The 57,671-nt window shown below is 58.1% G+C and carries 52 protein-coding genes (2 of these 52 cut by a window edge); 25 read left to right on the top strand and 27 right to left on the bottom strand.

The window, feature by feature from the left end:
- Positions 1-143 carry the 3' end of a RidA family protein gene (locus ACR0MI_RS18225; protein ID WP_480855110.1) on the top strand. 202 nt of this gene lie to the left of the window's left edge, so only the last 143 of its 345 coding nucleotides appear in the window; its start codon lies off the left edge, out of view; its stop codon occupies positions 141-143.
- Between the two features lie 610 nt (positions 144-753).
- Here the strand turns inward: ACR0MI_RS18225 and ACR0MI_RS18220 are convergent.
- On the bottom strand, positions 754-1,542 hold the full coding sequence (locus ACR0MI_RS18220) for a helix-turn-helix transcriptional regulator (protein ID WP_480536273.1): 789 nt from the start codon (positions 1,540-1,542) through the stop codon (positions 754-756).
- A gap of 91 nt (positions 1,543-1,633) precedes the next feature.
- On the opposite strand from ACR0MI_RS18220, the gene ACR0MI_RS18215 reads away from it, so the two are divergent.
- Both ACR0MI_RS18215 and ACR0MI_RS18210 read left to right on the top strand, forming a co-directional pair.
- A complete protein-coding gene (locus ACR0MI_RS18215) occupies positions 1,634-2,581 on the top strand; it encodes a Rossmann-fold NAD(P)-binding domain-containing protein (protein WP_170611606.1) in 948 nt (315 codons plus the stop codon).
- Positions 2,582-2,592: 11 nt separating this feature from the next.
- A complete protein-coding gene (locus tag ACR0MI_RS18210; protein WP_170817106.1) occupies positions 2,593-3,756 on the top strand; it encodes an aminotransferase in 1,164 nt (387 codons plus the stop codon).
- Positions 3,757-3,869: 113 nt separating this feature from the next.
- Here ACR0MI_RS18210 and ACR0MI_RS18205 read toward each other — a convergent pair whose 3' ends face one another.
- Together ACR0MI_RS18205 and ACR0MI_RS18200 are read right to left on the bottom strand one after the other, a co-directional pair.
- Positions 3,870-4,742: an isocitrate lyase/phosphoenolpyruvate mutase family protein gene (locus tag ACR0MI_RS18205; RefSeq protein ID WP_170611610.1), complete on the bottom strand. Its 873-nt coding sequence runs from the start codon at positions 4,740-4,742 to the stop codon at positions 3,870-3,872.
- A 101-nt stretch (positions 4,743-4,843) separates the two neighbouring features.
- Positions 4,844-5,515 carry an IclR family transcriptional regulator gene (locus ACR0MI_RS18200; protein ID WP_170611612.1) on the bottom strand — a complete coding sequence of 224 codons (672 nt, stop codon included), beginning with the start codon at positions 5,513-5,515 and terminating at the stop codon, positions 4,844-4,846.
- An 87-nt stretch (positions 5,516-5,602) separates the two neighbouring features.
- Between ACR0MI_RS18200 and acnA the strand changes: the two genes are divergently transcribed.
- From acnA to ACR0MI_RS18170, 6 genes are all read left to right on the top strand, one after another.
- A complete protein-coding gene (gene acnA, locus ACR0MI_RS18195; protein ID WP_170817105.1) occupies positions 5,603-8,191 on the top strand; it encodes an aconitate hydratase AcnA in 2,589 nt (862 codons plus the stop codon).
- A complete protein-coding gene (locus ACR0MI_RS18190) occupies positions 8,191-9,345 on the top strand; it encodes a PrpF domain-containing protein (protein WP_170619636.1) in 1,155 nt (384 codons plus the stop codon). The genes acnA and ACR0MI_RS18190 overlap by 1 nt, the downstream gene beginning before the upstream one ends.
- A complete protein-coding gene (gene rraA / locus ACR0MI_RS18185) occupies positions 9,342-9,836 on the top strand; it encodes a ribonuclease E activity regulator RraA (RefSeq protein ID WP_170611619.1) in 495 nt (164 codons plus the stop codon). Before ACR0MI_RS18190 ends, rraA begins: the two co-directional genes overlap by 4 nt.
- 36 nt (positions 9,837-9,872) lie before the next feature.
- On the top strand, positions 9,873-10,859 hold the full coding sequence (locus tag ACR0MI_RS18180) for a tripartite tricarboxylate transporter substrate-binding protein (protein WP_170611621.1): 987 nt from the start codon (positions 9,873-9,875) through the stop codon (positions 10,857-10,859).
- 79 nt (positions 10,860-10,938) lie between these two features.
- Complete coding sequence (locus tag ACR0MI_RS18175; protein WP_170611623.1) at positions 10,939-11,442, top strand: tripartite tricarboxylate transporter TctB family protein; 504 nt, start codon at positions 10,939-10,941, stop codon at positions 11,440-11,442.
- A gap of 1 nt (position 11,443) precedes the next feature.
- Positions 11,444-12,964, top strand: coding sequence for a tripartite tricarboxylate transporter permease (locus ACR0MI_RS18170; protein ID WP_170611625.1), 1,521 nt, complete (start codon positions 11,444-11,446; stop codon positions 12,962-12,964).
- Positions 12,965-13,097: 133 nt separating this feature from the next.
- On the opposite strand, the gene ACR0MI_RS18165 is transcribed toward ACR0MI_RS18170, so the two are convergent.
- The 10 genes from ACR0MI_RS18165 to ACR0MI_RS18120 all read right to left on the bottom strand — a co-directional run bounded on the left by ACR0MI_RS18165 (position 13,098) and on the right by ACR0MI_RS18120 (position 24,135).
- Positions 13,098-13,661 carry a TetR/AcrR family transcriptional regulator gene (locus ACR0MI_RS18165; RefSeq protein WP_170611627.1) on the bottom strand — a complete coding sequence of 188 codons (564 nt, stop codon included), beginning with the start codon at positions 13,659-13,661 and terminating at the stop codon, positions 13,098-13,100.
- 5 nt (positions 13,662-13,666) lie between these two features.
- Positions 13,667-14,728, bottom strand: coding sequence for an FAD-dependent oxidoreductase (locus ACR0MI_RS18160; protein ID WP_170619635.1), 1,062 nt, complete (start codon positions 14,726-14,728; stop codon positions 13,667-13,669).
- Between the two features lie 3 nt (positions 14,729-14,731).
- Positions 14,732-15,415 (bottom strand): SDR family NAD(P)-dependent oxidoreductase, encoded by a 684-nt coding sequence (locus tag ACR0MI_RS18155; RefSeq protein WP_170611631.1) that lies wholly within the window; start codon positions 15,413-15,415, stop codon positions 14,732-14,734.
- 3 nt (positions 15,416-15,418) lie between these two features.
- A complete protein-coding gene (locus tag ACR0MI_RS18150) occupies positions 15,419-16,087 on the bottom strand; it encodes a cupin domain-containing protein (RefSeq protein WP_170611633.1) in 669 nt (222 codons plus the stop codon).
- A gap of 52 nt (positions 16,088-16,139) precedes the next feature.
- Positions 16,140-16,460 (bottom strand): thioredoxin domain-containing protein, encoded by a 321-nt coding sequence (locus ACR0MI_RS18145; protein WP_170611635.1) that lies wholly within the window; start codon positions 16,458-16,460, stop codon positions 16,140-16,142.
- Positions 16,461-16,629: 169 nt separating this feature from the next.
- Positions 16,630-18,609 (bottom strand): bifunctional 2',3'-cyclic-nucleotide 2'-phosphodiesterase/3'-nucleotidase, encoded by a 1,980-nt coding sequence (locus ACR0MI_RS18140; protein WP_480441494.1) that lies wholly within the window; start codon positions 18,607-18,609, stop codon positions 16,630-16,632.
- 486 nt (positions 18,610-19,095) lie between these two features.
- The gene (locus tag ACR0MI_RS18135; RefSeq protein ID WP_170817103.1) at positions 19,096-19,857 is read right to left on the bottom strand and encodes a lectin-like protein; all 762 of its coding nucleotides are present in this window, start codon (positions 19,855-19,857) and stop codon (positions 19,096-19,098) included.
- 11 nt (positions 19,858-19,868) lie between these two features.
- Positions 19,869-20,336 (bottom strand): adenylate/guanylate cyclase domain-containing protein, encoded by a 468-nt coding sequence (locus ACR0MI_RS18130; RefSeq protein WP_170611641.1) that lies wholly within the window; start codon positions 20,334-20,336, stop codon positions 19,869-19,871.
- 57 nt (positions 20,337-20,393) lie between these two features.
- The gene (locus ACR0MI_RS18125; protein ID WP_480855096.1) at positions 20,394-21,404 is read right to left on the bottom strand and encodes a hypothetical protein; all 1,011 of its coding nucleotides are present in this window, start codon (positions 21,402-21,404) and stop codon (positions 20,394-20,396) included.
- 334 nt (positions 21,405-21,738) lie between these two features.
- Positions 21,739-24,135, bottom strand: a complete 2,397-nt coding sequence (locus ACR0MI_RS18120; RefSeq protein ID WP_170817101.1) for a T6SS phospholipase effector Tle1-like catalytic domain-containing protein — start codon at positions 24,133-24,135, stop codon at positions 21,739-21,741.
- A gap of 335 nt (positions 24,136-24,470) precedes the next feature.
- Between ACR0MI_RS18120 and ACR0MI_RS18115 the strand changes: the two genes are divergently transcribed.
- Genes ACR0MI_RS18115 through ACR0MI_RS18090 form a run of 6 tightly spaced genes read left to right on the top strand, consistent with a single transcriptional unit; the run spans position 24,471 to position 33,242 of the window.
- Entirely contained in the window at positions 24,471-26,882 is a 2,412-nt protein-coding gene (locus tag ACR0MI_RS18115) for a hypothetical protein (RefSeq protein ID WP_170611647.1), read from the top strand.
- 9 nt (positions 26,883-26,891) lie between these two features.
- A complete protein-coding gene (locus ACR0MI_RS18110; RefSeq protein WP_480492179.1) occupies positions 26,892-28,748 on the top strand; it encodes a GMC family oxidoreductase in 1,857 nt (618 codons plus the stop codon).
- Positions 28,749-28,761: 13 nt separating this feature from the next.
- Entirely contained in the window at positions 28,762-29,214 is a 453-nt protein-coding gene (locus ACR0MI_RS18105; RefSeq protein WP_170611651.1) for a hypothetical protein, read from the top strand.
- A gap of 21 nt (positions 29,215-29,235) precedes the next feature.
- Positions 29,236-30,537, top strand: coding sequence for a hypothetical protein (locus ACR0MI_RS18100; protein WP_170815995.1), 1,302 nt, complete (start codon positions 29,236-29,238; stop codon positions 30,535-30,537).
- On the top strand, positions 30,534-32,033 hold the full coding sequence (locus tag ACR0MI_RS18095; RefSeq protein WP_170611655.1) for a Dyp-type peroxidase: 1,500 nt from the start codon (positions 30,534-30,536) through the stop codon (positions 32,031-32,033). Before ACR0MI_RS18100 ends, ACR0MI_RS18095 begins: the two co-directional genes overlap by 4 nt.
- A gap of 9 nt (positions 32,034-32,042) precedes the next feature.
- Positions 32,043-33,242 (top strand): catalase family protein, encoded by a 1,200-nt coding sequence (locus tag ACR0MI_RS18090; RefSeq protein ID WP_170611656.1) that lies wholly within the window; start codon positions 32,043-32,045, stop codon positions 33,240-33,242.
- 210 nt (positions 33,243-33,452) lie between these two features.
- Here the strand turns inward: ACR0MI_RS18090 and ACR0MI_RS18085 are convergent, their stop codons facing one another.
- Positions 33,453-34,343 (bottom strand): LysR substrate-binding domain-containing protein, encoded by an 891-nt coding sequence (locus tag ACR0MI_RS18085; protein WP_170611658.1) that lies wholly within the window; start codon positions 34,341-34,343, stop codon positions 33,453-33,455.
- Here ACR0MI_RS18085 and ACR0MI_RS18080 point away from each other — a divergent pair.
- Positions 34,327-34,521, top strand: a complete 195-nt coding sequence (locus ACR0MI_RS18080) for a hypothetical protein (protein WP_480441500.1) — start codon at positions 34,327-34,329, stop codon at positions 34,519-34,521. The genes ACR0MI_RS18085 and ACR0MI_RS18080 overlap by 17 nt on opposite strands.
- On the opposite strand, the gene ACR0MI_RS18075 is transcribed toward ACR0MI_RS18080, so the two are convergent.
- A complete protein-coding gene (locus ACR0MI_RS18075) occupies positions 34,500-35,432 on the bottom strand; it encodes a M48 family metalloprotease (protein ID WP_170817100.1) in 933 nt (310 codons plus the stop codon). The two genes, ACR0MI_RS18080 and ACR0MI_RS18075, sit on opposite strands and share 22 nt — an antisense overlap.
- Positions 35,426-36,037, bottom strand: a complete 612-nt coding sequence (locus ACR0MI_RS18070; protein ID WP_170611662.1) for a hypothetical protein — start codon at positions 36,035-36,037, stop codon at positions 35,426-35,428. The genes ACR0MI_RS18075 and ACR0MI_RS18070 overlap by 7 nt, the downstream gene beginning before the upstream one ends.
- Before the next feature lie 369 nt (positions 36,038-36,406).
- Between ACR0MI_RS18070 and ACR0MI_RS18065 the strand changes: the two genes are divergently transcribed.
- From ACR0MI_RS18065 to ACR0MI_RS18050, 4 genes are all read left to right on the top strand, one after another.
- Entirely contained in the window at positions 36,407-37,657 is a 1,251-nt protein-coding gene (locus ACR0MI_RS18065) for a sarcosine oxidase subunit beta family protein (protein WP_170611663.1), read from the top strand.
- A 72-nt stretch (positions 37,658-37,729) separates the two neighbouring features.
- A complete protein-coding gene (locus ACR0MI_RS18060; protein WP_170611665.1) occupies positions 37,730-38,017 on the top strand; it encodes a sarcosine oxidase subunit delta in 288 nt (95 codons plus the stop codon).
- Positions 38,014-40,974 (top strand): sarcosine oxidase subunit alpha family protein, encoded by a 2,961-nt coding sequence (locus ACR0MI_RS18055; RefSeq protein ID WP_170611667.1) that lies wholly within the window; start codon positions 38,014-38,016, stop codon positions 40,972-40,974. Before ACR0MI_RS18060 ends, ACR0MI_RS18055 begins: the two co-directional genes overlap by 4 nt.
- The gene (locus ACR0MI_RS18050) at positions 40,967-41,539 is read left to right on the top strand and encodes an aminomethyltransferase family protein (RefSeq protein ID WP_170817099.1); all 573 of its coding nucleotides are present in this window, start codon (positions 40,967-40,969) and stop codon (positions 41,537-41,539) included. Before ACR0MI_RS18055 ends, ACR0MI_RS18050 begins: the two co-directional genes overlap by 8 nt.
- 122 nt (positions 41,540-41,661) lie before the next feature.
- Here the strand turns inward: ACR0MI_RS18050 and ACR0MI_RS18045 are convergent, their stop codons facing one another.
- From ACR0MI_RS18045 to ACR0MI_RS18015, 7 genes are all read right to left on the bottom strand, one after another.
- Positions 41,662-43,395, bottom strand: a complete 1,734-nt coding sequence (locus ACR0MI_RS18045; protein WP_170611671.1) for a thiamine pyrophosphate-binding protein — start codon at positions 43,393-43,395, stop codon at positions 41,662-41,664.
- A 69-nt stretch (positions 43,396-43,464) separates the two neighbouring features.
- A complete protein-coding gene (locus ACR0MI_RS18040; RefSeq protein WP_170611673.1) occupies positions 43,465-44,589 on the bottom strand; it encodes an enolase C-terminal domain-like protein in 1,125 nt (374 codons plus the stop codon).
- Positions 44,590-44,620: 31 nt separating this feature from the next.
- A complete protein-coding gene (locus ACR0MI_RS18035) occupies positions 44,621-45,055 on the bottom strand; it encodes a universal stress protein (RefSeq protein ID WP_170611675.1) in 435 nt (144 codons plus the stop codon).
- Positions 45,056-45,113: 58 nt separating this feature from the next.
- The gene (locus tag ACR0MI_RS18030; RefSeq protein ID WP_170611677.1) at positions 45,114-46,427 is read right to left on the bottom strand and encodes a TRAP transporter large permease subunit; all 1,314 of its coding nucleotides are present in this window, start codon (positions 46,425-46,427) and stop codon (positions 45,114-45,116) included.
- A gap of 5 nt (positions 46,428-46,432) precedes the next feature.
- Positions 46,433-46,960, bottom strand: coding sequence for a TRAP transporter small permease (locus ACR0MI_RS18025; RefSeq protein WP_480441505.1), 528 nt, complete (start codon positions 46,958-46,960; stop codon positions 46,433-46,435).
- Positions 46,961-47,022: 62 nt separating this feature from the next.
- On the bottom strand, positions 47,023-48,003 hold the full coding sequence (locus ACR0MI_RS18020; protein ID WP_170611680.1) for a TRAP transporter substrate-binding protein: 981 nt from the start codon (positions 48,001-48,003) through the stop codon (positions 47,023-47,025).
- Between the two features lie 62 nt (positions 48,004-48,065).
- Positions 48,066-49,316 carry an NAD(P)/FAD-dependent oxidoreductase gene (locus ACR0MI_RS18015; protein WP_170611682.1) on the bottom strand — a complete coding sequence of 417 codons (1,251 nt, stop codon included), beginning with the start codon at positions 49,314-49,316 and terminating at the stop codon, positions 48,066-48,068.
- A 96-nt stretch (positions 49,317-49,412) separates the two neighbouring features.
- Here ACR0MI_RS18015 and ACR0MI_RS18010 point away from each other — a divergent pair, with 96 nt between their 5' ends.
- The gene (locus ACR0MI_RS18010) at positions 49,413-50,159 is read left to right on the top strand and encodes a GntR family transcriptional regulator (RefSeq protein ID WP_480441508.1); all 747 of its coding nucleotides are present in this window, start codon (positions 49,413-49,415) and stop codon (positions 50,157-50,159) included.
- 52 nt (positions 50,160-50,211) lie between these two features.
- On the opposite strand, the gene ACR0MI_RS18005 is transcribed toward ACR0MI_RS18010, so the two are convergent.
- The 4 genes from ACR0MI_RS18005 to ACR0MI_RS17990 form a co-directional block, all read right to left on the bottom strand.
- Entirely contained in the window at positions 50,212-50,964 is a 753-nt protein-coding gene (locus tag ACR0MI_RS18005) for an aspartate/glutamate racemase family protein (RefSeq protein WP_170611847.1), read from the bottom strand.
- Between the two features lie 85 nt (positions 50,965-51,049).
- On the bottom strand, positions 51,050-51,820 hold the full coding sequence (locus ACR0MI_RS18000; protein ID WP_170817097.1) for an enoyl-CoA hydratase-related protein: 771 nt from the start codon (positions 51,818-51,820) through the stop codon (positions 51,050-51,052).
- Positions 51,821-51,822: 2 nt separating this feature from the next.
- Positions 51,823-53,136 carry a hypothetical protein gene (locus tag ACR0MI_RS17995; RefSeq protein WP_170611688.1) on the bottom strand — a complete coding sequence of 438 codons (1,314 nt, stop codon included), beginning with the start codon at positions 53,134-53,136 and terminating at the stop codon, positions 51,823-51,825.
- On the bottom strand, positions 53,136-54,572 hold the full coding sequence (locus tag ACR0MI_RS17990; protein WP_480441510.1) for an amino acid adenylation domain-containing protein: 1,437 nt from the start codon (positions 54,570-54,572) through the stop codon (positions 53,136-53,138). The genes ACR0MI_RS17995 and ACR0MI_RS17990 overlap by 1 nt, the downstream gene beginning before the upstream one ends.
- 342 nt (positions 54,573-54,914) lie before the next feature.
- Here ACR0MI_RS17990 and ACR0MI_RS17985 point away from each other — a divergent pair, with 342 nt between their 5' ends.
- The 4 genes from ACR0MI_RS17985 to ACR0MI_RS17970 all read left to right on the top strand — a co-directional run.
- Positions 54,915-55,733, top strand: a complete 819-nt coding sequence (locus ACR0MI_RS17985; RefSeq protein ID WP_170611692.1) for a DUF6502 family protein — start codon at positions 54,915-54,917, stop codon at positions 55,731-55,733.
- A 2-nt stretch (positions 55,734-55,735) separates the two neighbouring features.
- The gene (locus ACR0MI_RS17980) at positions 55,736-56,620 is read left to right on the top strand and encodes a DUF5666 domain-containing protein (RefSeq protein WP_480536302.1); all 885 of its coding nucleotides are present in this window, start codon (positions 55,736-55,738) and stop codon (positions 56,618-56,620) included.
- On the top strand, positions 56,610-57,071 hold the full coding sequence (locus ACR0MI_RS17975) for a hypothetical protein (protein WP_170611696.1): 462 nt from the start codon (positions 56,610-56,612) through the stop codon (positions 57,069-57,071). The genes ACR0MI_RS17980 and ACR0MI_RS17975 overlap by 11 nt, the downstream gene beginning before the upstream one ends.
- A 107-nt stretch (positions 57,072-57,178) precedes the next feature.
- A protein-coding gene (locus ACR0MI_RS17970) for a YcaO-like family protein (protein WP_480441512.1) crosses the window boundary here: on the top strand, positions 57,179-57,671 show its 5' end (the start). 701 nt of this gene lie beyond the right edge of the window; only the first 493 of its 1,194 coding nucleotides appear in the window; the start codon lies at positions 57,179-57,181; its stop codon lies beyond the right edge, outside the window.

The raw sequence follows: 57,671 nt of genomic DNA, 5'->3' as shown, positions 1-57,671 counted from the left end.
ACATGACAGATTTTGCCGAGATGAACGAAGTCTGGGATGCCTGGGTACCGGCGGGCCACGCTCCGGCCCGCGCGTGCGGCGAAGCCAAACTGGCGCGCGATGTTCTGAAGGTCGAGATGATCGTCACCGCTGCCTGCGACTGATTTATCAATCAAACCGTCTTGCCCAGACCATAAGGCATGAAGCGGTCGGTTGCGTTTGTCGTTCTTCGAAAAAGTTCACCGCCTTGGTTCTGGTGAAATGCGTTGGCCGTCAACGGAATAGGCGCCGGTGGGTGAGTGGCTGTTTAATTAAAGATCAATTCGACTCGGTTCTCTGAAGCCTGTATTTCGCCAAATGCGGGCAAAAACAGATCGTGGTCTTATGCAGCCAACCTTTCAAAGAATGTTGGAAAACTGAACCACTCTGCAGTGTATTTTCTTGTGTGTCGGCTAAATTACTCTGATTGACCAGTCCGGCGTGACTGAAACGCGACGCGCCATCCGAATAGGGTACCCTGAGATCATTCAGGTCGAAGTTCGTTTTGAGAATTTATTCACAAATGGCCTGGTTCCAAAATCTGAGTGACAAAAGGCAAGCATTCGAACCTCACGTTCAAGTTTAGAATGCCAATGGAAGCGGCTGCACCGTGTCTCAAGTCGTCGATCATCCTTTGATCAGTCTCGAAAAAAATGCAGTACCACGGTCCGCGTCAATCCCGGAACTTTCGGTGCAATAACTGACGCTGTGATGGCACTTGAATGCCAATGGCCTTCATTCGTTGAAACCGAGGCTCAAGCCATCGACGAAGGCGTGAAATAGTTGAGATTGAGTGCTGATCCCAAGCTTTGCATACGCATTTCGACGATGTGATTTCACGGTCGGCATCGCTATGCTCAGTGTCTTGCTGATCGAAAGACTTGAATGGCCTTTCAGGATCATCTGGACAACTTCAGCCTCTCGCGCGGTCAGAACGTCACGGCCAAAAGACTCCGGTGAAGGTGATGGACGACCCGACGCTTGCGTCTGCTCTCTGGACAGCCGTAGAAACGCCAGCCGGATCAATGGCAGGACGGATCGCAAAACTTCCAGATCCTGCTGAGGGATACCGTCAGGCGTGGCTTTGCGGGCCAGGCTTACCTCACCCATGATCCTCTGGGGCATGTCGACCAGGACTGAAACTTCCTGCAGACCGAAGGGCCAGCCGGGCGTCCTGAATTTGATCTCTTCGCTCTCATCCGCGATGACATCCGACGTTGTCGCGACCCAGTTATCCGGTGCGAGATCGGCCATCCGGTATACCCCTGCGGCGATACCTGCCCGGATCGCATTGTGCACCGGGTTGAGCAGGTAGGTTCTGGAGACATACAGCTGAACCGCGGCCTTGGACGCTGGATTTGGGTAGCTATCCGCCAGATAAACCGGAGGCCCTGAGGGTCGGTTGAGCACCGCAAATGCCGCCTCGCACGGAAATAGGTATTCGACGGCCCGGATCAGGGCATCGCTTTTTGCCTGCCCGTCGATCACTTCAGAAATGGATTGGCTGAATTCCTTTAACTGCAAACCCGGCCTTCTCCCTACCGTTGTCTCATCCCTTGGGACGATGGTTTTACCATAATGTTGCTGATACCGAACTCCGCAAAGGAGTATCAATATGCCGAACCCGCCGATTGTCCTTGATAATACAACGGTTTCAGAACACCTGGGCAAGCTGGATGTGGTCCAAGCGATGCGCACGCTGTTCATCAATCTTGGTGAAGCCCGTGCGGTACAACCACCGCAGACCGTGACCGAGTTTCCGGGGGGCGGCGATTTCATAACCTATCTCGGTGCGCTCGAGGGGGCCGGTGTGTTCGGGGCGAAGTTGTCGCCTTACCTGCCGCGCGCCAATGGACCCATCATCACCGCCTGGACTGTTCTGATGTCCATCAAAGATGGTCGGCCATTGGCGTTGATCGACGCAGGCGTGCTGACCACCGAGCGCACGGCCGCCACGACCGCATTGGCGGTGGATGAGCTGGCTCCGACCGGCCGCCCGCTGACGCTGGCCATCATCGGAACAGGTCAGGTCGCACAGGCGCATATGCGCCATGTGGCCGGTTTGCGCGACTGGGCAGAGGTGCGTATCTACTCGCCGGGTTTGGGTGAAAACACGGATATTCAGGCGACATGGAAAATGCTGTGCCCTAACGCCAAGTTGGCCTCGAGTTCCAGGCAGGCTATTGCACAGGCCGATGTTGTCATGCTGTGCACGTCATCGGGTAGTCCGGTCATTTCCACGGAAGATATAGCGGTCGATGCGCTGGTGACATCGATCAGCACCAATGTTGCCCGCGCGCATGAAGTTGATCCGACCTTTCTGGCATCCGCGCAGGTCTATTGCGACTACCGGGAAACAACCCCTGATGCAGCAGGCGAGATGCTGATTGCCGTGGAACGACACAACTGGAGCAAGACCGCGATCCTTGGCGATCTTGCGGAACTCTGTACCGGCAGATGCCAGCGACCTATTGCAGGAACTCCGGTCTTCTTCCGCTCTGTCGGGTTGGGGCTGGAGGACATCGCCGTGGCAAAAGCCGTTTTTGACCAGACTTCAGCCTGAGGAGAGCGCACATGTTCATCGAACCGTTCAAAGTCGAAATCTGGATGAATGAGTGGGAAACCCGCTGTACCCACAATCTTGCCGAAACCTGCGTGGCCAGCATCACGATCGATCAGCTGTTGCAACTGTCCGGACTTAATCAAAACGACTTGTCCGAACTGCTGCCAATGAAAATGACCTACGGTGCGATCGAAGGGTCAATCCGCCTGCGTCAGGCCATTTCAGATCTCTATGACGATCGGAACGTCGAAGATATCACCATTACCCACGGCACGATTGCGGCCAATATGCTAGTGCATAAGGCAGTGGTTTCGCGCGGGGACCGGGTGGTTTCGATTGTGCCGACCTATCAGCAACACTATTCGATCCCCGCCAGTATCGGAGCCGATGTTCAGATTCTGCCACTGCGCGCGGAAGACGCATTCCTGCCTGATCTGGACCGGTTACGTGAACTGGTGACACCGGAAACCAGACTGATTGCCCTGACAAACCCCAACAATCCGACGGGTGCGCTGATCGAACGGCCAATGTTGCTGGACATTGCCGAGATTGCACGTTCTGTCGGCGCATATGTCCTGTGTGACGAAGTCTATCGCGGCACCGGGCAGGAGGGCGACGGCATGTCGCCTTCTATTGTTGACATCTACGAAAAGGGGATCAGCACGGCGAGTACATCGAAAGCGTTTTCGCTGGCCGGTTTGCGCGTCGGTTGGGTGGTGGCCCCGAAAGAGGTGACCGAGCAGATCCTGATCCACCGTGATTTCGATACGATCTCGGTCGGTATGATCAACGATCACTTTGCTGCCATCGCATTGGAGAACCAGCATAAGGTTCTGGCCCGCAGTCACCGGATCACGCGGGGGAATCTTGCTGTGCTGGACGCATGGATTGCCACGCAGCCGCGCGTTGATTGGGTCAAACCCCGCGCCGGGACAACCGCGATGTTGAAACTCGACATACCGATCAGCTCACGCGAATTCTGTGTCGACTTGGTGCAGACAACCGGAGTGATGCTGACCCCGGGCGACGCCTTTGACATGGAAGGTTATGTCCGTATCGGTTTTGCCAATGACCCCTATGTGCTGCGGGAGGGTTTGGAAAAACTGTCAGGGTTTCTGATAGCCCGCTTCGGTCGCGCCGACAGTGGTTTTGTCGCAGACGTTTCGGAAGAATAAGGCCGGGCTTGGAGGTGTTGGTTTGACTATTTTTGTCCGGATGCAGCCTTTCGCACGATTGGCAACGCGCCTGGTCAAAGCGCCGATCAGAAACGGCAGGCCGCTTTTGCGGTTTATTCCGAGTAGCGCATCTCCATCTCGTCGTAATGTGCTTTCTGAACTGCGTTCTGACGGATTTCGAAACTGGCGACGGGTCCGCTTTCGTCCATGCGGCCGTTGGCTTGAAGCATCGACAGCGCGTCGTTCATGCCCTTCAGTGCGCCCTGCAACGCGACATTGGCATATAGGACCAGGCCAAACCCCATTTCGTCCAGACCAGAGAATTCGATGATTGGAGTTTTGCCGCCTACAACCAGATTGATCAGCTGTGGCGTGCCTGCAAGCCGCTTGGGAATGCTGCGAATATCGTCAAGGCTGCGCGGTGCCTCGATAAATGTGATGTCAGCCCCGTCTTCGATGAAGGCTTCCGCGCGTTCAATGGCGGCGTCGAACCCTTGGGTCGCACAGGCATCGGTGCGCGCGACAATAAGGAAGTTTGGGTCGTGGCGGGCGTCTGCTGCGGCCTTGATACGGCTGCGCGCCTCTGTCAGATCGACCACATCCTTGCCGGAGAAATGACCGCAGCGTTTGGGATTAACCTGATCCTCAAGTTGAATGGCGCTGGCGCCGGCGCGTTCCAGCGTGCGCACGGTATGGTGGACGTTCAGGGCATTGCCGAAGCCGGTATCCGCATCAACCACAATGGGCAGTTCGGTGCTGTTGCGGATGGCCGATGTGTGCTGGGCGATCTCGGGCAGCGAGATGAAGCCCAGATCGGGCATGCCCAGATAGGTGTTGGTCAGCCCCGCACCCGAGATATAGACGGCCTCAAACCCCAACTGGTCGATCACGCGTGCCGCAAGAGCATTGGCTGCGCCGGGCATCAGAACGGCTTTGCCCGTGTTCAGGCGTTCACGGAATGCTTTGTTGATCTCATGGTTCATCATCGGCGCGCTCTCCGGTTCAATGGTCTGCCTGCCTGCCTAGCGAAGCCTGCGGTACGAGGCAAGTTGCTGTGAATTGCGTTCTGTCAGATGAAACAGTGCCGTCAGCGTGTGGTCAGACTGCGCGCAAGACTTTCCAGCAGCGGGACCGTATTTGCCCGCGCCTCGGTATCGAACCTGTTGGCCAGACCGGACACTGTCAGGGCGCCGATGAGATCGCCGTTTGCATCAAAAACAGGGGTCGCGACAGAGGAGATGTTGGGATTTGTCTGACCGACTGAACTGACCGTGCCGTTCTTGTTGAACTTGGCCAGGTCACCGACATCCTCGCCCGAGAAATGCCTCAAGACCAGCCCGGAGGCCCCAGTGGACAATTGCAGGCGCATACCTTCCTCAACATGGAATCGCAGCAGGTTGGGGGAATTTTCCCTGTATAAACAGATACGTTCATTGCCCGAGCGGACATAGAACGAGGCGGTTTCCCCAGTTGCCTCAGCCAGGATTTTTAGCGATGGCGCGACGTGTTCGCGCTTGGTGAAATCGCGCCGGAATATCAACCCCAGCCGCCAGACGCTGGGGCCGACACTGAACATGCCGTCACTATCGCGCTGAATGAAGCCATAGATCATCATCGAGTTGGTCAGCCGCAGGATCGTGCTTTTGTGCAGGCCTGTCTCTTCGGCCAACTCTGCAAGAGACATGATTGGGCGCTGTGTCGAAAAGGCACTGAGGATGGACATGGCACGTTCGACGGATTCGGTTCTGTTCGCGGGCATAGCATTCTGCCAGGTGAAACGGGGTTAGATCGATCTTGCTGATATCCAGCCGCAATGTCTAGCTTGTCGGCAAATCAGGAGGCAACCGTGACAATCGCAACCTACAAACCTATCGCCAACACCTCTTTTCGGGCCGTGGACTATTGCGCCCTATTGGGCCCCGAATTTCGAAAGCTTCCTTATTCTCTAAGGGTTCTGGCGGAAAATGCTGCGCGTCATTCCGAAGGAGGCGCTGCGGCGCTGGATGTGCTCCGACGCTCTGGCGAGGCTGTACCGTTCCGTCCTGCACGGCTGTTGTTGCACGACATGCTGGGAATTCCGGCGCTGATCGACATCATGGCCATGCGCAACCGGCTGGAGGAGGTGGGCGGAGATCCGGACGTAGTTGATATGAGCCTGCCGGTCGACCTGGTGATCGACCATTCCATGTCGATCAACCATTGGGCGGACAAGTTTGCGCTGGCCAAGAACATGGACCGAGAGTTTGAGGTCAACCGTGAGCGTTTCGCTTTTATAAAAGCCTGTGAAGCACGGTTCCCCCGACTGCGGGTCATTCCGCCGGGGGGTGGGATTTGCCATCAGGTCAATCTGGAATATCTCGGGCAGACTGTTTTGCCATCCAACGAGACCCCCGATGTTCTGATCCCGGACTCCAGCCTTGGCACTGACAGCCACACGCCGATGATCAACGCGTTGGGGATCATGGGCTGGGGCATTGGGGGGCTAGAGGCCGAAGCGCTGCTGTTCGGTGAGACCACCCCGGTCAATGTGCCCCGCGTCATCGGGCTTGAGGTAACGGGCAACCCGTCCGACGATGTCACCGCCACTGACATTGCGCTGGTCATCGCCGAGAAACTGCGCGCCATCGGCGTGGTCGACACCTTTGTTGAGCTGTTTGGCACCGGTTATTCCGCGCTGAGCGTCGCCGACCGCGCCACCATTGCAAACATGGCGCCGGAATATGGTTCCACTATGGTGTTCTGCCCGGTCGACGAGCGCACCATTGGGTACCTGCGCCAGACCGGCCGCAGTGAAAGCGCCACATTGGCCGAGAGCTACTGCAAGGCGCAAAACCTTTGGGTCGATGGCATGGATGCGGCCATTGAATACGAGCAGGTGGTTGAATTGAACCTTGATCAGGTTGGCCGGTCCGTTTCGGGCCCGTCCCGGCCGGAACAGCGGATTGACCTGTCCGCCGCCGCTGAGCGTCTGACTTTTGAGGGCGAAACGGACCGTCGGGTTCCGGTCCCGAATGCCGATCACGACATCGGTGACGGCGATGTGATCATCGCTGCGATCACCAGCTGCACCAACACCGCCAACCCGCGCAACATGGTTCTAGCCGGGCTGGTGGCCCGAAACGCCGTGGCGCGCGGCCTGACTGTCAAGCCACATGTCAAAACTTCGCTGGCTCCGGGTTCGCGGGTCGTGGCTAAATACCTGGCGGAAAGCGGCCTGCAGGCGCCCTTGGACGCCCTCGGGTTCGAAGTTGCGGCATTTTCCTGTTCGACCTGCAACGGCATGTCGGGACCGCTGCATCCAGATCACGAAAAGGCGATCAAGGACAATGATGTCAAAGGGATCGCGGTCCTTTCCGGGAACCGGAACTTTGCCGGGCGCATTCACCCGCTGGCTTCGCGCAACATGATTGCCTCGCCGCCGCTGGTCGTGGCCTATGCGCTGATGGGTACGATCCATAAGGACATTACGACCGAGCCCCTGGGGGTGGACCGGGACGGCAAGCCGGTGATGCTGAATGATCTGTGGCCCTCGGCGGATGAGGTGGCGCGGATTGTCGAGACTTATGTCACACCTGACGAGTTTCGCGACAACTACGCTGCAATCGGAGATGTGAATTACCAGTGGAACGCGATGGAGGTTGGCACCGGAACATATGAATGGGTGCCTTCGACCTATGTCTCATTTCCACCCTTTGTGAAAGGCATTCGCCCCGAGAACGCCGGGATCGAACCGCTGCGCGGCCTGCGTCCGCTGGCCATTCTGGGCGACAGTGTCACGACCGACCATATATCGCCGTCTGGTATCATCACCACCGATTCTGAGGCCGGGCAGTTCCTTCAGGCAAAGGGTGTCACCCAACGCGACTTCAACTCGTTCGGGACCCGCCGGGGATGTTCGGATGTGGTTATTCGTTCGACCTTTGCAAATTACCGTCTGCGCAACGAGATGACCCCGGACAAAGAAGGCTCGTGGACCCGGATCGAGCCTGAAGGTGAGGTTACATCGGTCTTCAAGGCGATTGAGACCTATCTGGACCGGGATCAGAAACTGGTGGTGATCGGCGGCAAAGAATATGGCTGCGGTTCTTCCCGGGACACGGCGGCAAAGGCCCCCTGGCTTGCCGGAATACGCGCCGTGATCTGTGAGAGCTTTGAGCGGATCCACCGCTCGAATCTTGTAAACATGGGGATTGCGCCGCTGTGTTTCCCGGAGGGCGTGAACCGCAGGACGCTGCAACTTGACGGGTCCGAGACTTTTGACATCGACTTCAGCGATGATCTGACCGAGGCCAAGCTGACCATCCACAGAAAGGATGGTCGCACGGATACCACGCCGCTGGATTTGCGTCTGTACAATGACGGTGAGCGTGCGACCTTTGCCGAGGGCGGTCTGCTGCCGCGTGCGTTCCGCGGATTTCTGGCGGGGGCGGCGTGATGGCGGAACGTTTACGGGCCGCGTTTTATCGCGGCGGTACATCCAAGGCTGTAGTGTTCAACGGTGCAGATCTGCCCAGGGACCGGGCCGCGCGCGATCGCATATTCCTGCATGTCCTGGGAAGCCCTGACCCCAACGGGCGCCAGCTGAACGGCATGGGCGGCGGGTTGTCGTCCTTGTCCAAGGTGGTCATCGTCGAGCCTTCGGATCGTGACGATGCGGACGTGGATTATACATTCGTGCAGATCGCCGTGGACGAACCGGTCGCCGATTACGGCTCGGCCTGCGGAAACATGTCCTCCTGCGTCGGCCCTTTCGCGGTTGAGGAAGGCATGGTGCAGGTTGCAGCGGATCAAAGTGAGGTGCTGGTCCGCATATTCAGCACCAATACCAATGGCGTTTATCACGCGCGCTTTCCGGTGCGGGACGGTCAGCCCGTCGAACAGGGCACGCTTGAAATTCCCGGTGTGGCGGGAACCGGGGCGAAAGTGACGATAGATTTCCTTGCACCCGGTGGGGCCGGAACCGGCAAGCTGCTGCCGACGGGCAATGCGCTGGATACGCTTCAGATCGAAGGGTTCGGAGCGCTGGAGGTCTCACTGATCGACGCGGCCAATCCGGTAGTGTTTTTCCGCGCTGCTGATCTGCACAAAACCGCCACCGAACGCCCCCAGGATCTGGATGGTGATCCGGACTTTATGGCTCTGGTCGAAGAAATTCGCGTTGCTGGTGCTGTTGCAATGGGAATGGCTCCGTCGCGCAAGGACGTAAAACGCTCCAGCCCGAAAGTGGCGATGCTCGGTGCGCCCGCTGAGTTCACGGCGCTGGATGGCAGCCTTCACAAAAAGGACAGCCATGACATCAATGTGCGGCTCGTGTCGATGGGCAACTTTCATCGCGCGATTACACTGACGGGGGCCATGTGCACCGCCGTTGCAGCCCAGATACGGGGCAGTCTGGTGCAAAGGATCGCGCAACCTGAGGGTCAGGAATTACGCATTGGAAACCCATCGGGTGACTTGCCAACCATCGCGGATGTCCGGCCAGGCCCGTCGGGACCCGAGGCAATATCGGCCGGTACTTTCCGCACACAGAGGCGAATTATGGAAGGGGCCGTCCTTTACCCATCCGAATTGATGGAGGAAGCGCATTGACCAGTTTCCAGACCAGCCGACCTACGACGGATCTGAGTGATGCCCATCCGGACAAGGTGCGCCCTGTACTGCAACGGTTCAACGATTACGGTGCAAAACGCAGCTTTTCGGGGCGTATTCATACTGCGGTGACGGCGGAAGATACCCGTCTGATTCAAGAGAAACTCTTTACTTTACAGGGAAATGGCGGTGTCATCGTACTTGATGGCGGTGGCTCGCTCCGAACAGCTATGTTGGGGGACATGATGGCGGAGAGGTTGATCGCCAATGGGTGGGCCGGGATCGTCATCAATGGTGCTGTCCGCGACAGCAAGCGTCTGGCGCAGCTCGACCTTGGCATCAAAGCGCTGGGCGTAACTCCGGTTCGGTCCGCCAAGACAGGGATCGGCGCAATAGACGTTCCGGTTGCCTTTGGCAGCGTGCTCTTCGAGCCCGGAAGTTACATCTACTGCGATGAAGACGGTATCCTGATTGCGGAGGAACCACTTTAAACAAAACAAGGAAATGCCAGCCAATGGGAGGAAATCATGGCAAAATTCAATCTAACCCGCAGGACATTTGCGGCTGCCGCCGTGGCGGCGGTTTCACTTGGCGCGCCGACACTGGCGCACGCGGAACAAGTCGTTGAAAGTATCCACTTTCTGATCCCCGGCGGTGCCGGCGGCGGTTGGGATGGCACCGCGCGTGGTACCGGCGAGGCACTGACAGAATCGGGGCTGGTCGGATCGGCCAGCTACGAGAACATGTCAGGCGGCGGCGGTGGCAAGGCCATCGGTTATCTGATCGAAAACGCCGACAGCAACCACGGCACGCTTATGGTCAACTCGACCCCAATCGTGATTCGGTCGTTGACGGGCATCTTCCCGCAGAACTTCCGCGATCTGACCCTTGTGGCCGGGACCATCGGGGATTACGCGGCGCTTGTGGTCGCGGCAGATGGCCCGGTTCAGGACCTGAACGGGTTGATCGAAGCCTTCAACGCCGACCCGAACGGCGTTGCCGTGGGTGGTGGTTCGGTACCTGGCGGTATGGATCATCTGGTCGCCGCCATGGTTTTTCAGGCAGCTGGTGCTGACCCTGTGGCCATGAAATACGTCCCCTATGACGGCGGCGGTGCGACCATGGCCGGTTTGCTGTCGGGTGAGGTACAGGCCGTTTCGACGGGCTTCTCGGAAGCGGTGGAATTGGCCAAGGCCGGTGAGGTGCGCATAATCGGCGTGACCTCGGACGAGCGTGTGGACGCTTATCCCGATGCTCCGACCATGAAAGAGCAGGGCAACGACACCACGTTCGTCAACTGGCGCGGGTTCTTTGCCGCACCCGGACTGCCGGAAGACAAGCTGGCCATGTATCAGGATGCGTTGACCAAAATGTACGACACGCCGGAATGGGTGGCAGTCCGCGATCGTAACGGTTGGGTCGATATCCACAACAACGGTGATGATTTCCGTGCGTTCCTGGAGCAGCAGGAACAGGAAATCGGCGACCTGATGAAGAAGCTGGGCTTCCTCTGACGCGGTCTGCGATATCCTGAAAAACGGGTGCCCGGCTGTGTGCCGGACACCTCAAACAAAAAAAGGGGAGGGGATGGAAATGGCACTGGATCGCTGGATTGCACTTGTCATTCTTCTGATCTGTCTGGCCTATGGCTATACCGCCTATTTCACCATGGACGACCTGTTGCCGCCAATCATGCGGCGCAGCCCGATCTGGCCGTCAAGCTTTCCCAAGGTGTTGGCCATAGGTGCTATTTTGATGTCGGTGTCCATTATTCTGGGGTTGGAAAAAACACCTGAGAAACAAGATGCGGCGGACATCAATCTGGCGAAGCTGCATGAATACAAGTTGGGTCAGGCGTTGCTGCTGGTGGCCTTGATGGTCGGTTATGCGCTGCTGCTGCGTCCGCTTGGATTTCTGGTCTCGACCTTCCTCTTTCTCACGGTAGGAAGCTTCATTCTCGGCGAGCGCCGGTACGTGCTGATGGTCATTGTCAGTGCCATTGCCGCCGGGGTGGTCTGGTATCTGGTGGAAGTGATACTTGGCATTTTCCTCAGCCCGTTTCCCGGATTTCTGAACGCGATGGCAAACGGAGGCTGACATGCTTGAAGGACTCATGATGGGCCTCGCGACGGCCTTTACGTTCACAAACATTCTTATGGTGATCGGCGGCTGCCTGATCGGTACGTTCATTGGCATGCTGCCGGGTCTGGGGCCGATGTCGATCATTGCGATCATGATCCCGATCGCGATTACCATCGGCGACCCGTCGGCCGCATTGATCCTGCTGGCCGGTGTCTACTATGGCGCCGTCTTCGGAGGATCGACATCATCGATCCTGATCAACGCGCCAGGGGTGGCCTCGACAGTTGCAACCAGTTTCGACGGCTACCCGCTGGCCCGTTCGGGGCAGGCAGGCAAGGCGCTGACCGTCGCCGCAATCTCGTCCTTTGCCGGGGGCACGATCGGGGCGGTGCTGCTGATGGTCTTTGCGCCGGCTCTGGCCTCGGTGGCACTGCTGTTTCATTCCTCGGAGTATTTCGCGCTGATGGTCGTCGGTCTTTCGGCCATTGCCGCCTTTGCCGGAACGGGGCAGGTCAGCAAAGCGCTGTTGATGACCTTCCTGGGTCTGATCATGGCGACGGTGGGCGAAGGTGTGCTGTTCAACGCGCCGCGCTTCACCATGGGCATCATGGACCTGCAGTCCGGATTTGGTTTCATTACGCTGGCCATGGCAATGTTTGCTTTGCCGGAAGCGATCTACCTTGTTCTGGACCCCAACCGGTCGAAAACCGGGGGTGGCGATAGTGGTGAAATCACGAACCTGAGAATTGACCGCAGCGAGGCGAGAAAGATAGCCCCGGTCATCGGACGCCAGTCCATTCAAGGGTTCTTCATCGGCGTTTTGCCGGGGGCCGGGGCGACGATTGCCTCTTTCCTTGGCTATGCGGTGGAACGCAACATCGCGCCGAAGGAAGAACAGGAGCGCTTTGGCAAGGGCGAGATCAAAGGTATCGCCGCGCCGGAAAGCGCAAACAACGCCGCCTGTACCGGGTCGTTTGTACCGCTTCTGACGCTGGGCATTCCCGGGTCGGGTACCACTGCGATCCTTCTTGGGGCATTGATCGCGCTGAATGTCAGCCCCGGACCGCGCCTGATGATCGACGAGCCGCAGATTTTCTGGGCCGTCATCATTTCGATGTATCTTGGAAATCTGGTGCTGCTGATCCTGAACCTGCCGCTGATCCCTTATATCGCCAAGGTACTGGCCGTTCCGCGCAACTTCCTGATCCCGTTCATTTTGTTCTTCACGCTCATGGGGGCGTATATCGGGCAGAACAATGCGACCGAATTGCTGATCCTGGTCGGCTTTGGTGTTTGCGCGACGATCCTGCGCTTTGCCGATTATCCTCTGGCGCCACTGTTGATCGGGTTCATTCTTGGACCCTTGCTTGAGAACAACTTCTCGCGCGCGATGCAGCTTTATGATGGCATGAGTTTTATCTGGCAGCGGCCGATGACTTTGGGTCTTCTGGTTCTCGCCGTGCTTCTGGTGTTGCTGCCTAGCTTCCGCCGCCGCCGCGCGCGTGCCCGGGCCGAAGGGGTTGCGGATGGTGACTGAGTTTCAGGCGTTTGTTTGGCCTGCGGGCCAAACAATACGTCGTTGCTAGTTTGGATCACCGGCAGTGGACGACCGCATCTGGGTGGTTTGATTGAAGCGTTGCCGCGCCCACGTGATCAGGATCAGGCCCGTGTCAGCATCTGGACTGTAGTATTGCCACTGCGTCATCAAAGGTTTGCGGGCTTTCCTCGGCCCGCGCGGCCAGGTGGGCGCCTTCCAGCAAGGCCAATGCGGCACGCGCTTCCGCCCGAGGTTCACTAACGCCCGAGATCGACCCATCTGCCTTGCCCAAAGTAAAGACCCCTTCGATCCACGAAACCAACATGCTGCGGAATTCGCGAATTTTATCAGTGACTTCATGTGAAAGGCTTTCCCGGCTGCTGATCAACGAGACACACAGGCACAGGGTTTTCCCACCGTTCAATGCTGTGCGATAGAGCGCGATCAACGCGCTTATCCGCTCGCCCGCCGTGTCATACAGCCGCTCAATCTCGGCACAGCGGCCGGACAACTCGCTGTGGTAGCGGATCATCAACGAAATCGTCAGCGCGTCTTTGGTAGGGAAATGGTAATGGATCGAGGCTTTGCGGATGCCCACCTCTTTGGCAAGGTCGGCATAGCTGAACCCGTCAAACCCTTTGCTGCGGGCGGCACGCTCGGCAGAATTCAGCAGAGCCGTCTTTGTATCTGTTTCCATGGCGTCTAAACCCTTTCCCTACGCACCAAAGCCGCTGCGGTTTCTGCCGCTTCCAGCGCGCCTTCAAGATATCCCCCGAATTGCGCGGCTGTTTCCGTGCCGCTGAAAATGATCCGATCCCTCCAGATGCCCCGCATGGCTTGCGGCAATCCGTATCGCGGATGCGTGTACAGAGGTTGCAAGTCCAGGTCGGTAGAGGTGAAGGGGTCGAATGCCCAGTCTTTAATGTAAAGCGCATTTGGATTTGCCGCCGCTGAGCCAAACAGGCGCACCAGTTGTGCAAGAACCTGCTGGCGCAACGTCTGTTCATCCGCGCGCATGTGTGGTGGAACGCCAATAAAGCCAAACAGCGCATAAGTACGGCCTTCGGCGGGCGAAGCGTCGTGTATTTCCACCAACGGCCCACGCCTGCTCATGGCGTCGCCTGATAGTCCCGCCTCGCGCCAAAAGGGCGTGTCGTACACGGCAATCGCCTTTGCCTGTCCAGCCATCCAGGTCGCGACCTCGCGCATGGCGGAGCGAGTTTGCTCGGGTAAAGGTGGATTATAGGTCAGCTCAGCCGCGACGCGCGGGGGCAACGCAAGAACCGCACGCTGTGCGCTGATCTGCTGACCCGATTGCGTGGTGGCCAGCACTCCGTTTTCGGATTGCGTCAGCGCGGTGATCCGGGTGGACAGGTGGATCATTCCGGCAGGCACTCGGGCTGCCAGTGCATCGATCAAGGCGGCAAGGCCGCCTTTCAGGCGAAATGACCCTTCCATCGATGAAAATCCCCGGCCGCGCTCGACACGGCCGTGCTCATCCTCGAAACTCAGCGCGCCGGTGCTGAACTGTTCGAACCGATTCAATCCAAGCTGGTCGATCAGCGTGGCAATCCGGGGCTGACCCGGCCAGAACCAGGACGGGCCCAGGTCGAAATAACCGTCGCCCTGCGTTTCGGTCAGGATGCGCCCGCCCAGACGGGCGCGTGCCTCGGCCACCAGAACGTCCTGCCCCTGATCCATCAGTTGCGCCGCCAGGCTGAGGCCCGAGAGCCCTGCACCGATGATAAGCGTATCCGTGCGCATGCCTCAGAACGCCTCACTCAAGGGGCGCAGGTCCAGCTCATGGGTCCAGGTCGAACGCGGCTGCTGCGCCAGTTGCCAATAGGCCTGCGCGATGTCTTCAGGCTTCATCATCTTGGTAGGATCCAGACTGTGGCGATCGCGCGACTGGGCTGTATCAATGATGCCGTCCAGAAGGACATGCGCGACGTGAACACCCGCCGGCTGGTATTCGCGCGCCAGCGATTGTGTCAGCCCACGCAGGGCAAACTTGGCCGAGGCAAAGGCCGAAAAACGTGCCCCGCCGCGCAGCGAGGCGGTTGCCCCCGATACGATCAGGGCACCGCCGCCACCACGGACCATCGGCTGCATCACCGATTGCGCCAGCACGACCAGGGTTTGTACCATCGAGGTCCATGTGCGCTGAAAGTCATCCAGCGACGTTTCTGCGAAAGGCGCGACTACAAGCTCTGCGGTGTTGTGCACGACAATCTTTGGCGGCCCGTGTTCCGCGATCAGGTCTGCAATGATTGGTGCGGTCAGGTCCGGGTCGGACAGGTCGATCTCGTGAAACACGCCGACGGAGTTTTCCGGACGGCTACGGCCAAGACCAACCGCCTCCATGCCTTCGGCCTGAAAACGCGACACCAGAGATTGGCCAAGGCCAGCTCCCGCTCCGGCGACAAGCGCCAAGGGTTTTTGTTGGGTCATCGGTTACACCGCTGGTGGCCGGGCAAACGGCAAATGACCGGTCTTCATCCAGATTTTGGCGCCACTAGGCCCTGCAACGGCTGACAGGCTTTGACCTTCGGGCAGGCGCAGCCAGTCGTTCCTGACCAGTTCATCCCCGCTTTCTGTGACCGAGCCGTCGATGATCAGGACCTCGATGCCTCCTGTGGCATCCGAGGTCAGCGTCGCGCCCGCATCCAGATGGCTATAGGTGACAACCTCGCGCTTGTCTTTGTGCAGGACCGCCGTGGCGACGCCGTTTTCCGGCGCGGCCAGCTCATCCGCCATTGTCTTGCGGAACTGGTTGCGGTCCTCCATGTCGAATTGCCAGAGTTTGACAAAGATGGTGCACCCGGGCTCCGACCCCGGCGTATGTTGCGTGGTCGGGGGGTTGCGAACGTAGGTGCCTTCGGGGAAGTCGCCGTGTTCGTCCTGAAACACGCCATCAAGAACGATGAACTCCTCGCCCCCGGTATGAGTATGGGCAGAAAAATGACTACCCGGCGCGTAGCGCACGATTGTGGTCGCGCGTGCCACCTCGTCTCCGATCCGGTCCAGCATCCGGCGCTCTACACCCTTCATGGGCGAGGCTTGCCACGCAAGCTGGTCGGAGTGAACTACAACGCGATCTGAGAAGTCCGAGTTTATTTCCATTGGTCCAATTCCCTCTGCGATTTGTGATGCCGACGACCCGGAGATCAACCCGCTACAGGCGGGCGGTTCGAATGTTTGGCGCGCCAAGACTGCAGGTTTTCAATCTTTCGGAAATGTCTAGCTTTGCAAAATCTGCCAAGGCCGCGCCGATAAATTCGGTGACCGCATGGCAGTGCGAGATGTATGTGCCACCCGCCAGTTCCGGGCAGGGTACCACGGCCTCGGGGTTCCTGGCCTTGAACGCCTTCGTGCGATGCTCGCCGCCCATCATGTCCACGGGGACGAATTCAACCCTGTCCTTGGCCCCTTTTTCAGCAAGCACGATACGGGCACAGGCAGGATTTGGGAAACCTTCAACGTCATAGAATTTCATGAGGCCTGTCCCTTTGGGTGGATCAATCAACAGATAACTACCTATCAGTAGGTAGAGAAAAGTCAAGGCACGCCCTCACACAGGCAGCTGTTACCGAGGAGACAGAGCGGGCTTCGAGATTAAACAAAGGGCGACCCATCGGCCGCCCTTGAGATTGAACTGTTGCGCATCAAAGCTTGATACGGAACGCTGCGAAGCCGTCGGCGCCGTCGCCGGCGTCTTCAATGCTTACACCTTTGACATCGTTCATATAATCACGAGCCTTGGGCCCGGTTTCGAACAGGACGGTGGTCCCTTCCAGCGGGGCAAACGACCAGTTGGCGTCTGCCTTGGGGTCGATTGTTCCCTGCTCGACGATATAGCGAACGATTACATCACGGTTTGTATCAGGGGCCTCGAAAACAACCGTGTCCCCCAAGGCGCCCGGGAAGGATCCACCGCCCGAGGCGCGGTAGTTGTTGGTGGCGATGATGAACTCCATGTCGTCTGTCACGGGCTCGCCGTTGAACTGAAGGTTCACAATCCGCGCAGCGTCGGGATTGACCTCTTCCCCCTTGGGGCCAAAGCGTGAGGGTTGAGACAGGTCGATCTGATACGTCACACCGTCCATGACGTCGAAGTTGTAGGACGGGAAGCTTGGGTCCAGCAGGATCGCGTCCTTGGAACTGGGCTCGATCTGATTGAACATGCCTGCCGACCGTTCCAGCCAACCTCGCACTTGCGCTCCGTTGACCCGCACGGCCCGCACGGTGTTGGGGTACAGATACAGGTCTGCCACGTTCTTGATTGCGACATCACCAACCGGGACATCGGTGTAGTAATCGGGTCCACCCCGACCCCCGGCCTTGAAAGGTGCCGCTGCCGACAGGATCGGCAGCCCTTCGTGCTCGGTCCCCTTCAACATCTGATCAATATACCATTTCTGCGCGATCGAGACGATCTGGACCGAAGGGTCATCCGCCACAAGCGCAAAATAACTGTGCAGCGGAGCTGAGGTTTTGCCCACCGCGCGGCGGACATAGGCCAGCGTCTCTTCATGTTCTACGGCAACCGAATCCAGCACTTTCTGATCGTCACCGACAAGAGCCGTGATCGAGCGGTCTTCGTTCCGCTTCGAGATCGGGCGCGCTTCGGAGGTGGTGGTGACGACACGCCATTCGGATCCGTCACGTTCCAGCAGCAGGTCCAAAATGCCCAGATGCGAACCCCAAAATCCGCCCATGACGGCTGGTTTTCCCATCAGCGTCCCTTTCTCGACATCGATACCGGGGCGATCCGCAAAGGTCGGTGACGGGAAGACCAGGTGATTGTGCCCGGTCACAAGGGCGTCGATCCCGTCAACCCCTGCCAGTGCGACCGAGGCGTTTTCCATACCGTCTGTATGGTCGGCTTCGCCAATCCCCGAATGCGATAGGGCGATAATCAGATCGCAGCCCTGTTCCTGCATTTCAGGGACATAGGCTTTGGCGGTTTCGACGATGTCGCGCGTCTCGACATTGCCATCCAGATGCTTGCGGTCCCAGTTCATGATCTGCGGCGGGGTAAAGCCGATGACGCCGATCTTGATCGGGTGTTTGGTGCCGTCGCCCATCTCAATCTCGCGGTCGAGGATGGTGTACGGCTGAACCAACGTCTTGTCCCCGAGCGGGCCGGCACCCTTTTCCTTGGCCACGTTGGCCAGAACAACCGGGAATTCCGCGCCTGCAAGTGCTTTCTCCAAAAAGCTCAGGCCGTAGTTGAATTCGTGGTTGCCTAAGGTGGCCGCGTCATAGCCGACGGTGTTGAACGCCGTGATGATCGGATGGCTGTCGCCCTCGTTCATTCCGCGTTCATAGGCGATGTAGTCGCCCATGGGGTTGCCTTGGAGAAAATCGCCGTTGTCGACCAGGAGGGAGTTCGTGGCTTCTGACCGGATCTGATTGATGATCGAAGCGGTGCGCGACAGACCCACCGTGTCGCGGGGCTTATCGGCATAGTAATCATATGGGAAGACGTGGACGTGAATATCCGTGGTTTCCATAATTCGCAGGTGCGCCTGATTTCCACTTGCCGCTGCCGAGTAGGGATGCAGCACGACAAGCGCTGCGCCAGCCGTGGTCGTGGCAAGAAACTGACGGCGAGAAAGGGCCGTTGTGTTTTTCATAGTCATGGGACACCTGTTGGGTTCGTGTTTCGAAGGTCTTCTGCAAGGTATTGGCTACAGTCTTGTGACAGCGGCCCGGATCAGTCGAAAATAGTCAGAGCTAAAGGCTGGAAACCTCCAGACAGCTTAATGCATAAAGTTGCGTTTGTGTGATGTAGAATCGACTGCCGCCGATCCGTGCCCAACTTTTTCTCTTCGGCAATCTGACCTGGACCCAGAAGCTCCGATGCGAACGCACCATGCGACGTGTTGCCTGTTGATCTTCGTTGAGAAGGAGAACCGACAAATCAAGCGTGAGAACCATCCGTCCGTTTCCCGAGCGAAGTCGCGCCTGAGGTTTCAAAGACGGGCGCGGTAGCAGAACTAAAATGGCCCCAATGGTTGGGCTTCTGGAGCGCATTTCTGTGTGCTACGACGATCTCGAAATTCGGTGCATGCCGTCAAAGTTCCCTGAGACAGAAAACCAGTTTCTGCTGAAAAAATTCCAACTCTTCAGTTCTGGATCGAGGAACCTTCGAATTCGACCAGATATCCTCGCGCGGTCGAGACATGCCGGGCATCATCCCATTTGATCCCGGGCTGGTCTGAAAACTGGCGAAACCTTCCGAAATGCTCGCTTCCGTCATAGTTGTCGGGCTGGTGCCAGAACCAGTTTGTAAAGGCAACGGGTTCACCGTTGGACCATTCCCAGCCTTCGGCAGGTTCGTTTGAACCTTCCTTCTGAACCAGTCCGATCCAGGGTCCGAAACGCTGCCAACGGTCCCCTTCGTCGCGCATCCGCCAGACATCATCTTGACCGGCAATCAGATCGACGAGGAAATCGTTCTCGGCCTGTGAACCAATTTCAGCCAGATATCCGCCCATGGCGCGGGCCTCTGCTTCGGCCTCTACCCATTTAATACCCCAGGCGTGCACCAGTGCGTAATCATGTTCCTGAAAAGTGGCCTGCTCCAGGATTTTTCGTGAGTTGATTGAACGGGTTGCCCAATCGTCAAGATCCCGTTGGTTGAAGGTATCTCCAACAACAGGTGAAGCGGGTGTCGCCATGTTATCGGGCGCGGACAGGTTCAATACTGTCAGGCCCAAGACTGCCAGTCCGATTGAAAGCGCGACCAGCAATGGAACAACCCACTTGTTGCGGAGGGCAGAGCCTGAAACCGCAACGAAACGCGAAACCTTGCTTTGCTCTCCTGCAACTCGGTAGGCCTGAACTGGTTTTGGGATGTTTTTCAGCCATTTTTGACCGATCGACACAAATTCAAGGGTCAGTTTTCCTTCGATCTGTTCGCGTACCTGGCTTGAAAGGCAAATCCCCCTGGCTCTGCCAGCGCCTCAAGCCGAGAGGCCACGTTGACGCCATCGCCCAGCAGATCATCGCCCTGAACCATCACATCGCCAACGTTGATCCCGATCCTGAATTGCAGCACCCGATCATCTGGCACCCCCGCGTTTTTGGACCGCAGCGCTTCCTGGACCTCGACCGCGCAGCGCACCGCCTCGACGGAGCTTTCGAACACCGCCAGAACGCTGTCTCCGGCGGTGTTGGCAATACGTCCACCACGCTTTGAGATTATTGCATCCATGGTCACGCGGTGATCGGCAAGCCGCAGCAGCGTACCTTCCTCATCCAGCGACATCAGCCGGCTAAAGCCGACCACATCCGCAGCAAAAATTGCGGCCAGTTTCCTGCGGACAGCGGAGCGGCCGCCGGGAGATGATCCTTCAGTTTCCAAGGGGTGATCCCCGAACCGGATGACTTGGAAAGGGGTCCGGCAAATCGGGGATTTGAACTACCAAAGGCATTCCGTAGGTCCTCCGATATTTCGTCCAAAAAAGCTTCTCCCGCCCGCACCTTTGCTGACAACTGCGGCCTTCAATCTTTTAACATCCGCCGAGGCCGGGCCATACGGATACCGGCTAAGATACATAGGAATCCATGCCAAATGCGCCGCGAACCCTTTTGTTCGAAAGTAGCTGACTGATCCGCCATCATCCGCTTGTGTCCGTGTTTCAACCAGTCCAAGTTCCAACGTACGGATCGCGTGCGCCTTGACCGCATCGTGCAGGGTCTTTCCATTCATTGCCATGTTGTACCCCGACAGCCCGTTGCTTCGCTGAACTTCCGCAGACAGCATGACCATGGCGATTGTCTCGTTATTGTCGCGCAGGTTGCTTTCGAACAGGCCATTCTTGTCTATCCGCTTGAACGTTCTGATGAAGCGGCGATACCCTTTTTTGTAGATCTTGGGTTGCTGGGTCGCAGCACCCCACGCCATTGCCGCCGCCCCCTGGGCTGCAACGGAATCCACTGAGGGGGTGCCATACTTCCATTGATTGCGTTCGATCTTGTTGCCCCAATCAATGACCAACGCCCTTTCCTGTGCCGACCACGCCTTGCGCAAATCGAACAATGAAAACGCGAAAGCGGCGTTGATCAGGAGCACCGATGACTTAAATGACGAGTGCGTATCGTGGTCTACGCCTGGCAGCTTGGTCAAACTGCCTTTTTGCGCCAGCGATATGTACTGCTGAGCGAATGCACGTACATCAAAACTTCGGCTGCCAATCGCAGATTGCATGTTGGATCCGCTGGCCTGAGTGAAGCGCTGCGCAGATGATTTCCCTTCAAAAGCCCCGCGGGTGACGATTGTTCTTTCGTCAGGCAGGGTGTGCAGTTTTTGCACGCTGCATGTGGCGGTGCTACCGGGTTGCGACCAGAAGACTGAGTTCGCGGGCAAACTTTGCGCGAAGATCGGTCCGGCACAAATTTCAAGGGCAAATGCCCAGCCAAAGACACGCATTTCAACACCAAAACATCTCAAAAACACTGAGCAGCCAGGCCTAAAACTATGGCGGCCATTGGATCTTTGTCAAATTCGACTGTCGAGAAGAGCGCCGTTTGGATTGTTCGCGAAGTGTGTTTTCCGAATGGTCCGGAAGGTCTCGAGTCATCGCATCCTGTCTTGGCTGACATCGCGCTTTTGGGTCTCGGTAACTCAGTTGGGACTTTGCCTTTCGCGGCTGATGGCACCGCACCCAGGCACTAGCGACAGTCTTGATTGCTGCACTTCAGCAAAAGCGGAGGGAGCGCATGTTGACGGTCAGAGCTTTGAAACAGTTCCGCTGCATTAAGAGTCATAGCGGCGGTTCCTCTGCAAGGATGCTGACACGGGCGGAGCCACCGTTGTTGGCATAGAAACCGTCAAAGGGCCAGATGATCGCGTCGTTCACGTACAGAAACAGCGGTCCGCTTCTCTCTGCCCGGATACGCGTCGTCATCGCCTTGGGTGCATCAACCGGATCGCAATTGCGTCCGTCTTCGGCGGCCATGTCATCAAAGCACGAAATGAACGCCGTGGTTTTGTCTGTGTAGTCAAAAAGCGGTAAAATCGATTGGCCCTTCGCCCCGATTTGCGCGACCGGTTGAAACCAGTTTGCGCTCGAACGTCGTATCAGGCTGCCCAGTACATACACCCGTTTGTTGGTCTGGAACCCGGTCATCGGAACGCGTGCGCCTTTGTCGGTGAATGGATCGGTTTCCTCCAGCCTGATCCAGTATGTTTGCCCTTCGACAAGATCGACACCAGTCGGCCAGCAGACAGATTGGGGCGAAAACTCATCTTGCAGAACAAAAGTGCTTCCCGGTTCGATCACGTGTCCGGGGCCAGTGTCTGGGCACAGACTGCCGCTGACGGTGGTGAACATCAGGCTAAAAACATGCACAAGCTTGAACACGCCGAGCAACATCAACACAGCCAAGACGACCTGCACCAGCTTGGGGCCCAGAAATGCATAAGCCGCATTCAGTGTTCGGCTGGATTGCAGCAAATTGCCCGTTCGAACCAGAAACCGGTCTGCCGGTTTTTGCAGATTGGTTTTGCGATCCGAGGTCCAGGCCTGACGGGCGGTATCCTTTATCCGGTCCCGAAGCGCCGCGCCGGACAGAAACAGCGCCACAATTGCCACGATGAGCGGTATCGAAAGCACTGGATGCTTCCACAGGGATTGTATCCAGGGCTGAACGATGCCGGGTGCGACGGACGATATGGCGTCGGGTAGCACGACGCCATCTGACCCGACCGGCGGTCGGCCGGGCTGCAACATGGCCCGGACGGGCTCGCCCGCCCATGGCAGGACCAATGCGAACAAAAGCAGGCTGATGAACGAGATATTTGCGATCCTGCGCCACAAGACCAGTGCCTTGACCTGCTCGGCAACTTCCGCGTTGTGGTGCAGTGAAACCTGTTGTGGTTGATCGTGCGGCTGGAAATCGTCGTTCATCATCACTGGCGCATAGCCATCCCGGCCAGTCAGGATCTTTTGGACGACCGAGCTGTGCACAACAGGCTTGCCACCAAATGCCTCACCACTTTCAACGGGTCGGGGTGTGTAGCGGTAGGCCGATTTCAATCCGCTGCGTGAATCGTGAATCAACGCGTTTTTCGAGCGCCGGCTGTCAAGTTCGTGGACCTTTTCGTCAATGAAGATCAGGCCATCCTTTCTGGCTTCCTCAATCATCCAGATCAGCGGCTCAAGCGAAGCTTCATCGTCGGGATATCCGCCACCAATGTCGGCGTGGACACCGGCAAACCAAACCTCCTTGATCCTTGGCCCGTCCTTCTGATTGCCTGAGCCCTTGAGATCGAGTTGTGGAGTCTGATCAAATCGCAGCGGGTGATAGGTGCGTCTCTCATCATCAAGGGACAGGGCGTGGCAGACATGTTCTACGACCGGGCTGCAGACGCGGTTGCGAAAACTGATGGGCCATATCCAGAAATCGAAAACCGCGCGCAGCTCTTCCAGCGGCACTCCATAAGCTTCGACCGTATCAAACAGGCCCAGGAACCTGATTTTGATCTGGCCGGCGCAGCGTTCGGGTTGCTCAGTTCGCAGAATCTCAATCACCTGGACATGTTTCTTCTGCCTGCTGATCGTCCGTTTGGCCCATACGCAAGCATCCCGGATGAAGCGCCCGATCGAGACGGTCGGGCTCATGCGAACTTTGCCTGTGCGAGGATCGCGAAATGGTGCGGTCTGCCGTCTGTAGGCACGCCACGCGCCTTTCGAGTTGCGATGCATTTCCGCGACTGACATGGTGGTCCCGTCGACTTCCCGGGGCATCAACCCTTGGGAGCTGATAAGTCCAGCCAGCGTACGCACGGTAAAAGCGCCGCGACTGAAGCCGAACATCCAGATTTCGTCACCGGGTTCCCAGTTCCAGCACAGGAATCGATACAGCTTTTGCACGTTGCCCGGCACGCCCAGCCCCGTGGCACCGTCAAACAAGCGCACCAGTCCAATCGATGACGTTCCGACACCCGGGATATAGCGCGCCAGTTGCGGGCTGGACTTCAGGGGACTAAGCCCGCGTTTGTCGATGGCCTCATAAAGCCGCCAGATGTTCGATGCCTGACCGCCGAATGCGTTGCCTGTACCGTCAGCGAACACAATGAGCCGCTTGTTCGGTCCTGTGCGCGGTTTGCGCCCTTCAGGAAGGCCCGCTGCAGTCTTTGTGTCTTCATGGTCATCCATAACGCACCTTCGGACTAATCAATTCCCTCGCGCACCGGTGGCCGGAAGGAGGCAGTAGGCTCATCGGTGAAAAATTATCATGTCATTAAGATTTTGAAATAAAACATTAAAATCCTCATCCGGTTTGCTGGCCAGACGACCGGAGCACACTGTCATACGGTGCCAGAAACTGGTCACCAAAACGCTTCAGCCGCAAAATTCGGCCCTTCGATCCAGGCGCAAATACCCGGCTTTCCCTTCATGGTTGCAATAAATTCGATTCGGACCAACACTGATATGACAGTACCAACTGAGAGGTTGATGCCAATTTCTAGCTGAAGATTGGAGTTTGCCTGATGTTTTGTCGCATTATTTCGCTGACTTTTCCGGTCGCATTTCTGCCCGTTGCCGCCCTGGCGCAGCTTTTTTCAGGCCCGCTTGACGAGGCAATGCTGGTCGGGCGAGACGAGACGTCTTTTCCGCCTGCGGATGAGGACTATTTCGCCGAGATTGACAACGGCATTCCGCTTGGCCCGGATGAAATCAAGGGTCGCAACATGTGGATGGTCTGGACCGGCGGCAACGATTTGCTTTGGGATCGCCTGACGCGCGACACGTTCGGTCAATTTGATCTTCTCAAGACCCTGTCTTCGCATCCTGATCTGCCAGCGCAACGCGCCAATCGGTTCGAATATCTGGGTCTGATAAACGAACCGTGTTTCGATCAGGCGACTGGCCCGGATCCCGAACGCTATGGGCTCTGGCTGGACAAACGGCGTGACGATTGCGCAGCCGACCCATTTGACAACGCCGAAAAATATCCGGGCGTTGAAATCGGTGCGCGGGGCCGCAACATGCCTGTCGGCTCATATTACGGTGAACCAACCGGCGTTCTGGGTCTTCGGTTATTCCCCAACCCGGATTTCGATGAACGCGCTGAGCGGCGTTGGGATCCCGAGCGTTTCTACAACGACCCCGATTACTATTTCGACAAGGATTTGGTCCGGCCTTATCGCGTTGGCATGTCTTGCGCCTTCTGCCATGTCGGTCCAAGCCCGATCGACCCGCCAGAGGACCCCGAAAACCCCGAGATGCGCAATCTCAACGCGACGGTGGGCGCCCAGTATTTCTGGTTCGACAGGGTGTTCGCGTGGAAGCCGGACGACCGGCAGTACATGGTTCAGTTGATTCACACAGCGCGGCCCGGATCGCTTGATACGTCGCTGGTGTCGCCTGACTACATCAACAACCCGCGCACAATGAACGCGATCTATCTGCTGGAGGAACGTCTGCGCATAGCCGAAAGGCTGGGCGAGGAACGCCTGACCGGGGGCGAGCGCGACAACATGCAGTTTCAGGATTTCGTGGATCAGGGTCCGCTGACACAGCTTTTTGAGCCGCCCGATATCAGCTTCAGCCCGCGCGTCCTGAAGGACGGCGCGGATTCGGTTGGCGCGCTTGGGGCGCTAAACCGGGTTTATCTCAATATAGGTCTTTTCAGTGAAGAATGGACGCGGCACTTCAACCCGATTGTCGGAGGCCGCACGATCACGCCCATCGAGATTGAAACCGCGCAGAAGAATTCGGCCTATTGGCGCGCGACGGAACTGCAGTCTCCGCTGACTGCGCTCTATTTCCTCAAGGCCGGACGTCCGGACTACCTGGCTGACGCGCCGGGCGGGGCAGAGCACCTGACCGAAGATGACGAGACGGTGAACCGGGGCAAGACGCTGTTTGCCGAAAACTGCGCCCGCTGCCATTCCTCCAAGTTGCCCGAAACGGCCTTTGCGGCCATGCCAGGCGGATGCTCGGGGCCGGGATACCTGCAGTGCTGGTCGAACTACTGGGAGCTAACCAAGACGGATCAATTCAAGGCAGAGATGACCGAAATCGTCAACGCCGACGATTTTCTGGAAAACAACTATCTGTCGAATGAGATGCGGATTCCGGTCACGCTACTTGAGACAAACGCCTGCAGCCCGCTGGCGACAAACGCCATCGAGGGTAACATCTGGGACAATTTTTCGTCCTCGACCTACAAGGCGCTGCCGTCGGTCGGCGAGATCGAGGTGCACCATCCGGTGACCGGCGAACCCTACATGTACGAAATGCCTGCAGGCGGCCGTGGTTACACGCGTGTACCTTCGCTGATCAGTCTTTGGTCGACGGCGCCGTATCTGTTGAACAACACGGTGGGCTATTATGAACCCGACCCGTCGGTCGCAGCCAGGATGCGCACCTTCGACGATGGTATTCGCAAGATGCTGTGGCCAGAACGCCGGCTGCGTGACAGTGAACTGGGCGACAAGGTGCCCGGGCTAATCGATCGCACGACCGAGCAAAGCTACCTGATGATCCCGCGTGGTTTCCAGCCCGACTTCCTGGTGCGCCTGTTCGAACCCTTCCGGGACGAACTGCCCTGGCTTTTCAGCGAAAACGGCGACATCGAACTGGGCCCGATCCCTGCGGGGACACCGATCAACCTGCTTGCCAATCTCAACATACGGCTGGACAACGCCGACTTGTTGGAACGGATCGAGCATGATTTCAGGCTCGCCCGGCTTGTCATCATGATCAAGCGGAACCTGAAGGATTTGCCCGACAATGCCAGCAATACTCAGGTGCGGGCCATGTTCGCTGATCTGGTCGAACCGCTTCTCGAACTCAGCAAATGCCCCGACTTCGTCGTCAATCGTGGTCATTATTTCGGAACCCGGTTGACGGATCCGCAGAAGGAGGATCTGATCGCCTACCTCAAACGTTTCTGAGGTATGAGCGTGGACGCGCCCATTTATGACTATGTCGTCGTCGGCTCGGGCGCGGGCGGCGGCACGGTTGCGGCCCGACTGGCCGAAGCGGGAATGCGCGTGCTGCTTCTGGAGGCAGGTGGCGATCCCCGTTCCGCACAGGGCGGTGTGCGGGGATTGGGCGCGGAAAACCGGTTGCCCGATGACTATGACGTCCCGGCATTTCATCCCTTCGCCACCGAGAATGAAGCACTGCGCTGGGACTTTCATGTCAGCCACTATGCCGACCCGGCCCTGCAGGCGCGCGATCCAAAGGCGGGGCCTGATGGCGTACTGTACCCACGGGCGGGTACGCTGGGTGGCTGCACGGCACATAACGCAATGATATTCCTTTACCCGCATCACGATGATTGGCGCCACATCGAGAAGCTTACCGGCGACGCCGGTTGGTCGCCGAAGGCGATGCATCAGATTTTCCGCCGGATCGAAAACTGCCGCCATCGCCCGATGCAAAAGGTGCTGAATGCAATTGGCATCGACCGGACCGGCCACGGCTATCGCGGTTGGCTTTCTACGGAAAAGGCGATCCCGCGTGCGGCCCTGCGCGACGACGACATCATGGACATGCTGCGTGCATCCGTTCGCGAAATGCTGGGTGATGGAGACAAGGTATGGCGGCACCTGCGCTGGCAGCTCAAGAGTGCGGCAGATCCAAATGACCTTGACCGGATCGACGGCAACGCCGAGGGCCTGGTTTACACGCCGCTTACCACGCAAAACGGACGGCGTATCGGCACACGAGAGCGGGTGCTCGAAACCGCACGGCGTTATCCGGATTGTCTGACGGTCGAGCTTGACGCACTTGCGACCCGGGTTCTGTTTGATGATCAGAATCGCGCGACCGGGATCGAATACCTCAAGGGAGAGCGGCTTTATCGTGCGCATGCAACCCCAAGCGACAGTCAGGGAATTCGACGGCGCGTGCAGGCTAAACACGAAGTTATTCTTGCGGGTGGCGCCTTCAACACTCCGCAATTGCTGATGCTGTCGGGAATTGGTCCGGCCGACGAACTGGCGCGGGCGGGTATTCCGCAACGCGTAGCGCTGGACGGCGTTGGTCGCAACCTGCAGGATCGCTACGAAGTTGCCGTCGTAAACCGCATGGCGGTGGATTGCTGGGAAAGCTTGACCGACTGCCGTTATGAATCCGGTGATCCGCTATGGCGGGAATGGCAGGACACCGGTAAGGGTCTGTATTCAACCAACGGAGCGGCGCTGGGCGTTATTCGGCGTTCGAGCCCGGACAAGAAGCTGCCTGATTTGTTCTGCATGGCATTGTTAGGGCGGTTCGCTGGCTACTACCCCGGCTATGCTGCTGATCTGGCGCGCAGCCGCAACCATCTGAGCTGGGCCGTCCTGAAGGCCCATACAGCAAATGCGACGGGGCGCGTGCGGCTGGCCTCGGCTGATCCGCGCGACCGGCCCCTCATCGAGTTCAACTACTTTAAGCAAGGCGGCGACGACGACCTGCAAGCGGTTGTCGAAGGGGTGAAATTTGTTCGCAACCTGACCGAGCCGCTGCGCCGCAACGGCCAGATCGAGGCCGAGGAAATTCCCGGCCCGGATGTCAAAACGGATACGGAAATCGCCCAGTTTGTAAGTGACGAGTGTTGGGGGCATCACGCGTCGTGCAGTTGCGCCATCGGGCCGCCCGACAGCGGCGTGTTGGACAGCCGCCTGCGCGTACACGGTACAAAGGGGCTACGGGTAGCCGACGCCTCGGTCTTTCCGCGAATTCCGGGATTTTTCATCGCATCCTCTGTTTACATGGTCGGCGAAAAAGCCGCCCAGGACATTCTGGAGGATGCAAAACACGTCACTGTCTAGAAAGGGGGCCATTATGGCACATAGCATCGAGTCGCTCATGGATATGAGTCAGGAAGAACTGGACGAACTGTTTTCCAGCGTACCGGCCGGGGACATTCCCGACGGCGAAGCCGAAGGAACCGCCATCGTGGCCCCGGGCACGAAATTCACACCGCTGATCTCTCGCTTTATCAACAGTTTTGCCTGGCAGGGCAAAGTCTTCGACCAGTCGAAAGGGGTGCTGCGCAATCGTATCTTGCCGTTTGGGCTTAACGCCATTCTGGCCAAGGTTTACAAGGACAAGAGCTGGCTCGATGGAAAGGAATGCATCGTGCTGGACTATTCCGACACATCGCTTCTCGCACAATGGATCCGCGACGAAATCCGGGCCATCGGTCCTGGCCTCTATCTGGGCAAGGTCTATTGGGACGACAATCGCCTGATCGACTTCGCGCTGGATTTCAATGCTGACGCGATATCGTCCTAAATCTGGTAGACTGGCCCCGCCATGACACAGCAGAGCACCTTTCTGATTTTGGCCCCCATTGCGGAGGGACGCATCGAGGATTTGCGCGCGCTGCTGTCCGAGATGGTGCTTAAACCGGGGCTTGCGGATCCCAAGAACCCGATCGTGCCCTTCGCTGATTTCGATCGTTTGCACGTCGCGCGGTTATTTCTTCCGCAAGTCGACACATGGCGGGACATTGAAGCTTATGGCGTCGAAGCGCGCGCCTTCCCGCCGCATCTGGCGTTTCTGGGCGATATGGACGGAGACCGGGACAGCTTTCTGGTTGAGATGGCAAATCACGCGGGCGAAGGGTTGCGTCGCATCTTTTCGCATTGCGAGGACTTCCGTGAAGGTACGGACCTGCGTGATTGGATGGCCCGGCACAATGTGGTCGAGGCCGCCAATTACGTAAACAGGCGCGGTCGCACGGTGCAGCAGATTCACGAGGAAGCCGCGCTTGCGCACGCTCTGAAATTGGAATTGCACGCGCTTATTGAGGCCCACGGGGCAAAAGATGCCATCCTGCTGCACGAGCGGTTGCAGGAATTTGTCTCGGCCGAACGGCGCGAAGGACGCCTGCGCCTGACGCCGAGGCGGTCACCTTCGTTACGGCGGGTTTTCATCGACTGGACCGAAAAATTCGGTGTGCCGTTGGTGCTCTTGGCGATATCGCCGCTCGTTCTGCTGGCCTCGCCGCTATTGATCTGGCGCCTGCGCCGACTTGAGCGTTCGGATCCCGAAATCCTGCCGCGCCCGGATGACACGCATATCGCTGCGATGGGCACTTATGACGACCACGACGTCACCAACCCCTTTTCGGCGGTTGGCGATCTCAAGCCCGGTGGATTCCGGCGCGCGGTGACAACGGTTGCGCTGTATCTGTTGAATTACGCAGCAAGGCACATCTTCTCGCGAGGCTACCTCACCCGCGTTCAGACAATCCATTTCGCGCGTTGGGTCTATTTCGATGACAAGCGCCGTGTGATGTTCTGCAGCAATTACGATGGCGCATTGGAAAGCTACATGGACGATTTCGTCAACAAAGTTGCCTGGGGGCTCAACCTCGTGTTTTCGAACGGCGTGGGTTATCCCAGTACGCGGTTTCTGATCAAGGATGGGGCCGAGCAAGAGCACAAGTTCAAACGCTTCCTGCGGAACCGCCAGCAAGCCACATTGGTCTGGTACAAGGCCTATCCCGGTCTTACTGCCGTCGATCTCGACAGGCATTCGCAAATACGCGCCGGGCTGGAACGGCGGCCGTCCGGGCTTCGCGCGCTGCGCAAATGGCTGGCCAAGATATGAGCAAAAACAAGGATATCCAGACCACACAGGTCGATTTCGCGGACATGCAAGGCTTGATCCGGTTTGGTTATGGCAAGCTGCCCGAGGCCGAGTTTCTGCTGCTGACCGTTTCGGATGCTCGGACCGCCCGGGATTGGCTGGCATCCGCACCCATAACGTCGGCCGAGTGGTTGGATACCCCGCCCGAGGTCGCGCTTCAGGTTGCGTTTACGGCTGGCGGATTGCGCGCACTTGGTTTGCCGGACAAGATTCTGGCGCAGTTTTCGCAGCCATTTCTGGCCGGAATGGCGGGCGAAGACAGCCGCATCCGAAGGCTTGGCGATTCCGGTGGAAACGCGCCGGAAAACTGGATGTGGGAAGGCGGTAAAGTCCATTTGCTGCTGATGCTCTATGCACGCGAGCGCGGGCTCGGCCCTTTCAAGTCGACAATTCTTGAACACGCATTTCACGATGCATTCGACATCATCCAAGAACTGCCGACGCGCCTGAATGACGGCATCGAGCCTTTCGGTTTTGCCGATGGTATCAGCGAGCCGAAAGTGGATTGGGACCGAAAAAGCCCCCCACCCAAGCATGGTCGAGAGACGTATTCCAATCTTATCGCACCCGGCGAGGTCGTTCTGGGCCATGTCAATGAATACAAGGAAGTCTCCTCCGGTCTGCTGATCACCGCCGAAGATGGATCAACGGCGCATGCCGGCGCGGCCTCGGGGGACAACGGCTTTGGACACAATGGCAGCTATCTGGTCATGCGCCAGCTTGAACAGGACGTGCCGGGGTTCTGGCGACATCTCGACTCGGTGGCGCATGGCGACGCCGCGCACCGCGAAGCGCTGGCAACGGCGATGGTGGGTCGCGCGCGGGACGGCACACCGATGATAAAGGGCAGGCGCGAGATCGAGGGCGGGCGTCAGGGAAACAATTTCACCTACGAGGATGACATCGATGGCGTGGTCTGCCCGGTTGGCGCCCATATCAGGCGCGCCAATCCGAGAACCGGTGATCAGCCACCCGGTGTCACCAGCCGATGGGCCTGGATCACCAGCACGCTTGGGTTCCGCCGCAGGCGGGACAAGCTGCCGGGACGGCATGATCTGGTTGCGTCGACACGCTTTCACCGGCTTGTCCGTCGCGGGCGCGCATACGGGCCGCCGCTGTCGCCTGAACAGGCGCTGTCAGGCGAAGGGGCCGATCAAGAGGCAAGGGGGCTGCATTTTGTCTGCCTTTGCGCCGATATCACGCGCCAGTTCGAATTTGTGCAGAACGCCTGGATGTCTTCACCTTCCTTCGATGGTTTGCACGGCGAGGCGGACCCGATTGTCGGCAGCCGCGAGCCCGTCGGCGGCGTGGCATCAGACAGTTTCAGTATCCAGCGTGCAACCGGTATCGCCGAGCGGCTGGACCACCTGCCGCAATTCGTAACCGTCAGGGGTGGCGGCTATTTCTTCCTGCCCGGCTTGCGCGCGTTACGCTTGCTCGCAGAACAGAAGGAATAGGAGATCCTCATGCGCGCTATCCTTCTTTTCATCCGCCGTTTTCTGCATTCACTACTTCAGATCGGGTTGCACTTCGAACGCAGGTTGGAGCCATTTTTCCGCCCGCAGCTAAACCGCCTGGTTCGCGCACCTGCGGCGCGCTTTCTTCAGCGTCTCAAGAACCGCAAGCGCCCGAACCTTGGGCTTGGCCTGGCCGAGGAGAAGATATTTGACTGGGAAGAGGAGGCGCTGCAGACAATCATCGACGAGATGCGCGAGCAGATGAACCTGCATTTTCAACCCGGTGCCTACGAACGCGGTGGCAATACCAAAACACACGGGCTGGTACGCGCAACCTTTACGGTGAATCCCGATTTGCCCGAACACCTGCGTAAAGGCGTATTTGCGACCGAACGAAGCTATCCGGCCTATATTCGCTTTGCCGGGCCCGGCCCGGATGTGCCTGAAGACATTCGGGATGTCGGGTTCGGGTCGATGTCAGTCAAGCTGATGGACGTGCCGGGGCCGAAGCTGATGGAGGAGGAGAAATTCACTCAGGACTGGCCCGCCGTCGTCACGCCGACATTCGTGACGCCGGACGTGCGCGAGAATGCCAAGCTGCAATACTGGAGCACTATTGACGAGCCGATCTGGTATTTCCTGAACCCAAAGGATTCACACCTGATTGACTTCCTCATGCAGGGTCTGTGGAACGAGACCCAGTACAATCCGCTGGGCCAGCGCTACTTCAGTTGCGTGCCGTACCTTTTGGGCGAAGGGCAGGCAATGCTGTACTCTTACAAGCCTTTGACCGATGTGCCGATGACCATCCCCGGGGTTCCGTTCGGGCGCGTGCCACCGAACTACCTACGGGACAACATGTCCCGCGCCCTGCGCGCGGGTCCGGCCGAATTTGAGATGCTGGTGCAGATCCAGTCCGACCCGCACCTGATGCCGGTCGAGGATGCCTCGGTGCTGTGGCCCGAGGACAAATCGCCCTGGATACCCGTCGCGCGTATTCATATCCCGCAGCAGGAATTTGATACTCCGGCCCAGATGTCTTTCGCGCGGAACTTGCGGATCAATCCCTGGCATTCGCTGGCCGACCACCGCCCGCTAGGCAACCAAAGCCGGGCGCGGCGGCGAATGTATCAGGAACTGGCAGTCTTTCGTCAGCAAATGAACAAGGCCGCCCACATCGAACCGGACGGATCGGAGACGTTTGAATGAAGGTCGTCTGTTAGCGGCACTGTCGATGAGCGCCTTATCGAACAAGCTTTGGCCGGGTGTTTGCCTTTGACACCAGGTTGGTTGGAACCCTGATGTCGGACGAGGAATGCGTTCTTTGCTTTCCTTACTCAGGCGGTCCGAGCAGTGACCACCTTCCGAAAGGTCATCATTTCCGCAACCTGACCATGTCGCCGCCAATTGCAGCATGATCTAGGCTGAGTTTGCCTTCTGCCGGGCGAGGTCCAGGAAGATCTTTGCAACCGCCGACAAAGGCTCGTTTTTGGACCAGAACAGGATGGCCTGAAAGCTAAGCGGCGCCGCAAAGGGCAGGGCAATGCACCCGGGCATCGTTTTCAGGTAATCTCTGGACGATCCGACAATGGATACGCCCAGGCCGCGCGCGACCAGACGGCAGATCCCGTCCGTTGTCCGGGCTTCGTATTTCATTCGTCGCGTAACAGAATTGGCCTCAAAAAACCGATCCACTTCAAAGCGAAAGCGGGACAGGCCCATGTATGAGATAAAGCTTTCGTCCTGCAGATCGCGGGCTTTGATGGCTTCCTTGGTCGCAAGCGGATGACCTTTGGGCAGCACGCAATAAACATCGTCGTCATACAGCTTCAGGCTTTCAAAGGACGGGTTTGACGGCGGGCTTGTCTTGATGCCGAAATCATAGTTCTGCGACACCAGCCACTCGACAGTGTCGTCATTGGCTTCGAATTCCATGCGTGCCATCGCTTCGGGGCAGGTTTCCGAAAATTCCTTGATAAGATCGGGAGCCAGTTGTGACGCAAATGACGGGGTGGTAACCAGGCTGAGGCGTGCGTGGCCGAAATGACGGATCGCCGTCGCAGATTGCTTGATATGTTCCATGCCGCTGACGGCCTGACGGACTTCGTTCACCAGTAGCCGCGCCTCTTCCGTCGGAACAAGCGCCCTGCCAGAGCGCTGAAAAAGGCTAAATCCAACTTCGGATTCCAGATCCGAGACAAGCCGACTGACCGCAGGCTGCGAAATTCCGAGCACCTCGGCGGCTTCGGTCACAGTTCCGGTTGAAATCACTGTCCGGAACGCATCGATTTGTTTGAACGTTATTTTCATATCCTACGTGTGCCACCATCAGATCTGTTTTCGCAAGGATATTCAAAACGATATTATCGACGTGGCGATGACGCTGGTTCCGCAATCGAACATCGCCCGCGAAACACGAGTAACGCAAACGGGATTTGTGCGGTCTGGCAAGGTTTTGATCCGCACCTATTGGTGGGGGCAGGCCTGACGCAGATTGGACAGCGGATAGTCGTTGAACATCGCCGGAGCCATCCAGGTCAGAAAAATGTCATCGTCAATCAGATCGGCAAATGCGGTCGTCATGACGCCAAGCTGCCTTACAAAGCCCGCTTCACGCTCGGGGTTGGCCTCGCCATGGGCGAAATCGCCCGGGTTCTCGATCAACCGGTTCGCCATCGACCGGATGCGTTCCGCTGAAATCGGATGGGTGTTTTCGCGCCTTCCACGGTCACTGGCCGGGTCGTGCCACCATGCGGCCTGATAGTACCAGAATATTCCCATGGGGTTTCCACCCAACCGTGCGAAATGATCCAGTGCGAAACTGTCGGCTTCGGCTTCCTGTTGACGGCTTTCTGCGCCTTCAACACCGGCCTGATGATCCAGCAGAACATGCCCCAGTTCATGAACCAGAATGAACTGAATTGCCGAAGAATAAATTTTGCCGCTCAGGTCATAGGTGTAGTTGTCGGCAAAGAGCCGGTCACGATCCAGACCAAAAGCGACAAGCGGGGCCGGCAGATCCTCGCCCGCCCGTAGAAGTCCTGCGAGGTAGGTCTGAATGTATTCCGTCGGGCAGTCCTGGGATTCAAACCAGGCGTGAAGCGTCGCGATATCATCGAAAAACCGTAACGAGGTCAATGGCATGTAGATTTCGCCATTTGCGGGTGACGCATAGAATGACATGGGCCCCGGTCCGCGTTCCGGGAAAAACAGCTGCACGTCACTGGCGGTGTCTCGAAACTGATCAGGCAGGCGTGGCACGATGTCCTGCCACATGACGGATTGAATCGTGGGAATTGCGCGGTCGCGAACGCGCTGAAGATCGGCAGGACTGTAGACGACTTCGGCCGCAAGACTGCCGGTCATCAGGACGTAGATGAGAATAACCAGCCTCAACATCCCGTGTGCCTGCCTTCAAATACCTCAAGCGCCGCATCGGAAGGGCGAACGCCTTCTGATGGATTTTGCGCCCAGCGTTCGAATTGCACCGGATTGCCCCAATCGTCCTGCCAGACCTGTTTCATCAAAGCCAGCTTGATGCTGATCAGGTCGCTCTGTGCCGAAGGGCGAACGGTTGTCGAATCCGCAAGGCAGTTCAGGGTCCAGATCTGATGGCGGGCCTGCTGGCGCGCATAGGCGTCGATCTCGGACGCCGCGACTTGATGGGACTGCTGGCTCAGAGATCCTGTGAAACTGCTGGGGGCGCTGCCTGATGCTTCGGCAACTTGTTCTTCCGCAGCGCTCTGCGGTGCCGCGTCGGAATAGGAAATGGGATGCGAAAGACTGACCCACGCGTACAGTATCACCGCCAACAGCGCGAAAACCGGTGTGGACAGGGCCATTGACCCGGCAACACCCAGCGGGCCACTGTCAGTCACCGTAATTTTTTGAACGGTTTTCCAGAATCCGACAAGAACAACCAGAGCGACGACAATGACTATTGCGGTCAGCAGCAATCGTTCGGACATTCGGAAGGCAATTATGGGGTTTAAACCTTCAAACATGTCTAAATCCTTTGTCTTATTGTGAAATCATACCACAGCTCCCGCCCTTCTCAAAAACGCTCATGTTCCCCGGCTGCTGCGAACCGCGCCGAAACACAGGTCGAACATCAGCGAACGCAGTTTCTGGCGCTAAGATCTGCAGATCGGAATGGAACCAAGCATCTTGACGACGCATGTGCGATTGCCCGCTTCTTGTGTTCGAGCACTCGATTTAGAATACTCGGGAGGTCAAGTCTCCTAACCGACTTCTCTGAATTTTGACCCGAAAACGAAAAACAATGTCGCGGAATGACATGTGTTGGTCTTAGATTCGATGAGTATGGCCAAGCGGAACGCCAGACGGCGTTCCAAACGAGAACGAGGCAAAGCATGCGATATTCCGGCTTTCGGGTCATCAAAGAGGCTCTGACCGGGCACAAGGGCTGGGAACCGGCGTGGCGCGACCCTGAACCTCAGGGCCAATACGATATTGTTGTCGTAGGCGGCGGCGGCCACGGTCTGGCCACAGCATACTATCTGGCTAAAGAGTTCGGCGAGGCGCGGATTGCGGTTCTGGAAAAGGGCTGGATCGGCGGTGGAAATGTCGGGCGGAACACGACGATCATTCGTTCGAACTACCTGCTGGACGGGAACGAGCCGTTCTACGAGTTTTCCCTGAAGCTTTGGGAAGGGCTGGAGCAGGATTTCAATTTCAACGCCATGGTCAGCCAGCGCGGCATTCTTAATCTTGTGCATACGGATGCGCAGCGCGATGCGGCACGGCGCCGGGGCAATGCGATGATCCTGAACGGCTCGGACGCTGAACTGCTGGATACAGCGGGTGTCAGGGCGATGTATCCATTTCTGAACTTCGACAACGGCCGCTTTCCGATCAAGGGCGGGCTTCTGCACCGGCGCGGGGGAACGGTGCGCCACGACGCGGTGGCCTGGGGCTATGCGCGTGGCGCGGATCAGCGTGGCGTGGACATCATCCAGAACTGCGAGGTCACTGGCTTTCGCATCGAGAACGGCAAGGTTCTGGGGGTCGAGACCTCGCGTGGGTTCATCGGGGCCAAGAAAGTTGGCGTGGCTGTGGCTGGGTCTTCAGGCCGGGTGATGGAAAAGGCGGGCATGCGTCTGCCAATCGAAAGCCATGTGTTGCAGGCGTTTGTGTCCGAAGGTTTGAAGCCGGTGATTGACGGTGTAATCACCTTTGGCGCGGGCCACTTCTATTGCAGCCAGTCCGACAAAGGCGGACTGGTCTTTGGTGGCGATATCGACATGTACAACACCTATGCCCAGCGGGGGAACCTGCCGGTGATCGAGGATGTTGTGGAAAGCGGCGTGGCTCTGATCCCGGCGCTTGGCCGGGTGCGTCTGCTGCGCGCCTGGGGCGGCGTTATGGACATGTCGATGGATGGGTCTCCGTTCATCGACCGGACACATATCGACGGACTCTATTTCAACGGCGGCTGGTGTTACGGCGGGTTCAAGGCGACCCCGGCCTCGGGCTGGTGCTTTGCGCATCTGCTGTCCACAGACCGGCCGCATGATGTCGCGACCGCCTATCGCCTGGATCGGTTCCGCACCGGCCACATGATCGATGAGAAGGGGGTGGGCGCGCAGCCCAACCTGCACTGAAGAAGACATGAGCATTTTCTGCAAAACCGGTAACCGGTTCCGCGGTTCGAAAATGCGACAGGAGCCAATGCCTTGATTATCAACCATCCGCTTCTTGGGCCCCGCGATGCGCAGGAGTTTGTCTATCTCGGCGACGCTGCCCTGATCGACCGCCCCGACTGGCAGGCCGAAAATGCTGCTGACGCCTTTCACGACTATCTCTATCTGCGCGACAACCCGGCCGGAGAGCATCGTGAGTTGTGGTATCACGAGCAAGGCGACCGGTCCTGGTTGGTGGTGACGCGCAACACCTTGACGCATGAGATCACATCCGTCGAACTGGCCCGTGATGTGGCCCGGGCAAGGGGGCGCAGCAAATGAGTGTACAGACCAACCGGTTGAATGGCGGTCTTGTCGATCAGACCCAACCCCTGAGCTTCAGCTTTGACGGTAAAAGATATCAGGGTCACCCTGGCGACACACTGGCCTCGGCTCTGCTGGCCAATGGCGTGCGGCTGATGGGTCGGTCGTTCAAGTATCACCGTCCACGCGGGCCGCTGACGTCCGGATCCGAAGAGCCCAACGCGCTGGTCGAACTCCGCTCGGGCGCGCGGCAGGAGCCCAACACCCGCGCCACCGTGGCCGAGCTTTTTGACGGGCTCGAGGCAAAATCGCAAAACCGCTGGCCGTCGCTGAAGCGGGATGTGTTGTCGGTCAATGACATGTTCAGCAACTTCCTGACCGCAGGCTTTTATTACAAGACATTCATGTGGCCGAAGGCGTTCTGGGAAAAGCTCTATGAACCGGCGATCCGGCGCGCGGCCGGTTTGGGCAGCGTGTCCGGACAGGACGACCCTGATGTATACGACAAGGGCTTTCTGCATTGCGATCTGCTGGTGATCGGGGCCGGTCCGGCGGGCCTGATGGCCGCGCTGACAGCGGGTCGTGCGGGTGCACGGGTCATTCTGGCGGACGAGGATTTTGTCCTAGGCGGGCGCCTTAACGCCGAAAGTTACGAGGTCGGCGGAATGGCCGGATCGGACTGGGCAGCGCAGGCCGTGGCAGAGCTGTCGGCGATGGACAATGTACGCCTGCTGTCGCGCACCACCGTGATCGGGGCTTTCGATCATGGCACCTATGGTGCTGTCGAGCGAGTGGCCGATCACGTACTGACGCCCGGTGTCGGGCAGCCCCGGCAGATCATGTGGCGGATTTATTCGAAACAGGCGCTGTTATGTGCCGGCGCAACCGAGCGGCCCATCGCATTTGCCAACAATGATCGCCCCGGCGTGATGCTGGCCGGGGCAACCCGGGCCTATGCCAATCGCTGGGCAGTGACACCGCACGAACACATGGCGGTGTTTACCAACAACGATGACGGTCATCGCACGGCTGCCGACCTGATATCCAAAGGTGTACATGTCACCGCCGTGATCGACACGCGGGCCGACGCACCCGCCATCGAAGGGACGGAACTGTTCGCCGGTGCGCAGGTAATCAACAGCAAGGGCAGACTGGGTCTGGGGTCGGTGACGGTCCGTACGGCGAAGGGGTTCACCCGCGATATCATATGCGGTGGTCTGGCTGTCTCAGGCGGTTGGAACCCCAATGTGCACCTGACCTGCCATCAGCGCGGGCGCCCGCAATGGAACGAGGGTCTTGCAGCGTTTGTTCCGGGTGACGTGTTACCGGTCGGAATGTTGGTCGCGGGGGCCGCGGCTGGCTTGATGTCGACCCACGGCGCGCTGAAATCCGGCGCAGAAGGGGCGGCGGCAGCACTGTCGGGCCTCGGGATTGCGGCGCAGGTCGGGGATGTACCGCAGGCCGAGGACGCACCGGTGAACCTGCAACCCTTCTGGTATGTGAAGGAGGGCAAGGGTCGCGCCTGGATCGACCAGCAGAACGACGTGACCGTCAAGGACGTCAAGCTGGCGCATCAGGAGAACTATGTCTCGGTCGAACATCTGAAACGCTATACCACGTTGGGTATGGCTACCGATCAGGGCAAGACGTCGAATATGGGTGGCCTGGCGGTAATGGCCGAGATGACAGGCAAGTCGATCCCGGAGACCGGCATCACCATTTTCCGCCCGCCCTATACGCCGGTTGCGATGGGTGCTCTGGCTGGCCGGTCGGTCGGCAAACATTTCCATCCGACCCGAGAGACGCCCAGCCACAAATGGGCAACGGAACAGGGCGCGGTGTTCACCGAAGTCGGCGATTGGCTTCGGGCACAATGGTTCCCGCAAAAGGGTGAGACGCACTGGCGGCAATCGGTGGATCGCGAGGTTCTGCAGACCCGCAAATCGGTTGGTGTCTGCGATGTTACCACCCTGGGCAAGATCGACGTGCAGGGAACGGACGCGGCTGAGTTCCTGAACAGAATCTATGCCAACGGGTTCGCGAAACTGCCGGTTGGCAAGGTGCGCTATGGCCTGATGCTGCGTGAAGACGGCATCGCCTATGACGACGGCACCGCTGCGCGACTGGCCGACGACCACTTTGTGGTCACGACAACCACCGCCAACGCTGTTCTGGTTTACCGCCAGATGGAGTTTGCGCGGCAATGTCTGTGGCCCGATCTGGACGTGCAGTTGATCTCGACCACCGAGGCCTGGGCCCAGTATGCCGTGGCCGGGCCGAATTCCCGCAAGTTGCTGGAAAAGATTGTCGATCCGGGTTTCGATCTATCGAACGAAGCGTTCCCGTTCATGGCCTGTGCCGTGATCACCGTTTGCGGCGGTTGCCGGGCGCGTTTGTTCCGTATCTCTTTCAGCGGTGAGCTGGCCTATGAAATCGCCGTGCCCACACGCTATGGCGATGCGATGATCCGTGCGCTGATGGAGGCGGGAGAGGAATTCGGTGTGGTTCCCTATGGCACAGAAGCCTTGGGCGTCATGCGGATCGAAAAGGGGCATGCCACCGGCAATGAGCTGAACGGCACCACCACGGCGCTGAACCTTGGCATGGGCCGGATGGTCAGTAAAAAGAAGGACTGCATCGGCAACACCCTGAGCGAGCGCGCTGGGCTGAACGAGGAAGACGCTCTGCGTCTGGTGGGCTTCAAACCGGTGGATGCCGGCGACCCCGTGGTCGCAGGGGGCCATTTGATGACCAGTGATGGACCGGTCGACGCGTCCCACGACCAGGGCTATGTCACTTCGGCCGCCTATTCACCGGTCCTGGACAGTTCGATCGGCATCGGGTTCCTGAAAAACGGTGCAGATCGGATGGGCGAGGTTCTGCGTCTGGTCAACCCCCTGGAGGGCAGCGAAGTGAAGGTCGAGGTGGTCAGCGCCCATTTTGTCGATCCCGATGGAGGACGTCAGCGTGCATAAACTGAAACCGCTCACACCGCTTGGAGGTGCCGAGCCCCGATCAGACGGCTTTCCCGGCTTGACGATCACGGAAAACACCTCGCGGGCGCTGGCGTCACTGACCGCACGTCAAGGGCATGAGGCAGCGTGTGTCACCAAGGCAAATGAGTTGATCGGTGCGGCTCTGCCTACGCTGGGCCAATCGGTGGCGACATCGGCCTTTTCGGCATTCTGGATTGGTCCCGACAGTTGGATGATCGATGCCGATCACGCAAGCCACGAGATGCTGGCAGTTGAGGTCAAGGCCGCTGTCGGAGACACTGCTTCGGTTGTCGAACAAACCGACGGCTGGTGCCGGTTTGACATTACTGGCCCGACCGCCTGCGATCTGTTCGAACGGCTTTGCAATGTTGATATCCGAACCATGCAATCCGGTGCCGCAACCCGATGCTCGATCCACCACATCGGTTGCTACCTGTGGTGCCACGAGACCGGAACGTCCTTCTCCGCCCTTGGCCCTCGGTCCTCGGCCAAGTCACTTCACCATGCCATTACTGAAATAGCTGAGGCCGTGTGCCGGGGCTGAGGCGATTTCGTTGTCCGTGTTGGCGCATGTCAGCACGCGCCAACCTAATACCTTTCTTAGTGTCCTTGGTGAAATAAGACAGGTTTTAGCGCGGCCCCCGGCCAATGGGGCCGCGGCTTGAGTCAGTAGAAGTGCGGCAGGTTTTTGGCCCGCGCGGCGCGCACCCAGTTCGGTACAAACGGGACGATCTTGTCCTGCGACGGAACCATGATTTCGATGAAGTTCGCTCCGGGGTTGGCGATCGCCTCAGACAGAACAGCCTCTATTTCTGACTCACTTGTGATTTTCGCAGTGCGGAAACCAAACCCCTCGGCAACCTTGCAATAATCCACACGGCCGAAGTCGGTGGACCAAGGTTCATCTATTTCGTCCAGAAGGATAGCTTCGCCCCGGATCCAGCCGAATGTATCGTTGCGGGTCAGGATGATCGTGACGTTTTTGCCGGAACGCTTGATCGACTCCATGTCGCCAATGACAAATCCGAACGACCCGTCACCGGTAAAGGAAATCACCGGGCCGTCATTGGCATAGGACGCTCCCAGACAGGCAGGCACCGAATATCCCAGCGCCCCCATGGAGTAGTTGGTGATGTAACGCCGGCCCGGCTTTTTGAACGTCAGAAGGGCAGACGGGTAGATCGCGCTGACGCCCGGCTCCGACGTGATCACGGCGTCGTCCGGCATTATTCTGTTCAGCGCTTGGCTGAGCTTGACCGGTGAGATCGTCCCTTCGGGCATCGGGATGTTCGAGTTGAACACATTGTCGAGCGCGGTTTTCTTCATCGGGTTCAGATCGATCCTTTCGCGCTTCAGGTTCGGATGCTCGGCCCTGATGATCTCGACCATGTATTCAATGCTGGCCCGCGCGTCGCCGACCATGCCCACTTTGACGGGAAAGTTGTTGCCGACATGCGCCTCGGCAATATCCAGATGCAGAAAGGTCTTGGATTTTGGGTCCCCGTACAGCTTCCAGTGGTCGGTCGCAGCGCTGTCGGTGTTTGACCCGACAAAGAAGATCGTGTCAGCTTCGAACACGTACTGGTTGGAATATTCCATTCCGCCGCGCCCCCCGATGACGCGCAGCGCCAGTGGGTGATCTTCTGGAATAGTGCCTTTGCCGGGCGTTGTCGTGCCGACGGGAATTTGCAGAAGTTCCGCCAGTTCCAAGATTGCGTCGGAGGCCTTTGAGATCAGCCCGCCCTGACCGCAGACAATGGCCGGTTTTTTGGCAGCCAGAAGAATCTCGATTGCAGCACGGATTTTGCTGTGGTCGGCAACTGGGCGGTGCGCCGGGTATTGGCTGTATTCCGCCTCGGCATAGAGATCGTCAATCTCCACCTCTTCTCCGAAGATGTTGATCGGCACTCGGATATGCACCGGTGCCGGGCGGCCGGAGGTTGCGACACGAAAGGCCCGGCGCAGCAGGAACGGGATTTCCCTTGCGTTCGTCAGCACAAAGCTTTCCTTGCAGATACTGTCGTAGAGTTTGGTCTGATCGATCCCGGTCAGGCCGTGTTTTTTGTCCTGATTGATCGGAATGTCCGAACTGAAAAAGATCACCGGAACCGAGCTGAGGAATGCTTCGGTGATGCCGGGCGAACAATGGGTGACGCCGGGGCTGGGCGCTTCGAGAACGCATGGGCGCCCAGTGATCTTCGCATAGGCCTCGGCGGCGTAGGATGCGGTTCGTTCATCGCGGGTCAGGACGAACTCTATATTGCTGTGTTCACGCCATTCCTTGTACCAGCCGATGGTTGTTTCCCCCGGCAGGCCGAAAACATGGCGGACGCCGTGCAATTCGAGCATCTTCAGGATGATATGGGCGCCGTTCATGCGCTTTGTGTCTTGGTGTTCCATGGGTAGGTTCCCTTTCCCGATCAGCTACCGCACACAGTGCTGTATGCAGCCGATCCGAAGTTTTTGAGATTACGTCAAAGGTTCTGCGACTGCGTATTTTGTCAGCATGTCAGGATTGACCTGAACGCCCAGGCCCGGCCCGGTCGGAACGTGTACCCGCCCGTTTTTGACAGGGAAGGGTTCGGTCAGAATGTCTTCCGCGGCGTAGTAGGTCGCCATGTAGAATTCGCATTGCAGGACCAGGTCCGGTACGGCGGCCATCAGATGGGCACCGGCGGCATGGGCCAGTCCCGTTTCGAACATGCAGCCGCCATAGATCTCGATTCCGGCAGCACGGGCAATTGCCGCCACCTCCAGCGCTCGCCGAATACCACCGGATTTCATGATCTTGAGCGAGAAAATGTCCGCGATCCGGATCTGCGCCCCGTAAAGCGCGCCTTTGGGGTCAAACACGCTTTCGTCCGCCATGATCGGGGTATCGACTACATGCGCAATGTGGGCCAGGGCTTCACGTTCGTGCATCTTGACGGGCTGTTCGACAAATGTCGGGCGAAACGCCTCGAGATCCCGGATGCAGCGCACGGCGTCATAGGCCGGAAGACCCTGATTGTAGTCGATGCGGATGTCCGCCTCGTCGCCATAGATATCACGCAGTTTTTCACAGCGCATAAGGTCGAACCGATGGTCGGCAAAACCGGTCTTGAACTTGAAGATGCGCACGCCGTCTTCCCACATCGCGGCGATGTCATCGAGGTCAGCGTCGAAATCTGGGTTGGCGACCGAAAAGCTCATCCCCATGCTGTCACGCATTTTACCGCCGACCAGTTCGCAGACCGAAAGGCCGGTGATCTGGCCGGTGATGTCCAGCAGCGCCATTTCCAGCGCGGCCTTGGCCTCGGGGTGGCCGATCAGCACCTTCTCCGCCATGTTCATGTGCTTTTCGACCTGGACCGGGTCCTGACCGATCAGATGCGGGCGCAGGTGCACGTGCAGGGCGGCGGCGTTGGCCTCGGCGGTTCCGGTAAAGACAGGCCAGGGTGAGGCTTCGCCCCAGCCTGTAAGGCCGGTATCCGTTACCAACTCCAATATCGCAACGTTAATACCTGCTACGTCGCCGCTGCCATGCGAATGGACAGCTTTGGTGGGGATCGAAATGCGATGAACGCGCAGAGTTTCGATTTTATGGTCGCTCACGTATGTCTCCGAAAGTGAGAGTTGATGGTGGTCAGTTCGGTCGCACGACCAGCACGCTGCAACGGGCGTATCGCGAAACCCGGGCAGCGTTTGGTCCGATCAGTAAATCCCGGACCGATGGTTTGCTGGCACCGATCACAACGAAACTTGCCGCCTGCTCGTCGGCGTAGTTGATCAATTGCTCGTAAACGACACCGCGCAGCACCCTGGTTTTGTGCGCGACGCCGTGCCAATTGAAGTCGGCGCAATACGCCGCCAGATCATTCTCTGCCTCGATCAGTACCTGCTGGTGCATTTCTGCCGGGATGTAACCCTGAACATAGCTGAGCTCCTGATCTGGTATGACAAAGATAACCTCGACCGTGCTGTCATGGGATCGGGCCAGCGAAATCGCTTCGTGAACGACGTGGGCGTCGCTGTCTTTGTGCACAAGATCAACGGCTGCGAGTATTTTGGATCGGGTCATGACGTGGGTCCCCCCCTGCTGTGACAGGCGAATATCAAGTGTGGAAGGGGCCGGCCGGTTACCGGCCAGCCGAGTTCCGCATATTGTCAGGCAGCCAGGTGGCCAGTTCCGGGAAAGCGATCATCACGAAGACCATCACCACCATGATCAGGAACAGCGGCAGGGCGGTCTTGGCGATATATCCCATCTCGTGCCGGGTGATCCCCTGCATAACAAAAAGGTTGAAACCGATCGGGGGTGTAATCTGCGCCATTTCCACAACCACCACGATGAAGATTCCGAACCAGATAAGATCTATGCCCGCGCCCTCGACCATTGGCTGCACAATCGCCATGGTCAGGACGACCGACGAGATGCCGTCCAGAAACATGCCGAGAATGATATAGAACAGCATCAGCGCCAGCAGCAGAGAGAAGCGCGACAGCTGCAACCCTTCGATATATTCCGCCAGCGCGCGCGGCAGTCCGGTAAAGCCCATCGCCAGTGTAAGGGCGATGGCACCCATGAGGATAAAGGCGATCATGGCCGAGGTTCGGGTGGCACCCAATAGGCTTTCTATGAAGGCCTCCTTGGTCAGCGATCCCTGCATGGCCGCCAGAATGAACGATCCGATAACCCCAATGGCGGCAGCCTCTGTTGCCGTGGCAAAGCCGCCATACATCGAGCCGATGACAACCAGGATCAACAGGATGATCGGGATGAGGAACCGGCTTTCGTTCAGTTTCTGCCCAAAGGTCATGCGGTCGGAGATTTCCGGTACTTCATCACGGCGCAGAAAGGACCAGCCAGCGACATAGGCCATGAACATGCTGGCCAGCACGATACCGGGCAGGATGCCTGCCATGAACAGTTTCGAAATCGATTGCTCGACGGCGACCCCGTACACAATCAGGGTCAGAGATGGCGGAATCATCAGGCCCAGCGTCGCCGCGCCGGTCAGGGTCCCGATGATCATATATTCAGGGTATTCCCGTTTGCGCAGTTCCGGGATCGACATTTTGCCGACGGTGGTGAGCGTAGCCGCTGAAGAACCGGACACGGCAGCAAATATGGTGCAGCCGACGATATTCACGTGGACCAGGCCACCGGGTAAACGTTGCATCCACGGGCTCAGACCCCGAAACATGTCCTGCGATAATCGACTTCGGAACAGGATTTCGCCCATCCAGATGAACAGCGGCAGCGCCGTCAGTGTCCAGCTTGAGGATCCGGTCCAGATACGGGTCAGCATCGCGTCGCCAGCCGGGCGTGATGTGAACATCTCAAGTCCAAGGTAAGCCACGCCAAACAGCGCGAGGGCGACCCAGACGCCTGTGCCCAAAAGCACAAACAGCGCGAACAGAAAGATGGAGACGAGGTAGAATTGTTCCACTGGGCTTACTCCGCGTGCACATCGACCCCGGCGGATCGAATGTTGTCCTTACCCGTGAACAGGGTACTGATCAGGTTGTCGAAGGCGCAGATCGCCAGCAGGACCGTGCCGATGACCATCGACATCTGCGGGATCCAGATGGGCCACGCGTCCTGCCCCTGGCTGATGTCGTTGAAGCGATAGCTTTCATAGGTCAGTTTGATGGCGTAGCGCGCGAACAGATATGTCAGGTAACTAGCAACTGCCCAGCACCAGATTTCCCCAAATCGCCGGAACCGTCCAAGCGCGTTCAAAAGCAGGTTTACCCGAATATGGCTGCCGCTGTTCAGCGCATAGGGCAGCGCCAGAAACGACGCGGCGGCCATGCAATAGCCGGTGAAATCTGGTCCGCCCACGACAACCTCACCTACCCAGCGTGAGATCATCTGCATCGAGACGAAACACAGGATCAGGATCAGAAAGACAGCGGCGACATAACCGGCCCAACGGTAAAGAGCATCCAGAACAACGCGCAACAGACTGAACAGCGCCACGGCAATTCTCCTCTTGTGTGCCCCGACGCCGAACCGGCATCGGGACATGTTTCAGTCAAGGATTATTGGGCAGCCTTGAAGGCGTCGACGATTTGCTGACCTTGTTCGCCGGCAGCTTCCAGCCATTCGGCGGTCATGGTCTCGCCGATCGCGCGCAGTTCAGCGGCCAGTTCATCGCTTGCGGGGCCGGTGGTCATGCCGTTCTTGCCCAGCTCGTTCACGGTGAACTCGGTGTACTGGATCGAACGCCAGTCGCCTGCATATTCCGCAGCAAGGGCGCAGCCGTTCACAACGTTCTTGGTCGCGTCATCCAGGCCGTTCCAGGCATCCATGTTCACCAGAACATAGTTGCGCGGCATCCAGGCATCCACGCCGTAGTAATGCGACAGGCTTTCCCAGACTTTGCGGTCGTAACCGGTGGACCCGGACGAGACCATGCCCTGTGCCACACCCGTCGCAAATGCCTGGCTGATTTCTGCGGCTTCGATCTGCACCGGCAGCATCCCGGCAAGCTCGGCCATGCGGGCCGAGGCAGAGTTATAGGCGCGGAACTTCAGACCTTCGGCATCGGCCAGTTTGTTGACCTCGCGGTCGAAATACAGACCCTGACCCGGCCACGGCACCGAGTAGAGCAGATGAAGGTTCTGTTCCGCCAGCAGTTCGGACAGCGGGCCCTTGGCCACATCCCACAGCTTTTCGGAATCCTCGAACGAGGTCGCAAGGAATGGAACAGAGTCAAAGCCGAACAGCGCGTTTTCGTTCTGGTGACCGGACAACAGACGCTCACCGATGTTGACCTGCCCTGTCTGGATTGCGCGTTTTATTTCCGCGCCCGCATAGAGCGAGCCGCCCGGGTGGGTTTGAATGGTCAATTCACCCGCCGTTCCCGTGGTCACGCATTCAGCAAACATCGCACCGGTGGCCGAGTGGAAGTTGGTGGCCGAATAGGCCATCGGCATATCCCAGGTTTCAGCATTGGCCGATACCGCTGATACGGTGGCTACCGCGACACCAGCAGCAATTTTGGTGATTGTATTAGGCATTTCAAACTCCCTTGTTGCCTATTTTCGGCCCCTGATTTTCCGGGGCGTTTATGGTCGTTTCTTCAGAACCGCTGCGGATCGTAGACGGTCAGATCTATATTGCTGCGCTCTCCGGTCACCAGCCCGGCCAGAATGCGTCCTGTTTTGGGCCCGGCGGTCAGGCCAACATGATGATGCCCGAACCCGGCCAGTACGCCGCTATGGCCAATCTCTCCGATCAACGGCAGGCTGTCGGTCGGGGCAGGGCGATGGCCCAGCCAGCTGTTCATGTTTTCGAACCTGAGGTGCGGAAAGCTTTCCTCGACCTTGCGCCTGAGCAAATCAAGCGGCGCTTTTGAAGGCCCGGCTTTCAGCCCTCCAAATTCGACGACACCGGCACAGCGTAGCCCATTTGCCATCGGGGTGGCGACAAATTTGCCGGTGGTGATCATCAACGGGGTTGATGGCCCGTTTTCCGCCCCCGCGAATTCAATGTGGTAACCACGCTCGGTTTCGAGTGGCACGGACAGTCCAAGCTTTTTCGCCAACGGTCCGGACCAGACACCTGTCGCCAGAACAATATTGGAGCAGGGCAGTGTGCCGCTGTCGGTGATAACGGCCGTTGCCTTACCGTCAGTGAACTCGAAATCTGTAACCTCGGCCTGACGGATCGAAGCCCCCAGTTTTTCGGCTTCGGTTGCCAGCGCGGCCACGTATGATCCGGGGCTGCGTGAAAATCCGTGATCGTGCATCACGGCCAGAAGTTTCAGATTTTCCGTCAGGTTCGGTTCGAACTCGCGAACGGCGTCCCCTTCCAAAACCTCGGGTTCAAAGCCTGCGGTTTGACGCAGCATCCACGTATAGCTGTCCGCTTCGAAGGCGGCGCGGTCGGGATAGGCGAAACTGTAGTCCGAGGTTTGGACCCATTGCGCGGCATCTGTTCCCTTAGTCAGGGCAATGTGCTGCTCGACCGAGTCCGAGGTCAGCGGAGCCAGCCCGGCAGCAATTCTACGGGTGTCCTTGTCGTTGGCATGTGACAGGTATTTTGTCAGCCATGGCACAAGCCGTGGCAAATAGGACCAGCGCAGAAACAGCGGGAAGTTCGGGTCCAAGGCCATTCGGGGACCTTTGAGAACCAGTCCCGGCGCCGTGACAGGGGCGACTGAGCATGCCGCCAGCACCCCGGCATTGCCATATGACGTCGCCCTGTCATCCCCTGGCGCGTTGCGGTCCACAATGGTGACGTCGGCGCCCTTGCGACGCAACCAGATAGCGGTCGAGACACCGACGATCCCGGCGCCAATTACGACGACTTGTTGAGCCTCAGACGTCATATCATCCCATTGCGGCGAGAATCATCGCCCCTTGCATCGTATTCCAGCCTGTATACAGTACTGTCGCAATCTGTGAAGACAAATGTTTCTTTTCCCGTGCGCTTTGATAGAACGGGCAAAATCCGAACTGTTGGGTATGAGATGTCCAAATCCGAAGGAAGCGTAGAACGCGCCTACGAGGCGTTACGCAAGAAGGCGATCAGTTTCGAGTTCATGCCCGGTGAGCGCCTGAACGAGACCGCGTTGACAAAAACCCTTGATGTCAGCCGCACCCCGCTGCGCGAGGCATTGAACCGGCTTGCCGCCGAAGGGTTCCTGACTTTCGAACTTGGCAAAGGGTTTTTTTGCCGCCCACTCAGCCCCGACAAGATTCTGGAACTTTACCAGCTACGATGCGCGCTTGAGACCGAGGCGCTGATCCGTACCATTGAAGGAGCGGATGACAACGCAATCGCCGAGGTTGTCGCCTATCTGGACGAGGCCGAGAAATCCTATTCTGTTTGCAGCGATCTGAATGTTCTTTTGCGCATGGACGAAGAGTTTCATGTCAAGCTCGCGACACTGTCGGGCAATAGTGAACTGGTCCGGCTGCTGTGCAACGTGAACGAACGCATCCGGTATGTAAGGATGATAAACTTGCGGCTGCTGCGTGATCGCCGGGATACGCCTGACTATGATCACTCTTCCTTGTCACAGCATCGCATCATCCTGAATGCGGTAAAGGCACGGGACAAAGACGCCGCGATCGCAGCTTTACGGCGTCACATTGAACGCCGCAGTGAACAGACGGTCGAATTGGTGCGCGTGGCGTTTTCCCAACTCTACGTTCCGGGGAACTTGTAGACCCACAGTCCTGCCCAACTGTGTCACGCAGCTGGGTCAGGATGCGCGATGTCTACCTCGCCAACCCCAGCAGTGGATCATCCAGTTCCGGGGAAAACCGATCCGGTACAAGCGATTCATGAAACCATTTCAGGAAGGTGTAGATCGAGAACACTGGCAGCCCGGTCAGTTTGCGGACGTCCGCCGCGTAAGGCGTCATATTGGTGCATTCCAGCAAAATTGCGCCGACATCCGGATGTTCTGTCACCAGTTGCCGCGCCGCATCAAGCATATCCAGCCGGCATGCCGCAAAATCGATTTCGGGGGCATCTCCCAGTATATCACGGGTAAACGCCCGACCACCCTCGGTGCCCACGACCGGAGTATCAGCCGGTACATTCGCGGCAGCCAGATGGGCCGGCGTCAGCGTTTCTTTCGAGATCGTCAGAATGCCCACGCGTTTTTCGGGGGGAAGCGTTGCCTGAATCATGGGGGCCTGCATCAGAGAGGATGTGGCAACAGGAACCCGTACCGCCTCGGCCAGCCTGTCCTGAACAATCGAAAGAAAACCGCAATTTGTCGTGATACCGTCGCATCCTGAGGCAACCAGGTCTTTTGCGGCTTCGATGAAAAGGTCAACCAGTTCCCGTGCATCATTGCGCACCACCAACTCGGGCGTGGCGCTGCGCACGACGCGGTACTGTACCGGGAAAGGCCAGGTCAGCGCATTTCCGATGTCGCCGGGAATGCGCGGAAACTGCGTTTCAAGCATAAGAATGCCAAGGTTGGCTCCGTATACCGTTTTTCCACCGTAACAGGTCTGCATGGCGTGGCCCCACTGGATGCAATTGTACGCATAGCTGTATACAATTTTGGGAAAGTCAATTCCGATCTTTCCCGTTCGATGGAATTCAGGCGGAATGGAACCGGGGTTCTCTCTTTTCCAGAAACGCATTCATGCCTTCCTGTTGCGCCGGCAATCCATAAAGGGCGTGGTACATCTGCCGCTCATAGCGAAGACCGGAGTCCAGCGTGCTATGTTCGGCCATGTTTACACAGGCACGAGCCATTTCTGCGATGTCAGGTGCATAGCCCCAAATGGTTCGTCCTACATCCTGTGCGGTTTGTTCAAGTTCTTCGGACGGTACTACGCGGCTGATCAGACCCATCTGAAGCGCCTCCTGCGCATCCACCAGGCGACCGGTCAGGATCATGTCCATCGCCCGGGCACGTCCAACCAGCCGGGTAAGGCGCTGCGTGCCGCCGATACCGGGAATACAGCCGATCTTGATTTCAGGCTGGCCAAACTTTGCGGTGTCCGACGCCAGGATGACGTCGCACATCAGGGCAATCTCGCACCCGCCGCCCAACGCGTAGCCGCCAACAGCTGCAATCTTTGGCAGTTTCAGTGCGGCGAACCGGTCCCAGCCGCCAAAGAAGTCACTGGCCCGCATACTGGCATAGGTCTGAACCGCCAACTCGCTGATGTCAGCCCCGGCCGCAAAGGCGCGCTCGTTTCCGGTCAGGATCAGGCAGCCGATTGCCGGATCGGCCTCAAAGTTGGTTGCCGCGTCCAGCACCTCATGCATGACCTGCGAATTCAGGGCGTTCAGCCGATCCGGCCGGTTGAAGCGGATTGTGGCGACACGCCCGTGAGTTTCCGTCTGAATTGTCCCATACATGATCAACTGTCCCAGATTGCGCCATAGGCGGGGATGCCCAGGCTTTCCATGTCGTGCACGACTTTGCGCGTAAGCTTCTGGTTCGAAATCACGATGACAGCCTCGGCGTCGCTGTCACGCACCGCCTGCAAAGCCAATGCGGAAAGGTTCGGTTTGCCCCTTTCATCTGTGTCCCAGATCAGAGGGGTGTCAGTATGCGCTTCGATCTCGTCAACCAACGCGTTCCCATAGGTCTTTCGGGGGCTTCGGGTAGACCAAATCAGCCTGTTCGGCACATCACCGGCCAGAAGATGAGGCAGGATCGGACCAATTCCGGACCCGGTGCCGACATAAACGACCTTTTTGAACAAAACCTCAATGCGGGCCACGCCAGATGTCGTGATGCCTTTGACCCAGACCCTGTCAGGCGGGTTGTCGATGAATCGTCCTGTCCAGTCTCCGGCCCGGCTGATTGCCAGCCGGTAGCCTTTCTGGTTCGGGGCCGGGATATTGGCGAATGAGTGATACTCTCCAAACGGTGTGTGACTGATGGCGTTGGAACTGCCGGGGAACGGCGTGTCGCCGTATTCGAACCGGGCAATCACCGCATGGTTTGACGGTTTGACAATATCAACCTTCACCTGTTTCAGCGTCAGCCACGGAGACAGGATCGACAGTGTGATCAGGCAAAGCATCCAGAACGCTGTGCTGTGCAACAATGCATCGCCCGTGTCAGAACTTATTGACACCGTCTGTGCCCAGAACAGCGCCAGGACGGTCCATCCGATGAAGCGATGTATTTTCTCGAACATATTATGGAATCGGGCTCGGATCGGTCCCAACGCTGAAACCACCATGACGGTCATCAACACGACCATGGCGGCGCTTAGCGTCAGTGTCAGGCCCGAGGGCGAATCCGCCCCTGCACCCCTGTTCGCGATCATTCCAAACAGCAAGAACCCGAACCAGATCGTGCCCGCAACGGTACATCCTGAATGCAGTCCGCCAAAATGAAAGACCTTGCCGGCACCCCAGCGAATCCACAAAGGCCAGGATGTCGGAACCCGGGTCGCCAGCCAGAACAATGCGTTGACCGCCCTTTGCTGCCGGATCAGGATACCGATGCTCAGGTTGATCAACGCCATGTCCGCGATGAGGTTCAGCGCGTACTCACCATCATGAAACCACCTGCCCTGGTGCAGCCCCATCACGAAAACACCCAGATTGACGACGGCAACCAGCGCCGCCAGTCGCCGATATTCCATCAGCGCCGGGTGCCGTGTGACCCGCCGCCAGTTCAGGCCCCGGGATTGCAGATTTGTGGTTTGAGTTGTCATCACTTCAGCTCCGTCCCGGTTTGCGCGATGTGGTCACGGGCGAGTTGCTTCAGCAGGCGCTTGTCCAGTTTGCCGCGTGTTGTCCGTGGCAGGGCGTCCATCGGCATCACCACAGCCGGACAGCAATAATAGGGCAGACGGTCCGCAACCGATCGCGCCGCACGCTTGGGGCAAGCGGAAGCAGGCGAGATGAAACTTACCAGATTTCGGCTGTCGTATTGCAGCGTCACGGCCTGTTGGCAGCAGGGCGACTGTTCGAGCGCGCCTGAGACGCTGTCCAGTTCCACCCGAAAGCCGCGTATCTTGACCAGATCATCAACGCGGCCGAAATGTTCAAGCTCTCCATCGTCGGTCCAGCGGCCCAGATCGCGGGTGCGAAACATCATATGGCCAGGGCGAAACGGATCGGGGCGGTAACGCTCATCCGTCAGCTCAGGGTTGGCGAGGTATCCGGTTGTCACGCAATCCCCACCGGCCCACATCTCACCCTTCTGGCCAATTGGCAGGGCGCGCAGGTTTTCGTCCAGAATGTAGACCGTGTTGTTGGGTGTCGGACGACCGATGGACAGTATCTGTTTGCCGGGGTGATGCGGCTCGGCCGTGTTGATGATTGTCGTTTCTGTCGGGCCACAGGAATTGTAGAATGTGCAAAAGGCCGACCACCTGTCGGCAAGAGGGCGTGGGCAGGGTTCTCCGGCAACGGCGGCGACTTTGACCTGTTGGCATCGTGTATGATCCAGCGCGTTCAGGATCGACGGCGTGGCGATCAGAACGTCCACCTGTTCCGCCGTATCCTGAATGGACTTGCCACGAATAACCAGCGTTGCCCCGTTTGACAGCGCCCCCAGGGTTTCCCAGGCGGCCATGTCGAAAGCGATGGATAGAACCTGTCCAACCTTCATGCCCGGGCGCATTCCCAGATCACCGGGCGCGGTCAGCAGGATATTCGCCAGATTGGCATGGCTGACCTGAACGCCATTGGGAACACCTGTCGTACCTGATGTAAACAGGATCATCGCAAGATCTTTGGGTCGCGCCCGGTATCGGGTATCCGGGGCTGGGGCATCCAGGAGCGGGTCGAACATGACCGTGTCGATGGTGATCAATGTCTGGTTTGCCGATACGGGCACCTGATCCGCCAGCTCACTGAGGCTGAGCAGAACGCGCACGTGCGTCACCTCGGCCACATGCCGGAGCGTTTCGGGAGGCGCAACGCCGACATGCTGCGGTACATACGCAGCACCCAGTTTGATGGCGGCCACAATGCCAACCACCATTTCGATCGAGCGGTGCAAAAACAGGCAGACTGCATCGCCACGTTTCACACCATGGGCGCGCAATACGGCGGCCAGACGGTTGGATGCCTGGTCCAACGTACGGTAGTTTATCTCGTGCCCACCGCAGTCGATGGCGACCGCGTTTGGGTTCCGCTGCATTTGATGTTGCAAGGCTTCGGCAATTGTGGCGTGGCGCGGTTCCGCCTTGGGCCCCCAGCCGAAGTTTCGGAAGCGGACCTGATCCATAGGGCTGAGATGGCAGAGGACATCCGGCTGTTGTCGAAGGGGCAATTCTGAGGAGCTAAGAGGGGTAAAATTGCTTGAAGCTGAGATGTTGATTTCTTGCATGACAATTTCCTATCGGTTCAGGGGTCACGCGATATTGATAATGGGAAATTTTCCCATTATTACTCACGATTGATCACGAAATAGTCACGAAAGCGTTGAATGTGTTAATGCGTGACAGATGTTATCCGCCAAAGGCCTTTAATGAGTAGCGCAATGTCGACGACCCCCAAGACACCTCTTGAATCCGCATTGCCAGCCTTGCTGGAGCCTTTGGCGCAGGCGATGGTCGCGCATGGCGTCACAGTTGGCAGCGCGACCGAGGCGCTGAAAAAGGCGTTGTTGAAAGCGGTTGAAGACAGTTCAGACACACCTCTGAGCGACAGCCGCGCCAGCCTTTTGACGGGGCTGCATCGCAAGGATGTAAAACGCCTGCGCAATCTTGATGATGAAGCGCCGGAAAAGCGCAGTTGCAGTGCGGCCGCGTTGGTGATCAGCCATTGGGCGACATCGCCCGAGTTTCAGGACACCTCTGGTCAGCCGCGCGAACTGCGGCGAAAGGGCAGCGAGGGTGGGCCGGGATTTGACGATCTGGTTCGGCTTGCACGTATCGACATGGCCCCGGGTACCGTTCTGAAAACCCTGCTTGACCAGAATATCGTCGAACAAGGACAGGATGGGGATTTGCGTCTTTTGACCCACGCCTTTCTGCCATCGGGCGGCGGGGCGGAACAGGTCGCAGCGTATCAGGCGACATTGTCGGCACATCTGTTGGCCGCCACGCAGAACCTGCTGGCGAAGCCGGGCGCCCGGCGGAATTTCGACCGCGCTGTCCGGTATTCACATCTGTCAGAAGCCTCGATCGAAGAGTTGCGCAAGGTATCCGATGAAAAGGCACAGGCGTTGTTGCAGGAAATTAACGCGCTGGCCCGATCCCTGCAGGACAAGGATCAGGGTAAGGGCCACTCGGGCCGATTTGCGACGGGCGCTTATGTGATGCCCTTGTCGGACAAAGGCAGGGATAAGATTGAGTGACCATGTTCTTGTTTGCCCGTGCCTTGTCCGCAATCCTGACAATCCTGATACTGACCTCCCCCGCCGGCGCAGAGGGAAGTGAAGAGCGGGAAGGCGGGATAATCGGCACCGGTATCGCCGGAACGATTACGCATCTCGGCAGTATCCATGTGAACGGGTTACGCATTCAGATTGACGACCAGGCATCCGTGGCAGGTTCGGTTCCGGCAATAGCCGCCGGGTCACTTCAACCGGGCCACACGGTCGCGATCACAGCCGAGCGTAGGGGCGATGATTGGCAAGCAAGGCAAATCCGGCAGGTTCTGCCGGTCGTCGGCCCAGTGTCTGATGTCAAAGGCGGAACCCTGACCGTGCTTGGGACCCGGATTGACTTCGCGGATCAGAAACCGGACGTGCAAGCGGGAGACTGGGTCGCGATTAGCGGTTTGTGGCAAGCGGAGCGCCTGCTGGCCTCTCGGGTCGAACGGCTAAACGGCGCGGATCATCAGGCCCGGCTGAGCGGAACCTATCTGGGTCCGGACCCAAATGGCGATATCGTCATTGGAGGCAGCAAGATCACCGGGATCAGACCAATGCACCTGGAACCCGGCGATGTGATCCGGGTGTTCGGTATGCCGACGTCGGACGGGATCGAGGCCAAAAGGATCGAAACCGGCTTGTTTGATGGTCCTGTCGGGATTGTGCAGGTTCAGGGGTATTTATCCGTTCCGAAACCAAGTGGTCTTTACACGGTTCTCGGCAGCGGGCTTGTTTCGTACACCGACAGGCCCGAGATGATTGATCCCAACAGCCAGGTCATCCAGTGCGGGCAGGCGGGGCAACTCGGTGTGGACAGCACGAATACAAGCCGTCAATCGGACCGGATCCGGGTCGATCTTGGCTGCTGATCCATTCGTGATTTTAGCAGTATTTTGTGGTAATAGGGCGCGTCGCCAATTCCGGGTGACATTCAAAGGATCAGGAGACCAAATTAACCCAAGGAGCTACTTCATGTTGGATAATCAGACTATTGTTCGCGCGCCAGATGGCAGGCTGATCTCAATCGGTCGGACAGGTGTCAAAGTGGAAACACCGGTCAAGGCATCGACCGGAATTTCAAGATCACCGGAAATCAACGGTAGTAAGCCCCGTTCCAGTCCTGCTCAGGTTGGCGCCAAGATCGATCCAATGCAACTTGGTGCGAGAATTGATCCGGCGCAGCACGGCGCAAAGATTAACCCCACCCAATTTGGTGCAAGAATCGACCCAACCCAGCATGGTGCGAAAATCGATCCGACCCAGTGCGGAGCCAAGATCGACCCGTCACAACACGGCGCCAAGATTGATCCGGCAGCCTAGGGCTAACAGCTGGATCAGAACGCCAACCCCGGCGTTCTGGTAACGGGCACGGGAACAAAAAACCTGGATCAGATCCCGGGCCTTGTCCTTTCCGGCAGAGATTGGTTTTGAAGCAGTATTTCGAAGGCACACACAGGGTCCGCCCGCCGGGCCAGACCGTTGACCTGATGCGCGATCTGTTCCCCGTTTTCGGGATCACGCGCATCGCGGATGTCACCGGGCTCGACCGGGTTGGGTTGCCGACAATCGTCGTGTGTCGGCCAAATTCCCGCTCGATGGCTGTATCGCAGGGAAAAGGGGCCACTTATGATGCCGCCGTCGCCTCGGCGGTGATGGAGTCCATAGAGATATTTCATGCAGAGCGTATCGTCTTTCCGGTAATTCACGCCTGTTATGAGGACATCCGGTATACGCACAATGTCGTTGAGCCGGATCTTCTGCCGCAATGCAGGGGAAGACAGTTCGATCCCTTCCAGCCGATATTGTGGCTGGAGATGAAAGCGCTTGGGGGCAATTCCGGGGGCTGGGCGCCATATGAACTGATACACACAAATTACACACGGCCTTTGCCGCCCGGCAGTGGGTTCTTCCTTTCAAGCT

The organism is Ruegeria sp. D4 (assembly GCF_056534475.1).
The sequence above is the reverse complement of the archived record's forward strand: the minus strand, read 5'-3'. Positions and strand labels throughout refer to the sequence as shown.

Excerpts from the sequence above, each read along its gene's own strand:
- ACR0MI_RS18215 (WP_170611606.1), top strand. The coding sequence starts at position 1,634 with ATGCCGAACCCGCCGATTGTCCTTGATAATACAACGGTTTCAGAACAC.
- ACR0MI_RS18210 (WP_170817106.1), top strand. The coding sequence starts at position 2,593 with ATGTTCATCGAACCGTTCAAAGTCGAAATCTGGATGAATGAGTGGGAA.
- ACR0MI_RS18205 (WP_170611610.1), bottom strand. The coding sequence starts at position 4,742 with ATGATGAACCATGAGATCAACAAAGCATTCCGTGAACGCCTGAACACG.
- ACR0MI_RS18200 (WP_170611612.1), bottom strand. The coding sequence starts at position 5,515 with ATGCCCGCGAACAGAACCGAATCCGTCGAACGTGCCATGTCCATCCTC.
- ACR0MI_RS18190 (WP_170619636.1), top strand. The coding sequence starts at position 8,191 with ATGGCGGAACGTTTACGGGCCGCGTTTTATCGCGGCGGTACATCCAAG.
- ACR0MI_RS18180 (WP_170611621.1), top strand. The coding sequence starts at position 9,873 with ATGGCAAAATTCAATCTAACCCGCAGGACATTTGCGGCTGCCGCCGTG.
- ACR0MI_RS18175 (WP_170611623.1), top strand. The coding sequence starts at position 10,939 with ATGGCACTGGATCGCTGGATTGCACTTGTCATTCTTCTGATCTGTCTG.
- ACR0MI_RS18170 (WP_170611625.1), top strand. The coding sequence starts at position 11,444 with ATGCTTGAAGGACTCATGATGGGCCTCGCGACGGCCTTTACGTTCACA.
- ACR0MI_RS18165 (WP_170611627.1), bottom strand. The coding sequence starts at position 13,661 with ATGGAAACAGATACAAAGACGGCTCTGCTGAATTCTGCCGAGCGTGCC.
- ACR0MI_RS18160 (WP_170619635.1), bottom strand. The coding sequence starts at position 14,728 with ATGCGCACGGATACGCTTATCATCGGTGCAGGGCTCTCGGGCCTCAGC.
- ACR0MI_RS18155 (WP_170611631.1), bottom strand. The coding sequence starts at position 15,415 with ATGACCCAACAAAAACCCTTGGCGCTTGTCGCCGGAGCGGGAGCTGGC.
- ACR0MI_RS18150 (WP_170611633.1), bottom strand. The coding sequence starts at position 16,087 with ATGGAAATAAACTCGGACTTCTCAGATCGCGTTGTAGTTCACTCCGAC.
- ACR0MI_RS18145 (WP_170611635.1), bottom strand. The coding sequence starts at position 16,460 with ATGAAATTCTATGACGTTGAAGGTTTCCCAAATCCTGCCTGTGCCCGT.
- ACR0MI_RS18140 (WP_480441494.1), bottom strand. The coding sequence starts at position 18,609 with ATGACTATGAAAAACACAACGGCCCTTTCTCGCCGTCAGTTTCTTGCC.
- ACR0MI_RS18125 (WP_480855096.1), bottom strand. The coding sequence starts at position 21,404 with ATGCGTGTCTTTGGCTGGGCATTTGCCCTTGAAATTTGTGCCGGACCG.
- ACR0MI_RS18120 (WP_170817101.1), bottom strand. The coding sequence starts at position 24,135 with ATGGATGACCATGAAGACACAAAGACTGCAGCGGGCCTTCCTGAAGGG.
- ACR0MI_RS18115 (WP_170611647.1), top strand. The coding sequence starts at position 24,471 with ATGTTTTGTCGCATTATTTCGCTGACTTTTCCGGTCGCATTTCTGCCC.
- ACR0MI_RS18105 (WP_170611651.1), top strand. The coding sequence starts at position 28,762 with ATGGCACATAGCATCGAGTCGCTCATGGATATGAGTCAGGAAGAACTG.
- ACR0MI_RS18100 (WP_170815995.1), top strand. The coding sequence starts at position 29,236 with ATGACACAGCAGAGCACCTTTCTGATTTTGGCCCCCATTGCGGAGGGA.
- ACR0MI_RS18095 (WP_170611655.1), top strand. The coding sequence starts at position 30,534 with ATGAGCAAAAACAAGGATATCCAGACCACACAGGTCGATTTCGCGGAC.
- ACR0MI_RS18090 (WP_170611656.1), top strand. The coding sequence starts at position 32,043 with ATGCGCGCTATCCTTCTTTTCATCCGCCGTTTTCTGCATTCACTACTT.
- ACR0MI_RS18085 (WP_170611658.1), bottom strand. The coding sequence starts at position 34,343 with ATGAAAATAACGTTCAAACAAATCGATGCGTTCCGGACAGTGATTTCA.
- ACR0MI_RS18075 (WP_170817100.1), bottom strand. The coding sequence starts at position 35,432 with ATGTTGAGGCTGGTTATTCTCATCTACGTCCTGATGACCGGCAGTCTT.
- ACR0MI_RS18070 (WP_170611662.1), bottom strand. The coding sequence starts at position 36,037 with ATGTTTGAAGGTTTAAACCCCATAATTGCCTTCCGAATGTCCGAACGA.
- ACR0MI_RS18065 (WP_170611663.1), top strand. The coding sequence starts at position 36,407 with ATGCGATATTCCGGCTTTCGGGTCATCAAAGAGGCTCTGACCGGGCAC.
- ACR0MI_RS18055 (WP_170611667.1), top strand. The coding sequence starts at position 38,014 with ATGAGTGTACAGACCAACCGGTTGAATGGCGGTCTTGTCGATCAGACC.
- ACR0MI_RS18045 (WP_170611671.1), bottom strand. The coding sequence starts at position 43,395 with ATGGAACACCAAGACACAAAGCGCATGAACGGCGCCCATATCATCCTG.
- ACR0MI_RS18035 (WP_170611675.1), bottom strand. The coding sequence starts at position 45,055 with ATGACCCGATCCAAAATACTCGCAGCCGTTGATCTTGTGCACAAAGAC.
- ACR0MI_RS18020 (WP_170611680.1), bottom strand. The coding sequence starts at position 48,003 with ATGCCTAATACAATCACCAAAATTGCTGCTGGTGTCGCGGTAGCCACC.
- ACR0MI_RS18015 (WP_170611682.1), bottom strand. The coding sequence starts at position 49,316 with ATGACGTCTGAGGCTCAACAAGTCGTCGTAATTGGCGCCGGGATCGTC.
- ACR0MI_RS18005 (WP_170611847.1), bottom strand. The coding sequence starts at position 50,964 with ATGCAGACCTGTTACGGTGGAAAAACGGTATACGGAGCCAACCTTGGC.
- ACR0MI_RS18000 (WP_170817097.1), bottom strand. The coding sequence starts at position 51,820 with ATGTATGGGACAATTCAGACGGAAACTCACGGGCGTGTCGCCACAATC.
- ACR0MI_RS17995 (WP_170611688.1), bottom strand. The coding sequence starts at position 53,136 with ATGACAACTCAAACCACAAATCTGCAATCCCGGGGCCTGAACTGGCGG.
- ACR0MI_RS17990 (WP_480441510.1), bottom strand. The coding sequence starts at position 54,572 with ATGCAGCGGAACCCAAACGCGGTCGCCATCGACTGCGGTGGGCACGAG.
- ACR0MI_RS17985 (WP_170611692.1), top strand. The coding sequence starts at position 54,915 with ATGTCGACGACCCCCAAGACACCTCTTGAATCCGCATTGCCAGCCTTG.
- ACR0MI_RS17980 (WP_480536302.1), top strand. The coding sequence starts at position 55,736 with ATGTTCTTGTTTGCCCGTGCCTTGTCCGCAATCCTGACAATCCTGATA.